The sequence below is a fragment of the Shewanella holmiensis genome (genome assembly GCF_025370255.1).
GTDB lineage: Bacteria > Pseudomonadota > Gammaproteobacteria > Enterobacterales > Shewanellaceae > Shewanella > Shewanella holmiensis.
This window is the reverse complement of the sequence record NZ_JAMTCD010000018.1, coordinates 1-57,671: the sequence shown is the minus strand read 5'-3', so window position 1 is coordinate 57,671 and position 57,671 is coordinate 1. Positions and strand designations below refer to the sequence as shown.

The following is a 57,671-nucleotide window of genomic DNA, read 5'->3' as shown; positions in this document are numbered from 1 at the left end:
GGTCACGACCACCAAATGCATCACCAATTTCAGGTAAGCTTTGGTTGGTTAGTTCTTTAGATAACGCCATCGCCACTTGTCTAGGTCTTGCCACACTGCGCGAGCGACGTTTAGACAGCATATCTGCCATTTTTATTTTGTAATATTCAGCAACGGTTTTCTGAATATTGTCTATAGTGACTAATTTTTCTTGAAGTGCCAAGAGATCACGTAAGGCTTCTCGAACAAAATCAATGGTAATTGGTCTACCAGTAAAGTTAGCATTGGCAATAACGCGGTTTAACGCGCCTTCTAATTCACGCACGTTCGAGCGCAAACGCTTAGCAATAAAGAATGCCACTTCATCAGGAAGGTTAATGCCGCTTTCTTGCGCTTTACGCATCAAAATAGCCACACGGGTTTCTAATTCTGGTGGCTCAATCGCCACTGTTAATCCCCAACCGAAACGTGATTTTAAGCGATCTTCCACGCCGTCGATCTCTTTTGGATAACGGTCTGAGGTTAAGATGATCTGATGATTACCTTCTAATAATGCATTAAAGGTATGGAAAAATTCTTCTTGAGAGCGATCTTTATTGGCAAAAAACTGAATATCATCGATAAACAATGCGTCAACACTACGGTAATAGCGTTTAAATTCTTCGATAGCATTGTTTTGCAGCGCTTTAACCATATCCTGAACAAAACGCTCAGAATGCATATAAACCACTTTTGCATTGGGATTATTTTTAATAATGCCATTACCCACTGCATGTAAAAGGTGGGTTTTACCTAAACCGGTCCCACCGTATAAAAACAACGGATTATAAGCGCCACCAGGGTTTTCAGAAACTTGCAACGCCGCAGCTTTACCTAACTGGTTTGATTTACCTTCTACAAAGTTATCAAACTGATACGTTGGGTTGATATTACTACGATGATTAGCATTTGCTATCGGTTCAGCCTGGGTATTAAAGCTAGTCCCCACACGAGCCTTAGTCTGTTGACCACTGGGTTTAGCATAAACAGGTGCAGACACAACAGGTGTTTGACGGGCAGAAGGACGACTACCAATATCAAAACGCAACTTAGGTGCATTACTGCCCATTTGCTCAGTAAAGAATTGATTAATGATATTGATGTATTTATCACGTACCCAATCCAATACAAATCGGTTTGGAGCGTAAAGGACTAACGTATCACCATCCATTTCAGCTTGTAACGGACGGATCCACATACTGAACTGCTGAGCCGATAATTCGTCTTGCAGTCTACCGATACATTGTTGCCAAAGTGAAACCGCCACTTATATCTTCCCCAAAATAGCTTAACAAAAGGAGATGTATTCTATAGCGAGATCACAAGGATCGCTATCGTTAATCTAATATTTATCCCCAACGCGATCATTGTATGTGGATATCTTCGATCATTAAAGATCAAACTCGATCTAATTTCTGTAAAAATGATGCAAATCCCGCTTTATTAACCGATCCGGATTGATCTATAATGCGCGACCTTTGATCTGTTTTCATTGTTTTAAAACCACTAGATATTGTGTTGGTACACAGAGTTATCCACACTCTATGGTGCTTTTTAGCTAAATTCAGCAAAGAAATATTGGCAGAAATTTATCATATAACCATTTTGGCTGTTGACGCTGAGGGTTAAAGTGATTACAATTCGGCCTCTTTTTTACCCTTACCTCTAATGTTGGAGCTAAGGCAAATTCACTAACAAAGACGGATTGCCATCATGAGTAAACGTACTTTTCAACCTAGCAACCTGAAGCGCAAGCGTTCTCACGGCTTCCGCGCTCGTATGGCCACTGCAGGCGGCCGTAAGGTGCTTGCACGTCGTCGTGCGAAAGGTCGCGCTCGTTTATCTGCTTAATAAGTAGATAACTAGGTGACTAGCTATACCTTTACGCGGGAGTTAAGACTCTTAACTCCCGCGCAATTTAAATCTGTATTCTCCAATCCAATCAAAGCATCCTCTGCTGAAATAACCCTGCTCGCCGTTCCGAATTCAGAGCAACATCCTCGTATTGGTTTAACTGTTGCAAAACGTTTTGTTAAACGTGCTAATCAACGCAACCGAATCAAACGTGTGATAAGGGACAGTTTTCGTTTACATCAACACGACATTCCCAACATAGATATCGTGGTATTAGTCAGAAATGGCGTGATGGAAATGGAAAATGCAGAACTACACAAATTAATAGAAAAGCTATGGCGCAAACTCAGTCGCCGCTACAATGGCTAGCAACCACGTTAATTCGTGGCTATCAACTCATTATTAGCCCTATGATTGGACCGCGTTGTCGATTCAATCCAACATGTTCACATTATGCTATTGATGCAATAAAAATACATGGAACGGCAAAAGGTAGTTGGTTTGCAATCAAACGCATATTAAAATGTCACCCTTTACATCCCGGCGGAAGTGATCCCGTCCCACCCAAAAATGACAGGTGTAATAAATAGGCTATGGAATCTCAACGCAATATATTGCTAATCGGTCTGCTGTTTGTCAGCTTTTTAATGTGGCAACAATGGCAAACAGATAAAGCACCACAACCGGTTGCTACTCAAACCTCATCAGTTGCCGCTTCAACGAATGCGCAACTATCTGATGTACCTGATGCTGATGCTGATGCTTCTCTTCCTGAAGCTGTAACCGCATCAAAAGAACTCATTACTGTTACCACAGACCAATTAGTATTAAAAATCGATCCTGTCGGTGGTGATATTGTTTACTCTGCATTGGTTGGACATAAAGTCAAAATCGATGAAGAAGAATCATTTGTGCTGCTTGAGCAAACAAATGATATTTATTATATCGCCCAAAGTGGTTTAATCGGTCGCAACGGTATCGATAGCAGTGCTAAAGGTCGTGCGCATTATTCAAGCCAATCACAGCAATATACTCTAGCAGATGGCCAAGACACTGTTGAAGTACCATTATCATTTGTTGCTGACAATGGTGTGACATATAACAAGGTGTTTATCCTTCATCGCGGTAAGTTCAATGTTGATGTTGATTATCGCATTAACAATACATCAGCAGAATCACTGCAAGTACAAATGTATGGCCAAATCAAGCATAGTATTAAAGAAAGCGAAAGCAGCATGATGATGCCAACATACCGTGGTGCAGCGTTTTCAACCGCTGATACTCGTTATGAAAAGTACAGCTTTGAAGATATGGCTGACAAAAACCTAGACAAGAAAACATTAGGTGGTTGGGCAGCAATGCTACAGCACTACTTTGTTTCAGCTTGGGTGCCGCCAGCGAATGATCAAAACACCATTTTCTCTAGTTTAAGTGCTGGTGGTTTAGCTAATATCGGTTTCCGTGGTGCTATTTATGATATAGCTCCGGGTGCTGAACAAACGCTTTCTGCTCAATTTTATGTAGGTCCTAAAGATCAAGAAGCCTTAACCGCTATCTCTGAGTCACTAAACTTAGTAGTTGATTACGGTTTTCTTTGGTGGTTAGCCATCCCTATTCACTGGTTATTGATGTTCTATCAATCCTTTGTGGGTAACTGGGGTGTGGCGATTATTCTAATTACCCTAACAGTACGTGGACTGCTGTACCCGCTAACTAAAGCGCAGTACACCTCTATGGCTAAAATGCGTAACTTGCAGCCTAAATTAGCTGACATGAAAGAGCGTTTTGGTGATGACCGTCAGAAAATGGGTCAAGCCATGATGGAACTGTACAAGAAAGAGAAAGTGAACCCTATGGGTGGCTGCTTACCTATCTTGTTACAAATGCCTATCTTCATCGCATTATACTGGGTATTACTAGAAAGCTATGAATTGCGTCATGCGCCATTCATGCTATGGATTAACGACTTATCAGTGCAAGATCCATACTACGTATTACCATTATTGATGGGTGTGTCTATGTGGTTAATGCAGAAAATGCAACCAATGGCACCAACCATGGACCCAATGCAAGTGAAAATGATGCAGTGGATGCCGGTTATCTTTACCGTGTTCTTCCTATGGTTCCCTGCAGGTCTAGTACTTTACTGGTTAGTCGGTAACTTAGTTGCTATTACCCAGCAGAAGATTATTTATGCCGGACTTGAGAAAAAAGGCTTAAAATAAGCCAAGCTCAATAAACAACTCATTGTGTAGTTACATTAAAAGGCGGCTTAATTGGCCGCCTTTTCAATTAATGATTTAGCAGGAAATAACCGTGACAACAGATACTATTGTGGCACAAGCTACCGCACCCGGTCGTGGAGGAGTAGGCATCATTCGTGTATCAGGTGATTTAGCCAGTAATGTGGCGATGGCCATTATTGGTCATGTACCGAAAACCCGATATGCCGAATATTGTGATTTTAATAGTAGCGACGGTCAGGTTATCGACCAGGGTATTGCACTATTTTTCAAAGGCCCAAATTCGTTTACCGGCGAAGATGTACTCGAACTACAAGGCCATGGTGGCCAAATAGTGCTTGATATGCTGATCAAACGTGTGATGGAAGTAGACGGTATTCGTATTGCTAAACCAGGCGAGTTCAGTGAGCAGGCCTTTTTAAATGACAAACTTGATCTGACTCAAGCAGAAGCTATTGCCGACTTAATTGATGCCACCAGTGAACAGGCTGCCAAAAGTGCATTGCAATCACTCCAAGGTGAGTTTTCAAAAGAAGTGCATGAATTAGTCGACCAAGTAACTAACCTGCGTTTGTATGTTGAAGCCGCAATTGATTTTCCGGATGAAGAAGTCGACTTTTTATCGGACGGTAAAATAGCCAATGCCCTGTATAACATCATAGATAAGTTAACCCATGTTCAGGCCAGCGCCAAACAAGGCTCAATTATTCGTGAAGGCATGAAAGTGGTTATCGCAGGCCGCCCTAACGCAGGTAAATCGAGTTTATTAAATGCCTTAGCAGGTAAAGAATCTGCCATCGTTACCGAAATAGCCGGGACAACCCGTGATGTATTACGAGAGCATATCCACCTAGATGGAATGCCGTTACATATTATTGATACAGCCGGATTGCGCGACACGACAGATACCGTAGAACAAATAGGCATTGAACGCGCTTGGGCTGAAATAGCCACCGCTGACAGAGTGTTATTTATGGTGGATGGCACCACAACCGACGCCGTAAACCCGCATGATATTTGGCCCGATTTTATCGACCGTTTACCACCAAAACTCGGTATTACGGTTATCCGCAATAAAGCAGACTTGACCGGCGAGCCGTTAACCATGTCAGAAGAAAAAGGTTATGATGTTTACCGTATATCAGCCAAAACAGGCCTAGGTGTTGAAGAGTTAAAACAGCATTTAAAGTCACTAATGGGCTACCAAAGTAACCTTGAAGGTGGCTTTATTGCCCGTCGCCGTCATTTAGAAGCCTTAGACCTAGCTGAAAGCCACTTAATGTTGGGTAAAGAGCAATTAGAAGTATATTTAGCCGGTGAGTTATTGGCTGAAGAGCTACGCATGTGCCAAATGGCGTTATCTGAAATTACCGGTAAATTCACCTCTGATGATCTACTGGGTAAAATTTTTAGCTCATTTTGTATCGGGAAATAGCGACTTTATGCAACTTGCTAATACCGCAATTGTTCTCGATTTTGAAACAACAGGCTTATCACCCGATATGGGAGACCGTGCAATAGAAATTGGTGCGGTAAAAATCGTTGATGGTGAAATTGTTGACAGCTTTCAAGCATTAATGAACCCAGGTCGTCGAGTAAATAGCTTTATTGAAAGCTATACAGGCATTAGTAATGCGATGTTGGCAGAGGCTGAATCTTGCGAAATTGTTATGCAACGCTTTGCTGATTTTTGCCAAGGTTTTAACTTGGTCGCCCATAACACCAGCTTCGATAAGAAGTTTTTAGATGCCGAGTTTAAGCGAATCAATCATTCGTATAGTGGTCATTTTGCCTGTTCATTATTACTGTCGCGTCGTATTAACCAAGATGCCCCCAATCATAAATTAGGCACCTTAGTTGAATATCATCAGCTGCCTAATGATGGCGTGTTTCACCGAGCATTAGCCGATGCGACGATGACAGCGCATTTATGGAATCATCAATTGGCACTGTTGCAACAACAATTGCCCAATAAGGCAATCACTTTTGAATTGATTAATCAAATATCAAAGCGCTCTAAAGCTCAAGTAAGCCGTTACTTACTATCTTTATAACGGCAAACTTATCACAGTTAAAATAACCCACTAAAAGGTTCGTTAAGGCAATTCAGCAGCGAGCTTATCTACCAGTAACCTCACTTTGGGCGATAGATGCCGATTGTGAGGATACAAAGCCCAAATCCCCTCTTGCTGCGGTTTATACGATTCTAAAATAACTGAAAGCTTGCCCTCTTTTATAGCATCAGCCACGTAGTAACCTGGCAGTTGTACAATCCCTAAACCTTTAATGGCGGCATTAAGTAAACTAATGCCACTACTGCACTGTAAATTGCCCTGCACTTTAATACTTCTAGCTTGACCCTGTTCATTAAAATGCCAGTGCGGCTGCGAGCCAACCAAACAATTGTGTTGAGCTAACTCTGATAATGAATAAGGCGCACCGAAACGATTTATGTATTCTGGGGCAGCGCAAACAAACTGCTCACGACTGGTTAAGCGCTTTGCCATCATGCTCGAATCTGTTAAGCGACCTAATCTAATCGCTAAATCAAAACCCCCTTCCACTAAATCTAACTGCCGATTAGTTAACTCACAAATCACTTCAACATCTGAGTACTGTTGCATATAGTCGGTCACTATGGGCATAACAAATGACTCACCATAGGTAACTGGTGCGGTTAGCTTAATTTGCCCTTGGGGTTTATTTTGTAAACTACTAATAGCCCTTTCAGCCTCTTCAAGGCCATCTATCACTTGTCTGCAATGGCGATAAAATATTTGCCCTTCTTCAGTTAGTGATACTTTACGGGTGGTGCGATAAAACAATTTTGTGCTTAATCTGTTTTCAATATGACTAATTTGGCGACTGACTTGTGCGGTCGAAATAGCTAAACGTTTACCTGCTGCAGTAAAGCTGTCAGTTTCAGCTACCGCGACAAATTCATAAACCCCTTCCCATGGCAACATTATTACTATCTCGTAAAAGTAAATTACATCTATAGGCTATTATCAACTGATATAAAATAAATACAATAGATCTATCATCTACAGAATCCCATCTAAACTGAGTTGCTCCTCTTTTAATGGTTCACGTAAAAGGACAAACACAATGTCAGCACAATTTATCAAATCTAAGGCAGCAATTGCTTGGGGACCAGGACAGCCATTATCGGTTGAAGAAGTCGACGTAATGTACCCAAAATCCGGTGAAGTCATGGTAAAAATTATCGCTTCGGGTGTTTGTCACACTGATGCATTTACCTTATCAGGCGATGATCCAGAAGGTGTTTTCCCTGCCATTTTAGGTCATGAAGGTGGCGGAATAGTCGAGATGGTCGGCGAAGGTGTCACCAGTGTTCAAGTCGGTGATCATGTTATTCCACTTTACACAGCTGAGTGTGGCAAATGTAAATTCTGTACTTCAGGTAAAACCAACTTGTGTAGTGCTGTTCGTGAAACCCAAGGCAAAGGCTTAATGCCCGATGGCACAACGCGTTTTTATAAAGATGGGCAGCCTATTTTCCATTATATGGGGTGTTCAACCTTCTCTGAATACACTGTATTACCGGAAATTTCATTAGCTAAAGTCAATAAAGAAGCACCACTTAAAGAAGTGTGTTTACTCGGTTGTGGGGTAACAACCGGTATGGGCGCGGTATTAAACACAGCTAAAGTCCAAAAAGGCGATACAGTGGCAATCTTCGGCCTAGGTGGTATTGGTTTATCAGCCATTATTGGTGCCACTATGGCGGGTGCATCACGTATTATTGGCATTGATTTAAACGAATCTAAATTTGAATTAGCCAAAAAACTGGGTGCGACAGATTGTATTAACCCAAAAAACTTTGATAAGCCTATTCAAGAAGTGATTGTTGAAATGACTGATGGCGGCGTAGACTTTTCATTCGAATGTATCGGTAATGTCAACGTCATGCGCAGTGCTTTAGAATGTTGTCATAAAGGTTGGGGCGAATCTATTATCATAGGCGTAGCAGGTGCAGGCCAAGAAATCTCCACCCGTCCATTCCAATTAGTGACAGGCCGAGTATGGAAAGGCAGTGCATTTGGTGGCGTAAAAGGCCGTAGCCAGTTACCAGGTATTGTTGAGCAATACTTAAATGGTGAATTTAAGCTTGATCATTTTATTACCCACACTATGGGTCTTGAAGGCATTAACGATGCTTTTGATCTGATGCACAGCGGCGAAAGTATCCGCAGTGTCATTCACTTTGATCAGTAAATCTTATTGCCGTATTCAATAAATATCATGCCCTTAACGTTAAGCTAAGGGCATTTTTATAAAAAGTGACCAATCAAATGACTTTAGAAAACACTAGTAGTAATAAAATGTTCGGCGGCTGGTTAAAACAATATAGCCATTATTCAGAAACGGTAAATTGCCCAATGCGTTTTGCTATTTACCTGCCACCACAAGCAGCATCACAAAAAGTACCTGTGCTATATTGGTTATCAGGCCTCACCTGCACCGACGAAAATGTGATGCAAAAATCAGGAATTCAACGAGTGGCGGCTGAGCTAGGAATAGCCATTGTCGCACCCGACACCAGTCCACGTGGGGATAATGTACCTGATGATGAAAACGGAGCTTATGACTTTGGTTTAGGTGCTGGGTTTTACCTTAATGCCACCCAAGCGCCCTTTAATACCCACTATCAAATGTACGATTATATAGTGAAAGAGCTGCCAATATTAATTGAACAACACTTTCCAGTATCTCAACAGCGCAGTGTTAGCGGTCACTCTATGGGCGGGCACGGCGCAATAACAATAGGCCTTAAAAACCCACAAGCATATCAATCTATTTCAGCATATAGCCCTATTTGTAACCCCATTAATTGCCCTTGGGGACAAAAAGCCTTTAACGGTTATTTAGGATCAGATCAAACAAGCTGGGCTCAGTACGATAGTAGTGAGCTAATGAAAAACGCGACAGTAAAAATACCTATGCTGGTGGATCAAGGCAGCGACGATAACTTTTTAGTTGAACAACTAAAACCAGAAAGCTTAATTGAAGCCGCTAAAGTACAGCAATACCCGCTGATATTGCGCATGCAGGAAGGATACGATCATAGTTACTTCTTTATCAGTAGTTTTATTGAAGATCATTTACGTTTTCACGCAAAACACTTAATAAAGTAATAAAAGCAGAATTGGGCAATAAGCGAAGTTGTATTATGACCGAACATAAAAATGGAGTACCTACTATATTCTCTGTAGGTACTCCATTTTTGTTATCTATTTTATTAAATTCAGTTTATTAGTTAATTTTAACTCGCTAATTTAGCGAAGTACTTCTTAGAAGCTTCTCGGACTTTAGGTGCTAATAAAATAGCTGACGTCATGGTTGGGATCGCCATTAAGGCATAGGCAGCATCTATGATATTAACGATTTCCTGTAAACTCGCGGTAGCAGCAAACAAAATGGCCGATAAATAAAAATATTGATAATATCGAATTTTACTGCGACCAAACAAAAATGCGAAACATTGCCCGCCATAAAAAGCCTGGGTAAAAATGGTGCTGATACTGAAAAATACCACGCACAGGATCAGTAAATAAGGGCCAACGCCCGGCATAGTGACACTGAATGCCTGAGCCGATAAATTAACCCCTTCCGCCTCAGTCCCCTGCCAAACACCTGATATCAAAATAATCATTGCCGTGGCGGTACACACCATTAAAGTGTCAATTGCAGGGCCAAGCATTGCCACTAAACCTTCTTTAACTGGTTCATTGGTTTTGGCACAACCATGGGCCATCACCTCAGTGCCTATACCCGCTTCATTTGAAAATGCAGCACGACGAATGCCAATTAACATGGTGCCTAAAATCCCACCACCAACCGAGTTTAGTGAAAATGCTTCAGTAAAAATAAGGGAAAAGTAACCAGGTATATCAGCTAAATTGGTCGCGATAACATAAAAAGCACAACTCATATAAATGAAGATCATCAATGGCACCACTTTTGATGCCACGGTAGCAATGCGTTTGATCCCACCTAAAATCACACTCGCGACAATCAGCATCACGATGATCCCTAACCCCAGATCCACAATAAACGTAGATTGATCTGCCGGAAAATAACCCGGCTTCACGATCAGCCATTCGCGAATAATCTGCACTAATTGATTTGAGTTAAATAAAGGAAAATTACCGACTAGGCCTACGACACAAAAGAATACTGCCAAAAAGTGCCATTTTTTAGATAATCCTTGGGTAATAATGTACATAGGCCCACCCTGTACATCACCATTTTCATCTTTTCCACGGTACATAATAGCTAAAGTACAGGTAAAAAACTTAGTAGCCATACCCACTATTGCACTAATCCACATCCAAAAAATAGCACCTGGACCACCCACCATTATCGCCACAGCCACACTGCCTATGTTGCCCATCCCCACGGTGCCAGCCATAGCACTCGATAATGCCCCAGCATGACTAATGTGACCTTCGGCACCATCATCAGGATATTTACCCCGCACAATATTAATCGCGTGACCAATATAACGAAAAGGCACAAAACGAGAGTAAATCAGGAAGAATATTCCGCCACCCACAAGTAGAATAAGCATATGTGGGCCCCAAGCCATATCGGCAAGTTGCTGAGTAAATTCAACTAAAGTCATAAATAATGTTACTAAATTGTAAGCGGATTAAACTAAAAGTACTGAGTCCTACCAAAAGGTGCAATGAAAAGTTAGTCCTGATAGGGCAAAATAATTCAATATCTTCAACATATTCGGAGTAAGAATGGCAAATATAGCGTTATTAGTAGGCACAACATTGGGGGGAACTGAGTATATCGCTGACGATCTTGCCGCCCAATTAGAGGCAAAAGGTCATCAAACAAGCGTAATGTTAGACCCTATTTTGACTGAACTAGCAGAATATCCGCTGTGGATCTTAGTCTGTTCGACCCATGGAGCAGGCGATTTACCCGATAATATTCAGCCTTTTTACAAACAATTGATGCTTGAAAATCCCGATCTCAGCCTGCATCAGTTCGCTTTATGTGCAATAGGTGATTCCAGTTATGATACATTCTGCCAAGGGCCTGAAAAATTAATATCCCTCTTTGAAGCTGCGGGAGCAAAGGCATTTGTGGATAAGATCCAAATTGATGTACAACGCGATCCCATTCCTGAAGAGCCCGCTTTATCATGGTTATCTGAATGGCAAGAGCAGATCATATAGATCAAGCCTAGAATAACTTTAGTGATAAAAGATCATTAACCCACACTTTAGATCCAGTTTATCCACAAAATGTCATTTTTATTTATAACGTTGTGGATAAGCTATTATTTTATGCGATCATAACTCTGTATTGTTCACCACCCGATCTAGATTAAGATCCCCCCTGTGGATAACCATGCGATCTACCCACATGTTATATCTGGTTTGATCGCGAACTGATCACAGGATTAGGATCGTATAACGCTATAATAATTAATGTAAATTAGCGTTACCCACAGATATTGACGATCCTAATAGTAAACATAATAAGAAGATCTATATAAAGATCTTAAGATCTTTTACTCAAGCCACTTTGGATCAAACAAGCAAAAATGATCTTTCATGATCAGCCCTGCAAATGCTAAAATGATCCGCTCAATTTGAACTCGGCTGATCCTCGACTCAAACTGAATAATCTTTTTACTCCATTTATTTTTTAATAAATAAAATTAGCTAACGTAGGTCCAAGATGCATTTTCATGAACGGTTTGATGTAATTGTTGTAGGTGGTGGTCATGCCGGAACTGAAGCGGCACTTGCTGCAGCAAGAATGGGATCTAAAACTTTATTGCTGACACACAATATCGATACTTTAGGACAAATGTCCTGTAATCCAGCCATTGGTGGGATCGGTAAAGGTCATTTAGTTAAAGAAATTGACGCCCTAGGCGGCTCAATGGCTATTGCAACTGACTACGCTGGCATTCAATTTAGAACATTAAATTCAAGCAAAGGCCCAGCGGTGCGAGCCACTCGCGCTCAAGCTGATCGCGCTTTATATCGACAAAAAATACAACAAATTCTTCAAAACCAAGTTAACTTACGTATATTTCAACAGGCAGTAGATGACTTAGTTGTTGAAAATAATAAAGTTATTGGTGTTGTTACCCAAATGGGATTAGCATTTGAGGCCCCAGCTGTAGTATTAACGACCGGAACATTTTTAAGCGGTAAAATTCACATTGGATTACAAAATTACAGCGGCGGTCGAGCTGGTGATCCACCGGCTATCGCATTAGCAAATCGCTTACGTGAATTACCAATACGTGTTGGCCGATTAAAAACAGGTACCCCGCCACGTATTGATGCTAATACCATCGATTTTGACCAAATGACAGAGCAAAAAGGCGATACACCATTGCCGGTAATGTCATTTTTGGGCGATGTCAGTCAACATCCAAAACAAATTTCCTGTTACATCACTCATACTAACGAAAAAACCCACGATATTATTCGTGGAGGTTTAGACAGAAGTCCGATGTATTCTGGTGTTATTGAAGGAATCGGTCCTAGATACTGTCCGTCAATTGAAGACAAAATCCATCGTTTTGCAGACAAATCCTCTCATCAAATATTTATTGAGCCAGAAGGATTAACAACCAACGAAATTTATCCAAACGGTATTTCGACCAGTTTACCGTTTGATGTTCAGTTGAATCTAGTTCGTTCGATCAAGGGTATGGAAAATGCCGAGATCGTTCGCCCAGGATATGCCATTGAATATGATTATTTTGATCCACGAGATCTTAAAAACTCATTAGAAACCAAAGCGATAAATGGGTTGTTTTTTGCAGGGCAAATCAATGGCACAACCGGTTATGAAGAAGCAGGTGCACAAGGATTACTTGCGGGAATGAACGCAAGCTTACAAGTGCAAGGTAAAGACAGCTGGTGTCCACGTCGTGATGAGGCTTATCTTGGTGTTTTAGTTGATGATTTATCAACTTTAGGTACCAAAGAACCGTACAGAATGTTCACTAGTCGTGCCGAATATCGTTTATTATTACGTGAAGACAATGCCGATTTACGTTTGACTGAAAAAGGTCGTGAACTGGGTTTGGTTGATGACGAACGTTGGGCTAAATTCTCTGAAAAACGTGAGTCGATCGAATTAGAACTACAACGATTACGCAGCCAATGGGTTCACCCAAATTCACCGTTGCTTGACGTATTAAATCCACATTTAAATACTCCAATATCACGGGAAGCTAAATTTGAAGATTTGCTGCGTCGTCCTGAAATGGATTATCCAAAATTAATGTCTTTAGCAGGTTTTGGCCCTGGATTAGAGGATCCACGTGCGGCTGAACAGGTGCAAATTCAAGTTAAATATTCTGGTTATATTCAACGTCAACAGGATGAAGTGGATAAAGCCATTCGTCATGAGAACTCATTACTACCTTTGGATCTCGATTACCAAGAAGTCCCAGGGTTATCAAATGAAGTGATCGCTAAGTTGAATAACCATAAACCTGATACCGTTGGCCAAGCGTCTCGCATTTCGGGTATTACACCTGCTGCGATCTCAATTTTGTTAGTCCATTTGAAAAAACGCGGTTTATTAAGAAAAACGGCATAAAATCAAACAAACTGATCAAACTCAATAATAAGGGGAGCCATAAGGCTTCCCTTAGTGCTTTTACGGCTTCATAATACCGAAGCTTATTGGTTTAAATTAAAGAGGCATTATCTGTGTTAGCTGCTCAACTTAGTGATTATTTAGCTGAAATGGAAATTTCAGCAACTGAATTACAGCAAAAACAACTTGTTGGCTTTGTTGAAATGCTTAACAAATGGAATAAAGCGTACAATTTAACCTCAGTTCGCTCACCTGAACAAATGTTAATCCGTCATGTGATGGACAGTTTGGTCGTATCACCTTATCTTGAAGGTCAGCGTTTTATTGATGTTGGCACGGGTCCTGGATTACCAGGTATTCCATTAGCTATTTTAAATCCTGATAAAGAATTTGTATTACTAGACAGTTTAGGTAAACGGATCCGTTTTCAAAAACAGGTGCAGTTTGAATTAAAAATTCATAACTTTACCTCGATAGAAAGTCGGGTTGAAGCTTATCAACCCGAACAAAAATTTGATGGTGTATTAAGTAGAGCATTCGCATCTATTGCTGACATGTTGAATTGGTGTCACCACTTACCTAAAGAAAATGGTTTATTTTATGCCTTAAAAGGTCAGTTAACTGCTGCTGAAATAGCCGCGATACCAGCAGAGTTTAAACTTGTTGATACCATCACCTTAGAAGTACCAAAGCTTGATGAACAGCGACATTTATTAAAATTGGTAAAAGTGTAATACTCACTAGCAGATATACGTATACCGGACATCAATAATTATAAACAGGATGACATTGTGGGTAAAATCATTGCCGTAGCCAACCAAAAAGGTGGCGTAGGAAAAACAACAACTTGCGTAAATTTAGCCGCATCACTTGCCGCCACTAAGCGTAAAGTGTTGTTGATTGATTTAGATCCACAAGGCAATGCCACTATGGGCAGTGGTGTAGATAAATACGAAGTCGAAAATACCGCCTATGAATTATTGGTTGAAGAAAAACCGTTCGAAGAGATAGTGATCAAAAATACTGCGGGTAAATATGATCTGATTGCTGGCAATGGTGATGTTACTGCCGCAGAGATCAAATTGATGGAATTCTATGCCCGTGAGATCCGTTTACGTAACGCATTGGCCCCAATCAGAGATCAATACGATTATATTTTCATTGATTGCCCACCTTCACTAAACATGCTGACGGTAAATGCCATGTCCGCAGCTGATTCTGTACTCGTGCCTATGCAATGTGAATATTATGCATTGGAAGGTCTTACAGCCTTGATTGATACAATAACCAAACTGGGCGCTATGGTTAATCCAACGCTAACAATCGAAGGGATCTTACGCACCATGTATGATCCGCGTAATCGATTATCAAATGATGTATCGGATCAATTAAAACAGCATTTTGGTGAGAAAGTATATCGCACCGTGATCCCAAGAAATATTCGTTTAGCTGAAGCGCCAAGTTTTGGTGCACCTGCCATGTATTATGATAAAAGCAGTGCCGGCGCAAAGGCATATTTGGCTTTAGCGGGTGAAATTATTCGCCGCGCAGAACAGCAAACACCCATTAAAGAAGCGTAGGATTTAAATAATGACGGTAAAAAAACGCGGTTTAGGTAAAGGACTGGATGCCTTACTGAGCCATAGCAATGCAGCAAGTCGAAAATCTGATATTCAGCAACCTGAAAATACAACTGACAATGAGTTAATTCATCTCGACTTAGACCTATTGCAACCTGGCAAATATCAACCGCGTAAGGATATGTCACCAGAGGCATTAGAAGAATTAGCTGAATCAATTCGCTCACAGGGGATTATTCAACCAATTGTTGTGCGAAAAGTATCAGAGTTTAAATATGAAATTATTGCTGGCGAACGTCGTTGGCGAGCAGCTCAACTTGCTAAACTAAATAAAGTACCTTGTTTGGTTAAACAAGTTGCCGATGATGCTGCAGTGGCAATCGCCTTGATTGAAAATATTCAACGTGAAGATCTTAATGCAATGGAAGAAGCGATTGCATTACAGCGGCTATTAACCGAGTTTGAGTTAACCCATCAACAAGTTGCCGATGCAGTCGGTAAATCACGTGCATCAGTCTCTAATTTATTACGTTTAAATAGCTTAAATGAGCCCGTAAAACGTTTATTAGAATATGGTGATATTGATATGGGACATGCGCGGGCATTGTTGGCTATTGAAGGTGATGAGCAAACTAATCTGGCTAGATTAGTTGCATCAAAAGAAATGACTGTTCGAGAAACGGAACGATTAGTCAGTAAAGCATTAAATCCGGCTAAAACCCCTGAAACTCCAACTAAAGATCACGATGTAAGCCGCTTGGAGCAACAGTTAATTGAGAAATTAGGGGCTAAAGTTGCCATTAATCATGGCGCTAAAGGCAAAGGGAAAATTGTAATTAATTACCAAAACCTCGCTGAATTAGACGGTATTCTGAATAAAATTCACTAAATTTTAACAAAATTTCATTTCATCAGTAAGTTTGTGACACAGCTATAATTTTTGTTTTCGCAGTTCTAGACGCAAATCACCTTTAAAATAGCTGTTTTACACTCATCAAAGTTGCAAACAAAGCGCGAAAAGGTATACTTTGCAGGCTTTTTGTAAGTTAAGGCTGGGTTAATAAAGTTAAACTAGACTTATGCGCGCAAAAAGCACGAATGCGGAGAGAGAAAATTGAGTAATGTTTTAGCGCGTCGTGGCCGATCATCAGCTTATAAACTAGTGGTAATTCAGGCGGCGATAGTTGGGGTAACTTCAATTTTACTTTTCGCTCTGTGGGGCTTTCAGTATGGACTTTCTGCTTTTGCAGGAGGTGTTATTGCTGTATTGCCTAATTTTGTATTCGCAACCCTAGCCTTTTCCCATGCAGGGGCAAGTGCATCAGGAAAAGTCGTTCAGTCGTTTTTTCTGGGGGAAGCGGTAAAGTTGCTGCTTACCATTGTATTGTTTGCTATTGCTTTTGGTTTATTAGATATGGTGTTCGCACCGTTATTTGCAACCTACGCATTAGGAATACTAGTACCTTGGGCAGTCCCTTTATACTTCAAGCAAAATTAAGTGAGATTAATCATGGCGACAACTGGTGAAGCACTAACTGCTTCCGGGTATATCCAGCATCACCTGACTAATGCGAAAATGTGTTCTGCCGATGGCGGAGTTGCTTTTAACTATGCATGTCAAGATGCCGGGTTTTGGACTTGGCACATTGACTCACTTTTGTTTTCAGTAGGCCTTGGGGTTTTGTTTTTGTGGTTATTCCGCAAAGCAGGAAAAAAAGCAACCACGGGTGTACCAGGCAAATTTCAATGTTTTGTTGAAATGTGTGTGGAAGGTGTTGATAAAATTGCAAAAGACTCATTCAATGGTCGTAATGCAGTTATCGCACCATTAGGTTTAACTATTTTCGTCTGGATTTTCCTGATGAACTTAATGGACCTAGTCCCTATTGACTTTATACCTGAAGCCGCAAACAGATTATTAGGTGTTCCTTACCTTAAAATTGTTCCGACAACTGATTTAAACGTCACTTTAGGTTTGTCCTTAAGTGTGTTTGTGTTAATTGTTTTTTACAGTATCAAGGTTAAGGGTATTGGCGGTTTCACTAAGGAACTGACATTACAACCTTTCAATCATTGGTTATTGATTCCAGTCAATTTAGTATTGGAAACAGTTACCTTGGTTGCGAAGCCTATTTCATTGGCGCTTCGTCTGTTTGGTAACCTGTATGCAGGTGAGTTGATTTTTATTCTGATTGCACTTATGCCTTGGTGGGCTCAGTTCGCACTTTCAGTGCCTTGGGCGATATTCCATATTTTGGTCATTGTGCTGCAGGCCTTTATTTTCATGATGCTGACGATTGTTTATTTAAGCATGGCTCATGAAGAACATTAATTTAGAAATTGATAATTAGATATTTATCGGAGATAAAATGGAAACTGTAATTGGTTTTACGGCAATCGCTGTTGCTATCATGATTGGCCTAGCTGCATTAGGTACTGCTATCGGCTTCGCAATCTTAGGTGGTAAGTTCTTAGAAGCTTCTGCACGTCAACCTGAGCTAGCGCCAGCGTTACAAACTAAGATGTTCATCGTAGCGGGTCTACTAGATGCGATCTCTATGATTGCAGTTGGTGTTGCATTATTCTTCGTATTCGCGAACCCATTCTTAGCTCAACTTGGCTAATCTAGCACCCTGTAAGGAGTTGACGTTATGAGTATTAACGCTACCCTGCTAGGCCAAGCAATATCTTTTGCGCTCTTTGTGTGGTTCTGCATGAAGTTTGTATGGCCGCCGTTGATGAATGCAATCGAAGAGCGCCAAAAGAAGATTGCTGATGGTCTGGCTGATGCCGGCCGTGCTGCAAAAGATCTAGAGTTAGCTCAAGCGAAAGCCACTGAGCAACTTAAAGACGCTAAAGCAACTGCTAACGAAATTATTGAGCAAGCTAACAAGCGCAAAGCTCAAATCGTTGAAGAAGCAAAAGCTGAAGCAGATGCTGAGCGGGCTAAAATTGTCGCTCAGGGTAAAGCAGAAATTGAGAACGAACGTAATCGCGTAAAAGATGACTTGCGTAAGCAAGTTGCTGCTCTAGCCATCATTGGCGCAGAGAAGATTCTTGAGCGTTCGATTGACCCAGCCGCCCACAGTGACATAGTTAATAAACTTGTTGCTGAAATTTGATAAGGGAGTTGAGTAATGGCTGAATTAAGCACCATCGCTCGCCCTTACGCAAAGGCAGCTTTTGATTTTGCAGTTGAACATAAAGCAGTAGAAAGTTGGACAGAAATGCTAACTTTCGCGTCATTGGTTACTGAAAATGAATCAATGAAACCATTGCTGAATGGCACTCTAGCGAGTGCAGAACTTGCTTCACTATTTATCAAAGTATGTGGTGAGCAAGTCAACGAGCAAGGTCAAAACCTGATAAAGGTAATGGCTGAAAACGGTCGTTTAGGGATACTGCCTACAGTGTCTCTACTTTTTGCTGAATACCGCAATGAGTGGGCCAAAGAAGTAGAAGCTGATGTGGTTTCTGCTACTGAGCTAAGCGCAGAGCAACAACAGCAAATTAGTGTTTCTTTAGAGAAACGTCTCGCACGCAAAGTTAAGCTGAATTGCAGCATTGATCCATCGCTAATTGGCGGTGTGATAATTAAATCAGGCGACCTAGTCATTGATGGCTCGGTAAGCGGTAAGTTATCGCGTTTGTCTGACAAGCTGCAGTCGTAATTGGGAGTTTGAGCATGCAACTGAATTCCACTGAAATCAGCGATCTGATTAAGCAGCGGATCGAGCAGTTCGACGTCGTTAGTGAAGCTCGCAACGAAGGTACTATCGTTGCAGTAAGTGACGGCATCATTCGCATTAACGGCCTAGCCGATGTAATGCAAGGTGAAATGATCGAACTGCCTGGTGGCCGTTTTGCAATCGCGTTGAACTTAGAACGTGATTCTGTCGGTGCCGTAGTAATGGGCCCTTATGCTAATTTAGCAGAAGGCGCAAAAGTAAGAACAACTGGTCGTATTCTTGAAGTACCAGTCGGTCGTGGTCTACTTGGCCGCGTTGTTAACACTCTAGGTGAGCCTATTGACGGAAAAGGACCTATCGAAAATGATGGTTTCTCTCCTGTTGAAGTAATTGCTCCTGGTGTTATTGAACGTAAGTCAGTATCACAACCAGTTCAAACCGGTTATAAAGCCGTTGACTCTATGATCCCTATTGGTCGTGGACAACGTGAATTGGTCATCGGTGACCGTCAAACTGGTAAAACAGCTTTGGCAATCGATGCCATTATTAACCAGAAAGATTCTGGCATTAAATGTGTATACGTAGCGGTAGGCCAAAAAGCTTCTACCATTGCTAACGTTGTACGCAAGCTAGAAGAACATGGTGCATTAGCTAACACTATCGTTGTAGTAGCATCAGCTTCTGAAGCTGCAGCATTACAATTCTTAGCGCCATATTCTGGTTGTTCTATGGGTGAATACTTCCGTGACCGCGGTGAAGATTCTTTAATCGTATATGATGATTTGTCTAAGCAAGCAGTTGCTTACCGTCAAATTTCATTGCTATTGAAGCGTCCACCAGGACGTGAAGCATACCCAGGTGACGTATTTTATCTACACTCTCGTTTATTAGAGCGTGCTTCACGCGTAAACGAGAACTACGTAGAAAAGTTCACTAAAGGTGCAGTAACAGGCAAAACCGGTTCTTTAACCGCTTTACCTATTATTGAAACCCAAGCTGGTGACGTATCAGCGTTCGTACCGACTAACGTAATTTCGATTACCGATGGTCAGATCTTCCTTGAAACTGACCTATTTAACTCGGGCTTACGTCCAGCGGTTAACCCAGGTATTTCTGTTTCTCGTGTTGGTGGTGCAGCGCAGACTAAGATCATCAAGAAACTGTCTGGTGGTATCCGTACCGCACTTGCACAGTATCGAGAGCTTGCAGCGTTCTCACAGTTCGCATCTGATTTAGATGATGCAACACGTGCTCAGCTTGAGCATGGTGAGCGTGTAACCGAATTAATGAAGCAAAAGCAATATGCTCCAATGAGCGTTGCTGACCAATCAGTATCTATTTTCTCTGCAGAAAAAGGCTACTTGAAAGGTGTTGCTTTAAATGAAGTCGGTCGCTTTGAAGCCGCTCTGCTTTCATACATGAACAGTCAACATGCTGACCTAATGAACACCATCAACGCTACTGGCGATTATAACGCTGATATCGAAGGTGAGTTGAAGGCAGGCATGGACAAGTTCATTGAAACCCAAACCTGGTAACAATGAACGGGGTGCCCATGGGCACCTCAGGTCCCAGATTGGAGAGTAGAGATGGCCGGCGCTAAAGAGATTAAAACCAAGATCGCGAGTGTTAAAAACACTCAGAAGATCACTTCAGCTATGGAAATGGTTGCAGCTAGCAAAATGCGTAAAGCGCAAGACCGCATGGCAGCAAGTCGTCCATATGCAGAAAATATGCGTAAGGTGATCGGTCACGTCGCGCAAGGTACGCTTGAATTCAAACATCCAATGTTAGAAGTTCGAGATGCCAAGCGGGTTGGTTACATTGTTGTGTCAACTGACCGTGGCCTTTGTGGTGGTTTGAACGTTAACCTTTTCAAAAAGGTAGTTACAGACCTGAAAGAATGGAAAAAGCAGGGTGCGCAAATTGAGTTTTGCCCAATTGGCTCTCGCTCAGTACAGTTTTTCAAAAGCTTTGGCGGTGAAATATCTGCCCATACATCAGGTTTAGGCGATGCGCCAAAACTTGCTGATTTGATTGGCACAGTACGTGTCATGTTAAAAGCTTACAACGAAGGCAAACTGGATCGTCTGTTTATTGTGTTCAACAAATTTGTTAACACAATGACTCAGACTCCTGTGATCGAGCAACTGCTACCTTTGCCTAAATCGGAAGAAGAAGTAGCTAAATATCCTTGGGATTATATCTACGAGCCGGATCCAAAAGAAATTTTGGAAACACTATTAACTCGTTATATTGAATCACAAGTATATCAAGGTGTTGTTGAAAATATCGCTTCAGAACAAGCTGCCCGTATGGTGGCAATGAAAGCGGCTACAGACAACGCAGGCGAACTTATTGACGATTTGCAGTTAGTTTATAACAAGGCCCGTCAGGCTGCGATTACGCAAGAACTGTCGGAAATTGTATCTGGCGCTGCAGCGGTTTAGGTTTTAGGTAACGAATTCAAGTTTAGAGGATTAATCATGAGCACAGGTACTGTTGTCCAAGTAATTGGCGCGGTTGTGGACGTAGAGTTTCCACAAGATTCTGTACCCAAGGTATATGACGCTCTGAAGATCACAGGTGAAGGTACCTGTAATGGTTTGGTGCTGGAAGTTCAGCAGCAGCTAGGTGGTGGTGTTGTTCGTACCATCGCTATGGGTTCTTCTGATGGTCTGCGTCGTGGTCTAGAGGTAGCAAACTCAGGTTCACCAATTTCTGTTCCGGTTGGGGTTGCAACCCTTGGCCGTATCATGAACGTATTAGGTGAGCCAATTGATGAAGCGGGTCCAATCGGTGAAGAAGAGCGTTATGAAATTCACCGTGCAGCTCCTTCATACGAAGATCAATCAAACACAACTGAGCTTTTAGAGACGGGTATTAAGGTTATCGACCTTGTATGTCCATTCGCTAAGGGTGGTAAAGTTGGTTTGTTCGGTGGTGCGGGTGTTGGTAAAACAGTTAACATGATGGAACTGATTAACAACATCGCTAAAGCTCACTCGGGTCTTTCTGTATTCGCTGGTGTAGGTGAGCGTACTCGTGAGGGTAACGACTTCTACTACGAGATGGAAGATTCAGGCGTACTTGATAAAGTAGCCATGGTTTACGGTCAGATGAACGAGCCTCCAGGTAACCGTTTGCGCGTAGCGTTAACCGGTCTGAGTATCGCTGAGAAGTTCCGTGACGAAGGTCGTGACGTACTGTTGTTCGTTGACAACATCTACCGTTATACCTTAGCGGGTACTGAAGTATCTGCACTATTAGGTCGTATGCCTTCTGCGGTAGGTTATCAGCCAACACTAGCTGAAGAGATGGGTGTTCTTCAAGAACGTATCACTTCAACTAAGTCTGGTTCGATTACTTCTGTACAAGCAGTATATGTACCAGCGGATGACTTAACCGATCCGTCACCAGCTACAACCTTCGCTCACTTAGATGCGACTGTTGTACTATCACGTAATATTGCATCGCTAGGTATTTACCCTGCGGTTGACCCATTGGATTCGACTTCTCGTCAGTTAGATCCACAAGTTGTTGGTCAAGAGCACTATGACGTTGCTAGCGGTGTACAAACTGTATTACAGCGTTACAAAGAGCTGAAAGACATTATTGCTATTTTGGGTATGGATGAATTATCAGATGATGATAAAACAGTCGTATTCCGCGCACGTAAGATTGAGCGTTTCTTATCTCAACCTTTCTTCGTAGCAGAAGTCTTTACTGGTTCTCCTGGTAAGTACGTTTCTCTTAAAGACACCATCCGTGGCTTTAAGGGTATCTTGGAAGGTGAGTTCGATCACATCCCTGAGCAAGCGTTCTACATGGTTGGTTCAGTAGACGAAGCCGTCGAAAAAGCTAACAAAAAGAAATAACTAGGCCGTAAAGCTTAGTTCTTTAAGGAGAGCTCAATGGCAGGCATGACAGTCAAACTTGATATTGTTAGTGCAGAGAAAAGCTTGTACCACGGCGAAGTTACTTTTTTTGAAGTATCTGGCGCTGAAGGTGAATTAGGTATTATGCCTAATCATGCTCCTTTGCTAACAAAAATCAAACCTGGCATGGCGCGCATGGTCAAGCAAGATGGCAGTGAAGAAGTATTGTATCTTTCAGGTGGAATCCTGGAAGTTCAACCTACTTCAATTTCTGTTCTTGCTGATGTTGGATTGCGTGCCGATGATATTGATGAACAAGCAGCTTTAGAAGCTAAACGCCATGCAGAAGAGAAAATTGCTAATGCAGGTGTAGACTTCGATTATGAAGCGGCAACCATTGAATTGGCTAAATCGATAGCGCAATTGAAAGTTGTTGAAACCATCAAGAAAAACATCACCAGATAAGTTGATTATTTGCTGAATAAAAGGCGACTCATTTATGAGTCGCCTTTTTTATTGCGCCGAATTAGTCCTGATTAATGATCCGTTTTCCCTTTATGGCGCGATTCAGCTAAAATAGCCCCAATTTTACTTTTAGGTATTTTGAAGGAATCAATCATGTCGTTAAATGTTGTGATCTTAGCTGCAGGCAAAGGAACGCGTATGCGCTCAGATCTTCCTAAAGTGTTACACCCAATCGCCCATAAAAGTATGGTGCAACATGTCATCGATACGGCAAATTCTTTAGGCTCACAGGCTATTCAATTGGTTTATGGCTACGGAGCCGATAAACTACAAGCCGCACTGGGTGAACAACCTTTAAACTGGGTATTACAAGCCGAACAGCTTGGTACAGGCCACGCTGTAGCACAAGCGAACCCCAATATTGGTGATGATGATACGGTGTTGATCCTTTATGGTGATGTGCCACTTATTCAGCAAAGTACCTTAGAAGAATTATTAAAAGCACGTCCTGATAATGGTTTAGCTATTCTTACTGTTAATTTACCAAACCCAACAGGTTATGGCCGCATTGTGCGTGAAGCAGGAAAAGTGGTTGGTATTGTTGAACAAAAAGATGCCAACCCAGAACAGCTTAATATTAAAGAAGTTAACACCGGCATAATGGCTGTGCCTGGCAAGCAACTAAAAGCTTGGCTTAACCGTTTATCAAACAATAATGCCCAGGGCGAATATTATCTTACCGACATTATTGCTATGGCCCATGCCGATGGTGTTGAAATTAATACCGCGCAACCTCAGTCAGCAATAGAGGTGGAAGGTGCTAATAACCGCGTGCAACTCGCTCAACTTGAGCGTGCTTATCAAGCCCGCGCAGCTGAAAAGCTTATGCTAGAAGGCGCCAACTTACGCGACCCAGCAAGAATAGATATTCGCGGTGACGTAAGCGTAGGTATGGATGTGATGATCGACGTTAACGTGATTATTCAGGGTAAAGTCACCCTAGGTAATAATGTCACTATTGGTGCTGGTGCTATTCTCATCGATTGTGAGATTGCTGATAACGCTGAAATTAAACCTTATTCTATTATCGAAGGCGCTAAATTAGGTAAATCTGCCAGTGCGGGGCCATTTGCCCGTTTACGTACAGGTGCTGAATTGAAAGAAGATGCGCATATCGGTAATTTTGTTGAAATGAAAAAAGCCGTATTGGGCGTTGGTTCAAAAGCTGGCCACTTAGCCTATTTAGGCGATGCGCAAATAGGTGCGGGCGTGAATATTGGTGCCGGTACCATCACTTGTAATTATGATGGCGCGAACAAGTTTTTAACTGTTATCGAAGATGGTGTATTTGTTGGAAGTGATACCCAGTTAATCGCTCCGGTTACCATAGGTAAAAATGCCACTTTAGGTGCAGGCTCAACCATTGCTAAAGATGTTGGCGAAGGTGAGTTAGTTATCACGCGTGTAAAACAGCGTCATATCGCTGGCTGGCAACGTCCAGTTAAACAGCCTAAGTAGCCAAAGGCTAGTTAACTTATCTCTGTTCAGCGGCTATTGTCAACGTTATCTGCGTTAGACTCACTGGTAGTAGGCCTGCGATACACTCGACACTAAGCGATAAATGTCATCATTTATCGCTTTTTTTAGGCAATTAAAACATCTCAAAATAGAGTAAATATACTGTAAATTTTATTTAATAATAATCATTCTCATTTAAGATGGCCACATTAAATCGGTATAACATCTTAATAGAGGTATGAATGTTAACTAAACTTTCGGCAGTAGCTATCGCTGTAACAACAGGATTATTATCGTATTCAGTGCAAGCTGAAACATCTACGTCATTACAAGTCACACCAGATCAAGCCGCCGCTACACATAAAAGTATTGAGCGAATAGAAGTCACCGGCAGACAGTTTAATCATTATAAAGTCGGTACAGCCTCTGGTGCGATGCGCGGTAACATTGATTTAATGGATACCCCCCAGTCAGTGGCAATTATTCCTGACTTTGTTACCGATGAACAACTTGCTAAAAATTTATCTGAAGTATTGGTCAATGATTCAAGTGTGACTGCCGGCAGTGAAAAATGGAACCGCCAGGTCTTTAGTTTACGTGGGTTTGAGCTTGACTCTGGGTCGAGTTATCTTATCAATGGCCACCAGCAGTGGTCTCACTATGTTCAGCCTATAGAAACATTACAACAGGTTGAAGTGTTAAAAGGCCCATCTAGTATGTTGTATGGTCAATCAGGCCCCGGTGGTTTGATTAATATGGTGACCAAAAAGCCAACATACGATACTCAATTTGAGCTAGGTTTTGATACCGATGATCAAGGCTCTACACGATTTCAAGCTGACGCGGGTGGCAGTATCAATGATGCACAAACTCTGCGTTACCGTGCTGTGTTGGTTAAACAGGATTCACAATACTGGCGAACCTATGCCAACACTATGGGCATTGATGAAAATAATCAAGAACGCGACCGCTGGTTAGGCTTTATTAACCTTGAATACGATATTACTGACGATTTATTGTTGTCACTCAAATACGACCATACCCAAGATAAAACAGGCATCGACCGTGGTGGTTGGTTAAATAGTGCGGGTGAACTGGTAGGAGGCCGAGATTTAATATGGGATATGCCATGGGCATTTACTGACAATACGATCACTAATAAAGGTGGCGATTTAACTTACCATATTAACGATAATATGCAGGTCAAAACTGGCTATAACCACCAGCAATTTAACCGTCAGCGTTTAGATACCTCACCTAACTTGTGTGGTAAAGACAGCAACAAACAAAATGTGTGCTATGAAGATCCATTAACCCAAGGTTACTTTATCAGTCCATTTGATCGCTATGATGACTGGCAACATGAAACGGCCTATATGGATTTTACCAGCCAATTTAATACTGCAGGTATTGATCATCAATTGCTATTAGGCGGCAATTTATTGAAGTACTACTATGGCCAGTTAAAAGATTCAGGCCCTAAAAATCAGCATGTTATGCCTGGTGTACCTGTCGTTAATCCGGGGTTAGATTATCACCGTGATACTACTAAGTATGAATCTGATTACAAGCATTACGGCTTTTATCTACAAGACTTAATTAGCTTTAATGATTCATGGCAGGCGTTAGTGGGTACTCGCTATGATGAACAGAAAAAAGATGGTGAGGGTAACAATAGCTATGCGGTTTCACCTAAGTTTGGCGTGATCTACTCGCCAACAAAAAACGGCAGTATTTACGCTAATTATTCACAAAGCTTTAGCCCACAAGGGATGGTTAATAATGAAGATGACGTCAATAACAAGATGGATCTTGAACCAGAATACGGCACCCAATATGAGTTAGGGACAAAATGGGAATTATACGATGGCAGTTTACTGTTAACGGGTGCTATTTTTGATATCACGGTATCTAATGTTACGGTACAACAAACATTAGTAACCCCCGTTAATGGCAAAACTTATATCACTACCCAAGAAGGCGAACAGCGCCATAAAGGGGCTGAAATTGGTGCTCAAGGTCAAGTTGCCGATAAGTGGTTTGTCACTGGGTCAATGATGTATTTAAATGCTGAATATTCACGCCCAGCCTCTGACAGCTTGAATGGTAAGACCCCGATAGATGCACCTGAGTTATCAGCAAACCTTTGGACACGTTATGAAATGACAGAAAGCTTTGCCCTTAACTTTGGCGCAACCTACGTGGGCGAGCGTTATGCCGACAGTCAAAACACCATCACTAAAGATGATTATATTACAGTTGATTTAGGTGCGGCTTACACTATGCCGGTAATGGGGAGCGATGTGAGTTTACGAATGAACATCAGAAACCTATTCGATAAAGAATACCTTGGCGGTGGTGGTACAACCGATGTTACCGTGGGTCAGGGGCGTAATGTGAATTTGGCGCTAGAAGCCAAGTTTTAACCCTTGCATTCGACAACCGACTCTAGAGGTTGGCCTATAGTCGATGTTATAGATAAAAAAAGCAGCGATTACCGCTGCTTTTTTGTTATTTATCTTTCAATAGTACTAGAAAATGTTTCATTTGCTGCTAAAATATCTTTCGTTTCGTAACTTAAGTGAAAGATAAGCGTCAATATGAACAAACGTAATACTCAACAACGTCGTCACAGCATTATTAACCTGCTAAACCAGCAAGGTGAAGTCAGTGTTGAAGAATTGTCGTTACGTTTTGAAACGTCTGAAGTGACTATTCGAAAGGATCTGGCCACCCTAGAAAAAACAGGCCTATTATTACGCCGTTACGGTGGCGCTATAGCCGTTCCTGATGAAGTTACTCAGCAATTTAGCGCCAAAATCGCCCCTAATAAATTAGCCATTGCCAAAACCGCAGCAGCGCTGATTAAAGATCATAACCGCATCATTATCGACAGTGGCAGTACAACCACAGGTATAGTGCAGCAACTTAATGGTCTACGAGGTTTAGTGGTGATGACTAACTCATTACAGCTAGCCAATGCGATTCATGAACTTGAGAACGAACCGACATTATTGATGACCGGTGGCACGTGGGACCCGCATTCAGAGTCTTTCCAGGGCCAGGTTGCCGAGCAAGTATTGCGTTCATATAACTTTGACCAGCTATTTATAGGTGCAGACGGATTAGATTTAGAGCGTGGCACCACCACATTCAATGAGCTAACTGGACTGAGTAAGGTCATGGCCGAAATGTCGCGCGAAGTTATTGTCCTCCTTGAGTCATCAAAAATCGGTCGCCGAATCCCAAATTTAGAACTGCCTTGGAGCGAGATCAATGTATTGGTCACCGATGACCATATCTCAGCCGAGGCATTACAAACCATTACCGACCAGGGCGTAAAAGTGTTACTTGCGCCTTACGTTGCATAAATTCAATTTAAAACCATTTAATAGGTAAAAAATCATGTGTGGAATCGTTGGCGCAGTAGCGCAAAGAGATGTAGCAGAAATTTTAGTTGAAGGTTTACGCCGCCTAGAATATCGCGGTTACGACAGCGCAGGTGTAGCCGTTATTCATAATGGTATGCTAAGTCGCACACGTCGCTTAGGTAAAGTGCAAGAGTTGTCATCTGCATTAGATGAAACACCATTAGCTGGTGGCACGGGTATTGCGCACACCCGTTGGGCAACTCACGGTGAACCAAGCGAGCGTAATGCTCACCCGCATGTGTCTGAAGGTGATATCGCCGTGGTACATAACGGTATAATTGAAAACCACAGCAAGCTACGTGAAAAACTAAAAGGCTTAGGCTATGTGTTCGCATCAGACACAGATACCGAGGTGATTTGCCACTTAGTGCACCATCAATTAAAAACCGCTGATAATTTATTAGCCGCAGTGCAAGCCACAGTTAAACAACTTGAAGGTGCTTACGGCACAGTGGTTATCGATCGTCGCGACAGCGAGCGTATGGTTGTTGCCCGTAGCGGAAGCCCATTGGTGATTGGTTTTGGTTTAGGCGAAAACTTTGTTGCATCTGATCAACTGGCGTTATTACCTGTTACTCGTTCATTCGCATTTTTAGAAGAAGGTGATGTCGCAGAAGTTACCCGCCGTGAAGTTAATATTTTTGATGTTAACGGCAACCCAGTTAAGCGTGAAGTGAAAGAATCAGAAGTCACCCACGATGCCGGTGATAAAGGTGAATACCGTCACTACATGCTTAAAGAAATCTACGAACAGCCAACTGCCATCGCCCATACTTTAGAAGGCCGTATTGCGGGTGGTAAAGTATTAGATTCTGCCTTTGGTGAAAACGCCGCAGAGTTTTTAAAAGATATTAAGCACGTTCAAATTATTGCCTGTGGTACCAGTTACCATGCGGGTATGGCGGCGCGCTACTGGTTAGAAGACTGGGCTGGCGTATCGTGTAATGTTGAAATAGCCTCTGAGTTCCGCTATCGCAAATCGCACTTATTCCCTAACAGCTTATTGGTGACGATTTCACAATCAGGTGAAACCGCAGACACCCTAGCGGCACTGCGTTTAGCCAAAGACATGGGCTACAAAGCCACCTTAACCATTTGTAACTCAGCGGGTTCATCATTAGTACGTGAATCTGACATGGCGTACATGATGAAAGCGGGCGCTGAAATTGGCGTCGCCTCAACCAAAGCCTTTACTGTGCAATTGGCTGGTTTATTAATGCTAACCACAGCAATTGGTCGTCACAACGGCATGAGCGACGAAATGGAAGCGGCGATTACTCAAAGCCTACAATCTATGCCAGCTAAAGTTGAACAAGCCCTTGGTTTAGATGATGCTATTGCTGAACTAGCCGAAGACTTTGCCGACAAGCACCATGCATTATTTTTAGGCCGTGGTGATCAATACCCAATCGCAATGGAAGGCGCGCTAAAGCTGAAAGAAATTTCATACATTCATGCAGAAGCCTATGCTTCAGGTGAATTAAAGCACGGCCCATTAGCACTTATTGATGCTGACATGCCGGTTATTGTTGTTGCACCAAACAACGAACTGCTTGAAAAGCTTAAATCAAACGTAGAAGAAGTGCGTGCCCGTGGTGGGTTAATGTATGTGTTTGCCGATAAAGATGCCGAGTTTGAGTCTGATGACACTATGAAGGTTATTCCAATACCACATTGTGATGAGTTTATGGCACCGCTTATTTACACCATTCCATTGCAGTTATTGTCTTATCACGTAGCCTTGATTAAAGGCACCGATGTTGATCAACCACGTAACTTGGCAAAATCAGTTACAGTTGAGTAAGTTGTTGATTTGTTTTGGTTTTGTTTGTGCAGGTGGTGATATAGAGTTTATCAAACAAACAAGCTTTTGATTGTGTAATATAAGACAACTAAATTAAAGCGGCTGACTCATTGAGTGGCCGCTTTTTTACATGATAATTTGTAACAGATACTACAATGTGGAAAAATTGGATGTTCAGCACTTTGTAGGTAGCTCCAATGTACAGCTTTGTCATGAAGGGGAGTGCTAATGACATCAACTCATATTATTGCTTCAGGTACTTGTTTACGGTGCTACGAATGCTAGCATCAACTGATGATATGTTGGATTTTATACGATGGAGTTTTGAAATTGATGAGGCTTCAAAGGTTTATTAAGTGCTTACTTAAAAGGGGGAACAGGCAGAAACTAAGAAGTCAAAAGTTTCGGCCTGCTTGATAGGCTATTACATTAACCGTTTATTAATGGATTGGACTATAACTTAATTAGAAATAGTAACCAAAGTTAATGTTAATGCGTTTGTCCCAATCATCACCGATTTCAGGTAAACCTACATGGTCATTATTAGCGGTAGAAAACGTCATGTTTTTACCCAAAATAAAATCAACCATGGTGTAAGTTGCACCAGCAGAAATCGCACAACCTGTGACGTTTTGCATGCTGTTGTCATAGCTATCATCAGCAACATCTGGGGTCATTAAGCCGAAGTCGTTATAACATTTTACGCTACCGAAATCAGTGGCAAAGGTTTTAGCGATGTTCGCGCTATAGGCTTGGCCTTTTGAAGCTATTTCATATTGCCAGCTGACCACCGCAATACCGATTTTATTGTCGTCAGCAGAATCTGCCGCATCATATTCGTATTGCATGGCTTGCAGTTGCAAATTCCAGCCTTTATAGGTCGAATCTAAATGCAGAGCAACAGCATAACGGTCACCCATGTTGCCTGTTTCACTGTTATAGATTTGACCGTATTGAACAGAGCCACCAAATGTAGTTGAACCGCCTTCATATTCAGAAGTATAGGTTTGTCTAAAGTTAACCCCATTGGTTTCTTCGTTATGATATTCAGTGCCATTGATTTCGCCACTAAATAATGAAGCAGAATAACGTTTGTTTTCAGTTGCACTGTAAACGGGTTTTTTGTAGAACGCGATATCAGTATTCCAGCCGTTATTGTCGTAAGAGGCTTTAATACCCACATCGTGATTATCTTCAAAACCTAAGTAGTAAGGTAAACCAAACCACCAACTGTTAGAGATAAACTCAGGGTTACCAAAAGGCACTTTATTGATACCAAATTGAAGTTGCCAATTTGGATCAATATCATAGTAACCATAACCTGATTTGATGTAATTACTGCCAGCAGTAAAGCGGTATTCAGCAGCTAACCCCCAGTCACCTTTTTTACCATTAAACTTAATGGCAGCCATATCAAAATCAAGATCACCTAATTTATCTTTGTGTGACTCATCATAGTGTCTGTAGGCATAGTTGACGCGTACAGCGCCACCGATGCTAATTCCATCTTTTTGCTCTTCAGCCATTACTGGCAATGAAGACATTGCAACAGCTGTAGCCACCATCGACAACATAAACTTGGCGGTTTTTTTCATTATCATTCCCTATAAAATCATTGTTTTTTATTGTGGTGTTACATTTCGTGGAACCAAGTACGGTGACAGTCAGCACAAATCGGAGCTTTCTTTTTATGCTCACTATGACAGGCTAAACAGCTTGCGCCTTGGTTATAATGCAAAGACTTATGTGGGTGTGCTTCTGGGACCGCTAAAATTGACTCATCAATTTCAATGGTTTCGACAGTACCATGACATTCCACACAGGCAGCATCTGTGGTATTTGCTTTTGGTGAACCTTGATGACAGGTGTTACAGCCATCTTGGTACAGCATTTCGTGATTGACTCTGCCTTGTGTTTTTCCTTTTGCGGTAAACAGCTCACCGGCATTAGCTGTAGCTAAAAACGCAAGAGATAAAAAAGCGGTTAATAATAAATTTTTCATGGAGGTTCAGCCTACAAATCGGATTTAATGGTTTCAGAAACGATAATGCCCATTGCTAAGCACTCAAGACATGAAGTCGAGCTTAAGCGGGCTTCACCATGAATGCCGCCAGTTGACTCACCGATGGCATACATTTTTTTGATTGGTTTCATTGAACGACCATCGATCACTCGACCACCTAAATCAGTTTTTAATCCGCCCATGCAGTAATGCACTTTTGGCCAAATACGTGAAACAACAAATGGTCCTGTTAATACTTCTGCAGTGTCCATTTTGCGGTTGAATAATGGATCTTTTCTTTCTATAACATGCTGGTTATATTGCTTTATTGTTTGTTTTAGCTCCGCAACAGGAATGTTGAATTGTTTAGCCACATCGTCAAGAGTGTCCAGTTTCCATGCCATTTTGTCGCGTAATGAACGAACAACACGGTCATCGTCTTTGTAGTTTTCGTAGTTGAACAACACGATTGGATAAGCTGGGCTGTTGTCTTCGTAACGATTTTTCATAATCGCTTCAGAGCAGGTCTTTCGATCTGCACGCTCATCCATAAAGCGTTTACCGTTTAACACACTGATCGCAGCACCTTGATGCCAGCCGATTGATAGCAGGGCATTAGACCAACCAAAACCGCCTTCATCAGGTGAGCCCCAATGACCAGTTTGGATTAAGTTCATGTGAACAGGTAGCGCGCCATTAGCCATTGCGGTTAAGGTGACTTCACCTGTTGCACCGTGGGCATTGGTGCAATCTAATGTAGGATCAAGTGATGGGTCGACAACTTGGCGTAATGCCATATTCTGTGCAAAACCACCGTGCGCAAGAATAACGGCTTTGTTAGCCTTGATGTAGATTGTTTTACCCGTTTTAAGATCGGGAAAACGATAGTTCTTTCTTACCTTCACCCCAATGATCTCTTGACCATTCATAATGAAGTCTTCGATGTAATGTTGTAAGCGGTATTCCACACCTACTTTTTTACCTGCTTCGAATAATTTTGTGGTGATATCAGCGCCAGTGCCATGCTGGGTTCTTATTGCACGAGCTTTATTGTGGCCACCAACTTGAATGTTAAAACCCTCGCGGAATTTCACGCCGGTTTCGATACATAAGTTATAAGAGTCTAACGAGCGGTTGGCGATAGTTCTCAGCATATTCGCATTTTGCATGCCTCTGCCTGAGATAATTTGATCTTTAACTAACTCTTCTGGAGAGTCATCGTTAATACCTTGCGCTAATTGAATTGGATTTTGAGGAATAGCTAGCCAACCGCCATTAATCGCAGAGTTGCCGCCAATTACTTGCATTTTCTCTAACACAAGTACAACTGCCAAGTTGTTGCTTTTTGACATTAATAGCAGCCGACAAGCCGGCAAACCCTGAACCAACAATAAGAGTATCAACTGATTCATCCCAGCTAATTTCTTCACATTGGCGCTGTTGTGCAATAGCTGGCATGGCTACTGTTAATCCGCCGATTGCGGCACCTGCGCTTAATTTTAAAAAGTTACGTCTATTGTGCATTTATCTTTCCTCACATTTTGATGCGATTAAGATAAACAAATTCAATAATGCCAAATTTGAATGGCATCACGCATTTTCTGAGAGGGCAACTTTATTCGTGAAGTCGATCAAGAACATTGTTCTTGACGTTCAGGTTTAATATGTGTGGGTTTAATATGTGTGCTAATTGTTGGTAAAGAAAATAGATGCGAGATGTTAATCACAAGCTGTAATAAAAAATCCTATTGCACGTGAGTTTAGTCAAGGATTAGTAAGAAGTTATACCTCTAAAGGTATGGTATAGATGATAATGTTAAATATTAGATTTAATATGTAGGTAACCTTAATGCAATGCCCTTCTGAAACATTAACACAAATTAGGTGTGATCAAATTTTAGATGTCGCAGAAGACCTAATTGAATCTCAAGGGATAGTGTCATTTAATTTTTCACAAATTGCTAAAGATGTTGGTTGTTCAACAGGCACTTTATATAAGTTTTTCGAACGTAAAGAAGATGTTTTAGTGTGTTTGTTTTTACGCAGCGCTACTTCTAATTATATGCCCTTATTTGTTAATGAAAATCCTGAGTTAACGCCACAAGAAAAATTATTACTTCCTATCTTATTCACTTTCGAAACTATCAAAAGAAGTAAAAGCTTTTTTACTTTAAGATCGGTTTCAGTAAATGCGATGATTTGGAAACTTGCTAGTGATAGTAAAGTTAAGATGTTTAAACAGCGAATTAATTCGTTTTGGCAATGGCTAACTGATGCTGTTAATTTAGCGATAAAAAATGGCGATTTACAAGCAACTCCATTGCAAGCTAAAGAGCTGGTGCAGGGGATTATTTTTTATTTAACAGGATCTATCACTCAGTTTGAAAGTGGGCTTATTTCTTCAGAATTTTTATCTGATCAAAGCTCCACTTACTACAGACATCTTTCTAGATTAATGGCGCAATATAATTGGAGAACACCGGTGACTCAGGAGTTATTTGCGAGTCTTGAATCTAGGACAATTTCATTTTTCCAAAAGAATTACAAAAAGCACCTTACTTGCCGTGCATGTAAGGACTTATCTGACTCATTAAATGCGACCAGCCGTGCCTATTCTGGTTGTTCTAACTGTTAATTTTCTTAACCGTTTTTCTTGAATTATAAGCCGATGAAACAATTTTATTGTTTAGAACGTTGCGGTTTTGCTTCTTCAATTAACTTGAGCTACTGCGGGTATTTAGCAAAGCTTTGAGGTAAATTCTTCTAAGGTGATAAAGCTTGTCATATCTGTATCTGAATCATCTGTGCCTTGGAACTGTTGATAAAAATAGTAAAATGCCCAGGCGCTTTAATTCAATGTGCAATGAACAAAAATTATTGCACTTTAATGATGCGAATAAACTAATCAATACCTAACTTGATAGGATTTTTGTCATTTTACTTCAATGTCTTGGCTAACTAAAATTGACCATCACTTAGTTTTTATCTAGCCCCTTTTGGCCGCTTTTGGTTACCAGTTTATAGCACATTGATCTTGTTGGTGATTGGCTGAGGCCTGCTTTGCTTGATCAATCATGTATTCTAATGCCGCTAACTCACCATAATCTATATTTAACGATAACCAGTCTCCGGTTCTTTTTCGGCTTCGAAGCACCATGTTCATAGCAATGTTTGCTTCTTCATTAAAAGTATCAAACGCTTTTTGTGCAGAGCTATTATTAGCTATCCCTTCAGAATCACCATATTTTTCCAACATGCTCTTTTGTATTGATAAACCCATTTGATGAGTAAATAGCCCACCTTTCGATTCAATTAATCTTTGACTGGTTTGTAAACATATATTCAATAATGCAGCATTGTCAGTATCTGTTTTGTCACATAGCTCAATAAGCAGTGAATAATTGGGTTTATATCTTGTGGCGGCAATACCAAGCATCGCAATTTTTAATGATAAATCATCATTCGCCCCAGCTTCTTTAAGGGCTAAATCGATTGTAGAAAAATAGTCTCCGGAATATTCGTTATAACGTTGAGAATGGACAAACTGGACCAGCGATTTTTTGGCTTTTTCTACATCAGCCGATTTCAGCTGATATATTGCCATTTGCAACCAAAGAGCACCGTTTTGGTTGTCAATATCTAATGCTCTTTGCATCATGGTCTCATCACAGACTTCTACTGTGGAATAGCCGCAATGTAGCATAAGGTTAAATGCTATTAACTTATTGCTTGGATATGTTTGTAATAGCTGATCAAAATTTACTATATCGGCTTCAATTGATTTATTTTTTTTGATGAAAGCTGAAGCAATACGTGATTGTTGAGTTTGCTGTTGCTTAATATTGTCGAAGTAAATGTCTTGGTTAGCCGAATATTTATTAAAGCTATCTTCGATAATGGGGTCGGTAAACATTTCAGCTATTCCATCACAACGCACCATTTCTTGAGGGGAGATATTTGGCAGAATGCTATCGGTTTGATTTATGGTTTGCGTTTGTCGAGCTATTTGTGAATGGGATAGTTGCTGCTCATCATTGGTTTTAGTTAGTAGCACAGGTTCAGTTGGTGTTTTGTGTTCATTAAAGATAAAAAGGAGTCCAACTACAAGTAATGCTATCCCAACAAGCGTAAGCTTTTGTTTCATCAAAAAGTCCATTTTTAATATTTGTAATCTATTTTGCTGATTAAACAACCATTTTACAATGAATGCTCACTGGTTTTTTGGTTTTTTGCCATTATCTATTTTTATAAATCAATTAAACGGGGTGTCTTGTGTGGGCATTTACTGTAAATTTAAACCAGATTTAGTCTAATTAAATGAATCGACTCAATGGATGAGAGGTTAACTTGAAGCTAAAAAATAATCTCGGGCGAAAAAAACTGGGTGCTGTCACGTTATGTTTAGGTGCTGCGCTTGGTATGGCACTTATGGTAGCGAATACAGCCCCTTTTATTGGATCAATGTTGGCTGTTATTGTTGTAGGGGTGTATATCAATATCGTAACGGGTAAATGGTGATTTATTGATTCGTGATGATGAGTTTTAATGCTCGATTATCTAACTGAGTTAGATTTGTGTATCAGATTAAAACAAAGCGGATTATTTAGGTTTCGCCTTTCATTGTATTTTCAATACATATGTTTATTTATTGCGTTTATGTTGCTGGGGGGATTGGGATTAGGTTTCAAGCGCTGGGTTCCCATTTGATTTTTTCTAAGAAAATGATTTATTAACGAATTACATAATTTTATCTATGATTAGCTTAACGTTATATCTCACTAAAAGTAAGGCGATCAGCATTGAAAACTTTTAAGTATTGTTTTTGCTTGTTTTGAGTATGGTCCTTCTTGTTTGATGGATTTTTATACACAGTGTCTTTAACTTCTTATCTAGCGTTTAAGCCGCTTGGTATATCTATATACTACCTTGATAGTTATGATTTTCAGAATTATTAGAATAGTTAGTGTGCTCTCTTTTATTGGGTTACATTAAGTAAAAAAGGGAACGCAGAGTTTCCCTTTTTGCTACCTAACACTTGGTCATTTCATCAATAGCCAAGCCTGAATTAGCTGGCTATTACCACACTCTGGCAACTAACCCTTTCAGATAATACCCCTCAGGGAATGCACTGCTGATTGGGTGGTCACTGGCTTGATGCATTCGTTCAAAAAACTGCACTTCGCGGTTGGCATCTAATGCGGCATCGGCAACTACTTTTTGGAATAGGTCTGACTGCATTAACCCTGAACATGAGAACGTCAGTAAAATTCCACCCGGCTTAAGCAACTGCATGGCAATCATGTTGATGTCTTTGTAACCACGACATGCGCCATCTAATTGTGCTTTATTATCGGCAAATTTAGGTGGATCTAATACGATAACATCAAAGGTTTTACCCTCGTCGCGATATTGTCTTAATAGCTTAAATACATCGGCTTCGTGGTAGTTTACGTGGTCGTCGTTTAAGCCGTTAATTGCCATATTGTCGCGGGCGGTTTGTAGCGCTAATGATGAAACATCGACGTTTTCAATGCTGGCTGCGCCAGCTTTAGCTGCATATAAACCAAAGGTGCCGGTGTAGCAAAAACAGTTGAGTACCGATTTACCCTTCACAAAGCGTGCTGCCATGGCGCGGTTATCACGTTGATCTAAGTAAAAACCGGTTTTATGGCCTTTAACTACATCAACCGCTATTTTTATGCCATTTTCTTCAATAATCACCGGCATTGGCGGTAACTCACCGTGCAGTAAACCGGTTACTGGCAATAAACCTTCTTTTTTACGAGAATCAACATCAGAACGTTCATATATGGCGCAATCTGGAAATTGCAGCGCTAATTGTTCAACAATGGTGTCGCGCCACTTTTCAGCACCAGTGCTTAGCAGTTGGCACACTAAAACATTGGCGTAACGGTCAATGGTGATACCCGGTAAACCATCAGATTCCGCAGCAATTAAACGATAACCTGTTAGCCCCTGTTCACGGATTAAGTCTTCTCGTCCCGCTTGGGCTCGTTGAATGCGGCGGGCAAAAAAATCTGCGTCGATAGCTTCTTCTTTATTAAAGGTCCATACACGAACTTGAATTTGTGACTCTGGCGACCATGCCCCACGTGCTAACCAACGGCCGTCGTGACCGACTACATCAACAGTGTCGCCAGCTTGTGGCTTACCGCCATTGACGTTATGAATACCGTTGGAAAACACCCAAGGGTGGCGGCGTTCTAATGAACGTTCGCGTCCAGGTTTAAGTTTTATTCTGATAGCCATGGTATTGCCTAATGTAATTGTAAAAGTGATAAATGGGATTCTGTGCATTACGCCGAATAAAGTCTGTGGCGTTGTTTAAAAAACGATGCGGTTTAGGATGCGGATCATAGCGTGTTTTGAACTTAAAAACCTGACAAATAGCAAATTGAGTTTATTGCATATGTTTGTGATAGGTGTAGGTTTGTAAAAGAGGTAATCGGCGATGCGGTTTGGGCGAGTGTCTTGTCCTTTGGTTAATATTCTTGTGATGTGACTAAATGATATTAATCGCGCATCATCAAGTTTATTAATTTGCTGATACGTTAAAGATCACAGGGACATAAACAGCCAACCTATTTTCAAACCAAATAAGGTGTCATTTAATGAAAACAATTGGCCTGATAGGCGGCATGAGTTGGGAATCGACCGTGAGTTATTATCAAGCAATAAACCAGGGCATAAAGCGGACATTAGGTGGATTACATTCGGCTAAGGTGTGCCTTTATAGTGTGGATTTTGACGAGATAGAAAAACTGCAGCGACAAAATCGTTGGGATGATAGCGCAATCCTGTTGGTAAAAGCGGCGCAGGCTGTTGAGGCTGGAGGTGCTGACTTTGTGCTTATTTGTACCAATACCATGCACAAAGTGGCTGACGAAGTACAAGCTGCAATTAGTATTCCGTTAGTGCACATTGCCGATGCTACCGCACAACAATTGGTGACCGATGGCATAACACGTGTAGGGCTATTAGGCACTAAATTCACCATGCAGGAGGATTTTTATAAAAATCGACTCACTGAACGTTTTGATATTGACGTATTGGTGCCCACCCACGCAGGGCAAGAGATGATCCACGATGTGATTTATAACGAGTTATGCCTGGGTACTATCAATAATCAATCTCGGCAGCACTTTATTTCGGTCATCAATGATCTTTATCAACAAGGCGCCGAGGCGGTTATTTTGGGGTGTACTGAAATTGCGTTATTGGTTGAACCACAACACACGGATGTCCCGTTGTACGACACTACCCAAATTCATGCAGCAAAAGCGGTCGCATTAGCATTAAAATCATAAAATACTTTACATGTAATATTTCATATATACACTATTTCATATGTTTTGGTGTGACTTAAATGAAATATGAATATGACAAAACCTCGAGTATTGTTTTTGTGTACAGGTAATTCAGCTAGATCACAAATGGCTGAAGTGTTGTTAACGCATCGTGCGGGTGATCGCTTTGAGGTTTTTAGTGCAGGTACGCATCCGGAAGTAGTAGATAGTCGCACGGTTGAGGCGTTAAATCGTTTTGGTATTGATACCAGTGAGTTAGTTTCGAATCATATTGATGATTATCAGGGCCAAACGTTTGATTACGTGATAACCCTTTGCGACAAAGCCAGCCTTGAATGCCGAAGTTACCCTGGTGCCGCGAAGCAATTTGCTTGGGATTTCCCAGATCCTAAGTCACGTTTAGGTTGCAACCCTTTTGCGGCGACCTTGAATGAAATCAATAACCGTTTATCGATGTTTTTACTGCTTGAAAATACCGCTGGTAAGGCATTGAGTGATGAACCCGCTTCTGCTTTTAATATCGACCCTACATTATTTTTTAAATGCTTAACCGATGATATCCGCTTAAAAACCTTAATGCTGACCCATTACCACGGCGAACTTTGCGTGTGCGAGTTGATGCAAGCATTGGCAGAAGACAGCCAACCTAAGGTTTCGCGTAATTTAGCTGTGTTAAAGAAGGCCAACATCATTAGCGACAGAAAACAGGGACAGTGGGTATTTTATCGAATTCATCCCGAATTGCCTTTGTGGGCAAAGTCGGTATTAGCTCAAACCACTGAGAACAATATTCCCCTGATTGATATCCCGTTAACTCGGCTAGCCGATATGCAAGGTCGACCGAATAAAGCGAGTTTTTGTCAGTAATCCCTTGCCGTATAAGTGGTAGGGATAATTAAAGATGGTTTAGAGTATGGGTATTTTTGAGCGGTATCTTTCGGTGTGGGTTAGCTTGTGCATCATGATAGGTGTGGGCTTGGGTTTATTACAACCTGAAGCGTTTCAAGCAATAGCCAATCTTGAAGTCGCCCACGTGAATATTCTGGTGGCGGTGTTTATATGGGTGATGATTTACCCCATGATGCTGCAAATCGATTTTTCAGCCGTTAAAGATATCGGTAAAAACTCTCAGGGGCTATTACTGACAATAGTGATCAATTGGTTAATTAAACCATTTACTATGGCCGCGCTGGGGTGGTTGTTTTTCAACGTTTTATTTGCCGAATGGGTTGACCCTTCATCGGCGCAAGAATACATCGCAGGGATGATTTTACTTGGTGTAGCGCCCTGTACAGCGATGGTATTTGTTTGGTCACAACTGACTAAAGGCGACCCTAATTACACCTTAGTGCAAGTGTCTGTGAATGATGTGATTATGATATTTGCTTTTGCGCCTATCTCAGCTTTTTTGTTGGGTGTGAGTGATATTCAAGTACCTTGGCAAACCTTGCTGGTTTCGGTGCTTTTGTATGTGTTGTTGCCCTTAATCGCCGGTGTACTAACAAGGCAGTGGCTCAATAAGCGCCGAGGTGAGCAGGGCATTAATCAGTTTTTAGCTAAGTTAAAGCCCTGGTCGGTGATCGGTTTATTAGCCACTGTGGTGTTACTGTTTGGTTTTCAAGCCAATACCATAGTGTCGGACCCGCAAATTATAGTGCTTATCGCCATTCCGTTATTACTGCAAACCTATGGCATTTTCTACCTGGCGTATATCGCAGCCAAACGGTTAAAACTACCGCACAATATTGCCGCCCCAGCCTGTTTAATTGGTACCTCTAACTTTTTTGAGCTAGCGGTTGCTGTGGCTATTTCATTATTTGGCTTACATTCTGGTGCGGCATTGGCAACGGTTGTTGGCGTGCTGGTGGAAGTGCCAGTTATGCTGTCTTTGGTGGCATTTTTAAACCGTAAAGCCAACAGCATGCCCACGCAATAACACCGTATTCATTTCACATTAATGGTAATACACGCTATGACGATGCAATCACATCCTTTTGACACCTTAACCTTAGATAATGGCGCAAGGCTGATTTTTACCCTTGCCCAGGTACAAAAAACGCTAACTTAACCGAGTCTGTCGCCACACTCAAACAGGCGGGAACGGATATGTTACTCACGCTGATGTTTGATGAAGAAATGGCCGATAATAATGCTAGCGATTTGGCAAAGGCGTGTGCCGAGCAAGATATCCAGTGGCTACAATTACCTATTCTTGATGATGCAGCGCCTAATGGAGAGTTTGAATCCCAATGGCAATTGCATAAGGTGACTATTTTAGCAGCGCTGGCACAGCAAGGCACTATTGCGGTGCATTGTCGTGGCGGCTCAGGCAGAACTGGCTTGGTGATAGGCTTGAGATTACTAGCCTATGGCTGGCCAGCTGAAAAGGTGATTCAGCAGGTACAACAAATCAGACCGAATGCGCTGAAACATCCAGTGCAATTAAATTATTTCAATACTCAACGATAAACGAGGATTACAAGGTGACGATTAAAATCGGTATTAATGGCTTTGGCCGTATGGGACGTTTATCAATGCGCGCCGCATTTGACTGGGATGACATTGAAATTGTGCATATCAATGATCCGGCAGGTGATGCAGCAACTCTGGCTCATTTAATGACATTTGACTCAGTGCATGGCCGTTGGCACCATGAAGCAAGCCATACTGAAGTCAATGGCGATCAAGCCATGGTTGTTAACGGCAAAACGATTCCCTGTACCCAGAATATCGCGACTGAAGATACTGATTGGTCAAAATGCGATGTGGTCATAGAAGCATCGGGTAAAATTAAAACCAAAGCACTGTTGCAAGCTTATTTAGAGCAAGGCGTAAAACGTGTGGTGGTTACAGCACCCGTTAAAGAAGATGGCGTGCTTAATATTGTGATGGGGGTAAATGAAGCTTTATACAATAAAGATATCCACCCTATCGTCACCGCAGCCTCTTGCACCACTAACTGTTTAGCGCCTGTGGTCAAAGTTATCCATGAAAAAATTGGCATTAAGCATGGCTCTATGACCACTATTCATGACATTACCAATACGCAAACCATTATCGATGCACCCCATCAAGATTTACGTCGCGCCCGTGCCTGTGGCACTAGCTTAATTCCTACCACCACAGGTTCAGCAACGGCAATTACCCATATTTTTCCTGAATTAAAAGGCAAGCTAAATGGTCACGCGATTCGTGTGCCCTTAACCAATGCCTCTTTAACCGATTGCGTATTTGAAGTTGAGCGTAAAACAGATGTGGCAGAGGTTAATCAGTTATTAAAATATGCGGCTGAAAATGAACTTAAAGACATATTGGGTTATGAAACTCGGCCATTAGTGTCGATTGATTATAAAACTGATCCGCGCTCAAGCATTATTGATGCCTTATCCACTATGGTGGTCAATGACACCCAAGTGAAGCTATATGTGTGGTATGACAATGAGTGGGGCTATGCTAATCGCACAGCAGAGTTAGCGCGTATGGTTGGTTTGGCGGATAAAAAATAGCTAAAGGCTGAACATTGATGGGACTTTTATCACTCAGCACGTTTTCACCACAGATTAAGCAATATCTAGTGATAACGGGTAATTATTGGGCATTTACCTTAACTGATGGTGCGCTGCGCATGTTGGTGGTGTTGTATTTCCATCATTTAGGTTATAGCCCAATAAATATTGCGATGTTGTTTTTGTTTTATGAAATCTTTGGGGTGGTAACCAACCTCATCGGTGGCTGGCTTGGGGCGCGTTTAGGGTTAAATAAAACCATGAACATTGGCCTTGGGTTGCAAATAGTCGCGCTGGGCATGTTAGCCGTACCTGCAGATATGTTAAGTGTGGCCTATGTTATGGCGGCGCAAGCATTGTCTGGTATTGCCAAAGATTTGAATAAGATGAGTGCTAAAAGTGCCATTAAGTTGCTAGTGCCAGCGGGTGCTGAAGGTAAGTTATACCAGTGGGTAGCGGTATTAACGGGCTCTAAAAATGCCCTAAAAGGTGTCGGTTTCTTTTTGGGCGGGGCACTACTCACGCTGCTTGAATTTAGAGGTGCCATTATCTTAATGGCATCACTATTAGCAGTAGTGTGGTTATTCAGTTTGATTGCATTGAAACAAGATCTTGGCAAGGCTAAAAATAAGCCTAAGTTTAAAGAGGTGTTTTCTAAAAGTCGGGCGATTAATATTTTGTCTGCCGCGCGATTGTTTTTGTTTGGGGCGCGTGATGTGTGGTTCGTGGTGGCTTTACCGGTTTTTTTAGCTGTAACCTTTAACTGGGACCATTGGTGGGTTGGCGGCTTTATGGCGAGCTGGGTGATTGGCTATGGCATAGTGCAATCACTTGCACCTTATATAACAGGTAAAAAACAGGGGCGAGTCCCGACAGGTCGCTCGGCTTTTATATGGGCTAGCTACTTAACCATTATCCCTGTCGCAATTGCATTCGCCTTACATTTTGATTTTTATCTACAAGCATCTGTAGTGATAGGTTTATTGATTTTTGGGGCTGTATTTGCGGTTAACTCTTCACTACACAGTTATTTAATTGTCAGTTATGCCGATGCAGATGGGGTGTCTCTTGATGTGGGTTTTTATTATATGGCTAACGCCATGGGGCGATTAATTGGCACTGTGTTATCGGGTATTGTGTTTCAACTGTATGGGCTGGAAGCTTGTTTATGGATATCTGCATTGTTTGTGGCTATTGCGGCTATGTTATCGATTAAGCTACCGATAACGTCATCCAATAACTGAAAAGATAAAAGTGATGAACTTAGCCTTATTTGACTTTGACGGCACTATTACGACTGAAGACAGCTACACCAAATTTATACTTTTTTGTACCCCTAAACCTCGTCGCTTTATTGGTGGACTGCTACTTTCTCCGGCCATTTTACTTTATCAGTTGGGCTGGTTACCGGCTTGTAAAATGCGCACGTTAATCAGTGCAGTGGCGTTTTATCGGCGTGATGTTCAGCAGGTACAAGCCTTTGCGCAGCGCTATGTTACAGAGGTTATTCCACATATTTTGCAGTCACAAATTATTTCGCGTATTAAATGGCATCAAACACAAGGGCATCATGTGTATGTGGTCTCTGCTTCTATTGATCCTTATTTATCCATTTGGTGCAGTGATCAGGGTATTAAATTGATTTGTAGCGAGTTAGAAACAAATGCCAAGCATTTTACGGGGCGTTACTTATATGGAGATTGTGGTGCAGACAAAGTTTCAGCAATCACTCGCAAGCTAATATTGACTTGATTTGACACTGTTTATGCTTATGGCGATACCAAAGAAGATTTGCCTATGCTCGCTTTGGCTGATGTTGCTTATTATCGGGGCGCGAAACAAGTATAAATTGCAGACTTATTTCATCGTCACTTTACCGCCAATCATTTTATAAGCAGGGGTGCCGCGTATTAAGGTTTCTCTAGCAAAGGTTGTTTCACACTGCGGACACACACAAGGCGTGGTGGTTAAGTCATCAACAATTCGTTCCTTAAAGCATTTTACTAACGCGCCTTTACCGCCCTTGCGATATTTGAACAACTGGGCTTTGCATTTCGCGCAAAAAATATCGACGGTGCGAGTTGGGCCTTTGGGATTGGGTTTTGCCAAAATGCGCTCATGTTATGTTGGGATACTTTATCAAATGGTAAAGCAAAAAGGCCTGCAGAGTAATCCTATTTAACCTGCGTGCGGGTTGTTCAATCCATATCAAAAAGCGCTTTGCTTTTGTTTCATGCAAGAATATTTCCGCAGACTGCTGCTGGTGGACAAGTAGGCCTTGTGAACCGTGCAAGGTTCGCGTTTGAGTGTAAGCGCTGCTTCTATCTAGGTTTTTGCGATTACCCCAATTGGTTCTTTTGTCCCAATGACAACTTAACTGCCGACAGCGTTAATTAACCTGAGTTTTGCTCAATTAGCTTGTTGCTTTTGTTCTATGGCAATAATTTCATCGTTAATTTTCTCTGCTTCAGCGGTGAGCATCGAATAGCTTCTAATATCCCCCTTGCGCTGGGCGTGCATGGCTTGTTCAAGTTTTGCTTCATATTGTTTATTTAATTTTTTGATTGGATCTTTATTAAAAAATGAAAACATACAAATCACTTTGATTGGTTATCAGATATTATTGATACGCTAATAAAAAGGTTTTAGTTGCTATTTTTTATAAACATTTTCATAAAGACCACAGTAAATCAGCATAAATGATATACCCTTAACTTGAGCTAAGTGGTGTTGTAGTAAATGGATATTCAGTTAGATACAGGGGAAAGTAATGAAATACAGAGTGTTAGGTGTAATGGTTATAATATTAGCTGTATTCGTATCAGCGTGCTCTCCGTCAACTCCCCATCAAGCAATTGGTACCTTAGAGCGTGATAGGGTCACCTTTACCGCCACCGCCAATGAAATTATCCGCGAACTTCCCGTTGTTGAAGGCAGCCTAGTTACTGCGGGGCAAGTGTTAGTGCGCCTCGACACCCAAAATCAACAAGCAATACTCGCCCGAGCGAAAGCTAATGAGGCCAAAGCCATGGCGTATTTACTTAAGCTGACCAATGGTGAGCGCCCAGAAGATATCGCTGCAGCGCAAGCCAATGTAGCTCAAGCTGAAGCGCTATTTGTTGAGACACAAAAAAGCTATCGCCGTCAGGTTGAACTCGTCGCCCGCAAGTTAGTCAGCCAATCCGATTTAGACTCTGCCTTAGCCAGTCGAGACAAAGCTCAAGCCGCTTTAAACTCAGCGAAAGAAGAGTTTAGTAAGCTCACGGCAGGCTCTAGAGTTGAAGATATTGAGCAAGCGAAAGCTGAGTTAGATGCCAATCGTGCTGAAGTGGCATTGCAAACCCAAAAGCTGGCAGAGCTGACTATTGTTGCCACGCGTGATGGTATTTTAGATAACTTGCCTTATAACCTAGGTGAACGAGTATCTACTAATAGCGTGGTTGCTGTCATGCTAGCAAACCGAGTGCCTTACGCACGAGTATACGTACCTGCACCTTATCGAACTCAATTTACCCCAGGCAAACAGGTAACCGTTCATGTTGATGGGGTTGAAAATAGCTTAACGGGTCGAGTGCGCTGGGTTTCCCATGAAGCTTCTTTTACACCTTACTACGCGTTAACCGAAAACGAGCGAGCTAGATTAATGTACCTTGCTGAAGTTGACTTAGAAGAGGCCGCTGCTCAGCTTCCATCAGGTGTGCCAGCGCAAGTTGATTTAAGTACATTTGCCGTTAGCGGAGATTAATCATGAGTGATTACGTGATTGATGCAACCAATGTGGTGAAAAAGTTTGCCGACTTTAGTGCCATTGATAACGTCACTCTGCGGGTGCCAAAAGGCTGTATTTATGGTTTTTTAGGCCCCAATGGTTGCGGTAAGTCCACCATGATAAGGGTGTTAACTGGTTTGCTTAGTCCGACGGCAGGTGAGGTTGAAGTGCTGGGGTTAGCTGTTCCGAAACAAGCAGAGCAACTGCGGTTAAAAATTGGTTATATGACGCAAAAATTCTCGCTCTATGATGATTTATCTGTTGAAGAAAACATGCAGTTTATTGGACAAATATTTGGCATGAATAGCGCTTTTCTGCGCCAGCGGATTGAACAGCAATTAATTACCTACGGCTTAGATGCTTTGCGTCAGCAGCGGGTTGCAGGTATGAGTGGTGGTCAAAAACAGCGTTTATCATTGGCATGTGCCACCATGCATAATCCTGAGTTATTGTTTTTAGATGAGCCAACATCGGCAGTGGATCCACAAAATAGGCGCGATTTTTGGGAGCAATTGTTCGACTTGTCAGAGCAAGGCACCACCATTTTGGTGACAACTCATTACATGGATGAAGCTGAACGCTGCCATCGATTAGCGATTATGGAAAGCGGTCAAATCCGTGCCGATGGAGAGCCAGAAACCTTAATGCGTGAAATGGGCGTCAATGTCATCGAGGTTTACGCGCCTAATCTAAGGGCGTTAAAGCTTAAATTGATGGACTGTCAGCAAGTGCGATCAGCAGCGCAGCAAGGGATTCGTTTGCGGGTATTGATTTATCAAGATGTTATCGATCCTATTCAGTGGTTAAAAACTACATTCACGGAATTGAGTAAGGCTGAAATAAACCTTACTCGACCAAGCCTTGAAGATGTGTTTGTGTGTGTGACAGGCAAGGGGCGCCAATGATTTCTTTTTTGCGCATGAAAGCGGTTATTGTCAAAGAGTTTAGGCAGTTATCTCGGGATAGGATCACCTTTGGCATGGTGGTGATGATCCCATTAATCCAGCTGTTATTATTTGGCTACGCTATCAATACCGATATCAGACAAATTCCTATCGCTGTCGTTGATCAAAGCCAGAGTACTGCTGGACGAGTGATTATCGAGTCGGTGAAGGTGACGCAGGTTGTTGACGTGGTGCAGCGTTATGCCACTGTGCAAGAGGCGGAATTAGCCATTAAACAAGGTGTCGTGCGGGCGGCACTGATTTTGCCTAATGATTTAACCCAGCGGATAATGCAGCAGCGGGTTTTAGGTCAATGGATTGTTGATGGTTCAGATACCATGATCAGCTCAGCCATTTTGGCTTTGCAATCAATGCCGTTAACTGACTTTGATTTTGATATCCGTCCGCAGACAGTAAAAACGTTTGAAGTGGTGTTGTATTACAACCCCACCCGACGATCTGCGGTCAACATTGTTCCGGGATTATTGGGGATTATTCTCACTATGACGATGATCTTATTTACCAGTACCGCCATTGTGAGAGAGCGAGAGCGGGGGAATTTAGAGCTATTAATTACGACACCGATCCATCCCATGGAGTTAATGATAGCCAAAATTGTGCCGTACATTTTTGTCGGTCTGGTGCAAGTGGGGATTATTCTGGGCCTCGGTCATGGCATCTTTGATGTCCCAATAAATGGCTCTTTAGCACAAATTTTATTGGGTACTTTGTTATTTATTGCCGCCAGTTTAACCCTTGGGTTAATGATATCAACCGTCGCCAAAACCCAGTTACAAGCCATGCAAATGACAGTGTTTGTGTTATTACCTTCTATTTTGTTATCGGGCTTTATGTTTCCCTATGAAGGCATGCCTGTGGTGGCACAGTGGATTTCAGAAGCCTTACCAGCCACCCACTTTATGCGCTTGATCCGCGGCGTGGTATTACGAGAGGCGGATCTCATCGATTTATGGCCTGATACGTTATGGTTAGCAGGTTTTACCTTGTTCGGATTAATGATTGCCGCTAGTCGCTTTAATAAGAATTTGGATTAAATTGCCGTTGTTAGTTTGATTATAGGCCGTGCAACTTTAGCGCCTTATGATGTAGCAATTATTAAGCAAAGTTAGGACAACAAACCTGAACTCGTTATTTCGAGTTCAGGTTTTTACTCATGTTAACCAAACTCACCGCTGACATAACCTCGAGTTCGGCTATCAACTGGGTGTTGGAATAAGGTAGCGGTATCCGCGTGTTCAACTAACTCACCCATCCAGAAGAAGGCGGTTTTATCTGAAATCCGTTTGGCCTGATTCATTGAGTGAGTCACAATTACAATAGTGAACTTTTTACGTAACTCATCCATCAACTCTTCAATTTTATGAGTGGCGATTGGATCAAGCGCACTGGTTGGTTCATCCATTAAAATCACTTCAGGTTGCATGGCTATGGCTCGCGCAATACATAAACGCTGTTGCTGACCACCAGATAAACCTAATGCTGGACTATGCAGGCGTTCTTTTACTTCATCCCACAATGCAGCACCACGTAATGACTCTTCAACCATATCAGCAATCACTTGTTGGTCTTTTTCACCTTGAGCTTTTAGGCCAAAGGCAACATTGTCATAAATACTCATCGGGAATGGGTTAGGCTTTTGAAATACCATGCCCACTCGCATCCGCAGTTGTTTTACATCAATGTCTGAATAAATGTTTTCGCCTTCAAACAGCACATCGCCATTAATGGTGACGCCAGCCACTAAGTCATTCATTCGGTTTAAAGTACGCAGTAGGGTGGATTTACCACAACCTGACGGGCCAATTAATGCCGTGACCTGTTTGGCGGGAATAGGCAATGAAATATTTTTCAGCGCATGGTTTTCGCCGTAGAAAAGGTTGAGATTGTTGACTTCAAGCTTGTTCATTTTAAATTGCCTTAATGTGTATGTTTATCAAATCGTGTTGCGATAAATTTAGTGATTAGGTTTAGTATCAGTACTAATACAATCAAAATGGTGGCAGTGGCATAAGCCTGATCCCACTCATGTTGAGTAAATAATTCTTGGGTGAGTTTATATAGGTGTACGGTTAGGGTGCGGCCTGAATCTAATACTGACTCTGGAATTTGCGTTACCATACCTGCGGTTAAAAATACTGGTGCTGATTCACCAATAACGCGTCCAGTACTCAAAATAATAGAGGTCACAATACCCGGTAATGCGTTAGGTAAAATTAGTCGCCAAATGGTATATATTTTTGAACTACCCAGTGCATAACCACCTTCACGGTAGCTCATAGGGACAGCCATTAACGCTTCTTCTGTGGTGCGAATAATTACCGGTAAAATAAGCATCGATAATGTCAATGAACCCGCAAGGATTGAGAAACCAAGGCCGAGCACAGTCACAAAGAAGGTCATGCCGAATAGACCGTAAACAATCGATGGGATACCCGCTAACGATTCAACACAAAAACGGATCAACTCAACCAATTTGCTGCCAGGTTTTGCATATTCGGTTAGGTAAATCGCCGTCATAATACCTAATGGCGCCGCGATACTCAGTGATAGGCCAACCATATATACGGTTGATACTATCATCGCCCAAATTCCTGATGCTTCACCAATACGGGTGTAGCTACTGGTGATAAACTCCCAACTGACATGGCTTAAGCCGTTAGATAAAATGTGCCATACAACCCAGAGTAAAAAGACGATGGTTAACGCAGCAGATGCCCAAACCCCAGCCAGTGCAGCTTTATCTTTAAAATCGCGGTTTTGCTTATTCGATAGCTGAGTCATTATGCATGTCCTCTTTTACGGTTCAGATAAAGTAGTCCAGCATTCAAACAAACAATAAAGGCTAATAAGACAATGCCGGTGGCATATAAAGCGCTTGAATGGATACCTGTGGCATAAGACATTTCCATGGCGATGTTAGCCGTTAATGAACGTGCAGGTTCAAGTAGTGAACCAGGCATAGCAGGAGCGTTTCCCATCACCATGATAATGGCCATGGTTTCACCTATGGCGCGAGCGACACCTAAAGCTACACCGGTATAAATTCCGCTCTTGGCTGCTGGAATTAATACGTTAAAAATACTGTAAATGTGCGAGGCACCTAGGGCCAATGCCCCTTCTTTATAAGTCGGGGTGAGTGCACGTATCGACGTTTCAGAAATAGTAATAACCGTTGGCAAAATCATGATCGCCAACACGATAACTCCAGCTAATAAGGTGTTACCAGCAGGAATATTAAACAGTGTTTCAATGGCTGGCACGATAACAATCAAACCGAAAAAACCATAAACCACCGAAGGGATACCCGCTAATAGCTCAACAGCAGGTCTGACAATATTAGCTAGCCACTTGGGGGCAATTTCCGCTAAGAATACCGCTGTCATAATCGCCACTGGAACACCAATTAGTACTGCGCCCATGGTTGAGGCAAGAGAAGCAACAATCATTGAGGCTATACCGTAAAGAGCTGGTGGTAGCCACTCTTTACCGAAAATGATGTTTAATACTCCCGCTTCTTTAAATGCAGGTAATCCTTCATAGAAAACAAACCAGCCAATAGTGATGACAGATACCACGCCAACCATGGCGCTGAGAAAAAATAACCCGTGAAAGAGCATTTCTACCCAATCAATTTTCTTGGCAGGAGACAGTGATACATTTGTCGTCATCTCCATTTTACTAGCCGTTTCCATGTTACAACCTCTATATAATCAAAAAGCAGCATAAGAACGCATAAGCATTCTTATGCAAAACGTTCAATAACTATTACTGAACGCGGATGTAGCCTTCTTCTGCAACGATACGTTGACCGTCTTCAGACATGATGTATTCAATAAATGATTTTGCTGTTGCTGGTGCATCGTCATTCATTAAAGCAATGAATGGACGCGCAATTTGATAGTCGCCTGCGGCAATATTGTTATCTGTTGCTGCAACACCATTTACAGATAAAGCATTCAGTGAGTCATCAACACTACCGAGCGAGATATAACCGATAGCGTAAGGATTGTTAGCAACCATGGTTTTGATCATACCGTTACCGTTACCCACTTGAGCTGAAGTCGTAATGGCTGTCACTGTGTGGCCATTTACAGAACGCTGTAAGTCCATGATTTCTTCGAAAGCGCCACGAGTACCAGAACCGTTTTCTCGGGTGACCACAACGATTGGACGCGCTTCGCCGCCTACTTCGCTCCAGTTTTTGATTTCACCACGATAGATTTTAGAAATTTGCTCTTGAGTCAGGTCTTTAACAGGGTTTGCTTTATTCACTGCGGCTGCAATACCATCACGAGCAATAACAATTTCTTTTGTTTTTGGCGTTAATTCATTTGGTTTAATATTACGAGATGACATACCAATCATGCTGGTGCCGTCTTTAGCTGCACGAATACCGGCAGATGAGCCCGTGCCCTGTACTTCAACACTTTTGTTCGTCGTGTTTTGATAATTTTCAGCTAGCACTTCCATAACGTGTGCAACAGATGTTGAACCAGATACTGTTACTGTACTAGCTTGAACAAGAGGTGCTGTCATTAAGCCAACAGCAGTTAATAAACCAATCACTTTTTTCATCACAAATTCCACTTATTGTTTGTTTCAATATCCGTCTTGGATAACTGAAGTTAGGGGGCTTCTTTCAACGCTGTAATTTGAAGCGAGTGCATTAAGACAGATCAATATGACAGTAAAGTTACAGTGAGATGGGGCGTTATATTTTTTAAATGGCGCATCTAAGCTTATGTTTTAATTGTGTTATGTTGATGTTAGCACTTGTGCTTTATTAACTTTAATTTAGCAAAAAGATATGAGGTTTTCTTAAGTGGGCTAAAAGTGTGAAATGTCACGGCCAAGCTGCATGTCTGTCCGTTTTGCGTCGAAGTTTCGCTAGCATGATGGCTTGGTGTTAATTGTGGTTTAAGGCTATTTTAAGTTTGAGGGTGAGAAAAGTGTTATATTGTGCGTAAACTAATAATGGTAAATTATTTTATTAAAGTTTTATTACAGTCGGACTTAACAGTCCGTTTAGTTATAAAACTCTCTACCCTTATAACTTTGGCTTTTATTTCCAGAAGCCGATACATCAAAATGTACTTATTCAACTCCTAAGGTGGCTTTATGACAACCGAGATGATCATGATTGGAATGTCTATTCTGATTGTTATTGGCATTCTTTTACATCACCCATCTCGTACACTTGGTATTCCGTCGCTATTTATCTTCATGGGCGTTGGGTTATCACTGGGAAATGGTGAGTTCAATTTTGTTTATGACAATTTGGAAAGAACGGCTTGGATAGGTGGGCTTGCCCTGAATGTGATTGTATTTGTTGGTGGGTTGAATACTTCAACAGATAAAATCAAAGTCGCTTACAAAGAAGGCGGAGTACTGGCCTCTTTTGGGGTTATATTTACGACTATCATTTTCGCTTCAATCTTATTTTTATTGCTCGACTTTAATTTTATTACCTGTTTGCTATTTGCTGCGATAGTGTCATCAACAGATGCGGCTGCCGTATTTTCAATTCTGGAATCTAAAAAGCTCAAATTAAAAGAAGAAACCGATACGGTATTGGAGTTTGAATCAGCAACCAATGATCCCGTAGCCATGCTAATGGTGATTGTGCTGACAGAAATGGCGTTATCATCAACGCAATCAGTGTCAGTGTCGTCGTTAAGTCTTAGTTTATTCACTCAAATTGCAGTCGCAATTGTTGTGGGGTTTGCCATTGGTAAGTTGGCGGTGACTTTGCTGAATCGTATTAGTTTATCTGAATATGGTTTAATTCCGGTATTTGTTTTAGCCAGCTTTATCATTGCCACTTACGGAGCTGATATAGTGGGCGGGAATATTCTATTAGCGTCATATATTGCGGGTGTGGTGATCGGTAATGGGATTAAACGGGGACAGCAGGTTAACTTACACTTCTTTAATAGTCTGTCGTGGTTAGCGCAGGCGTTGATGTTTATTGTATTAGGGTTGCAAATTTTCCCACAAACACTGATGACAGTATTCTGGGTGTCTATCATTCCGGCACTATTATTGATATTTGTCGCTAGACCATTGGCCGTGCAGCTATGTTATTTACCCTTTGTTAAAGCTAGCTGGAAAAAACGGCTATTTATTTCCATGATTGGTTTAAAAGGTGCAACGCCAATTGTGTTTGCACTTATCCCAGCAGCGGCAGGCGTACCCGGTGCGATTGATATTGTGCATATGGTGTTCTTTTTTGTGTTGTTCTCTATTTTTATTCAAGGTGGCGCAATCGCACCTTTAGCCAATAAATTGGGTTTAGAGAAGCAAACACCGCCGAAATAGCGACGCTAGAATGCTTTCAATCACAACAAAGGTTATGAAACAGCCATACTGGCTAAGTTGTTATTGGCTGTTTCATTGGCCTCAATGCGATTCCAAACTTTGTCATGAAAGTAAAACACCACTGTATTAACCGCTGGCTCAATTAGGGCTACGGCGCCACCAATAACAATACTGCCGGTTAATAAATAGGTAATCGTAAAAGCGACGCTGAAATGCAAGATTGCAAAAGAGATGGTTTTTTTCATGATTAAAGCCTTTTCTGAATTAGTTTTTAGTTGATTTAAATGATAACAGTTCTTATTATCATTTAAAGTGTTTTTTACCAATTAACACAAAAGATTTATTCGATTAAGGTTTTTCTTGCACCAACTTAAAATTTAAAGCATTTACAATCAATGTCTTAGTGATTTTCTGTTAATGCTTGTGCTGAAATAACTTATTGGAGGATTAAGATAACCCTCCCAATGACTGCAGAGGGTTAATCTTTGAAGTTAGGTTAGTGAGCGAGTGGCGTTAATAATGCCAAGGGAATTTAGAAAAATCCTGATCGCGTTTTTCAAGAAATGCATCGCGACCTTCTTGCGCTTCTTCAGTACCATAAGCAAGACGAGTTGCTTCACCTGCAAAGAGTTGCTGACCCACTAAGCCGTCATCTGGCAAGTTAAAGCCATATTTAAGCATGCGCATTGCTGTAGGCGACTTACTATTGATTTCTTTTGCCCAAGATAATGCTTCAGTTTCTAGTTCGGCATGTGGGATAGAACGGTTTACCATGCCCATATCAAATGCTTCATCAGCAGTATAATTAAAGCCTAAGAAGAAAATCTCACGAGCACGTTTCTGACCAATCATTTTTGCTAAATAAGCACTGCCATAGCCTGAGTCAAAACTGCCCACATCGGGATCGGTTTGCTTAAATACAGCATGTTCTTTAGAGGCTAAAGTAAGGTCACATACCACATGTAAACTGTGGCCACCGCCAACAGCCCAACCAGGTACCACAGCAATAACCACTTTAGGCATAAAACGGATCAGACGTTGTACTTCTAATATGTGTAGACGTCCCATTCTTGCTATATCAGGCTTACCTTCTTCAGCACCTTCATACTTATAACCATCTTTACCACGAATGCGTTGATCGCCGCCGGCACAAAAAGAATATTGGCCCTTAGCAGATGGACCATTACCTGTAATCAATACACAGCCGACATCTGACCATTGTCTAGCATGGTCTAATGCCATATAGAGTTCGTCTACTGTTTTAGGGCGAAATGAATTTAAGCAATCAGGGCGATTAATCGCAATTCTTACCGTTCCCTGATCTTTTGCGCGGTGATAAGTGATGTCTTCAAAATTGAAACCACTAACTGTGTCCCAAAGTGATGGGTCGAATATATCAGAAACTTGTTCAGTCATTATTTTACTAGCCTTTTTCAATCAATTATCCAAAGGCTAGGCTGTATTAATATTTAGGTCAATCTAGCGAGGATAAATCTGTTAACTAAATCTTATCGCAAATAAATTGCAAATTTTCTCGACTAAACACCGGATGACTGGCTTTAGAGTTTAAGCAATATTCTTCTTTAAAGTCAGCGATAGATTCATTGTCGGTGAAAACACCGTCGAGTTCACGGATTTCAATGGTCGATAAGCGCTCGTAGATTGTTTCTTTTAGCGCAGGTATTTTAGTATCAATCCGCTGAATTTTTGTCCCCGTCATCGAGGTTAATTTTTTATCCGCAGAAATAAAAATACTTTTTACATATTCAATGGGCTCATCGAGCTTATTTGTTTCTGTTGCAAAGTAATAAATTATGCCGACTATGATGGCTAAACCTATCCAACCTCTCATTTTTATGTCCGAGTTAATGTTAGAAAGGTATATACTATTCCAGTTTCTTTGTAATGTTAATGTAGTAAGGCTGTAAAATGACAATAGAATCGAAGCCAAAAGATTATTCGAAACAAAATCGAATAAAGATTCATCAACCCGATGCCAGCAAAGCGGACCGTTTCGATCCCAGTAATAGTATCTATGTGCGAGCTGTAGACGGGCTTTGGACTCGCGTTCGTCGTCGTATGGGATGGATTTCCATGCTGTTCTTTTTAATACTGCCTTGGATCCCATGGGGAGACCGTCAAGCAGTATGGTTCAATCTTGCAGAACAAAAGTTCCACGTATTCGGTTTAACCATCTGGCCACAAGACCTCACCTTATTAGCAGCGCTGTTCATGATAGCAGCCTTCGGCTTGTTTTTTGTGACAACATATTTAGGACGAGTATGGTGTGGCTATACTTGTCCGCAAACGGTATGGACATTCATATTCATTTGGTTTGAAGAAAAAATTGAAGGTGCGCGCAATAAGCGGATCAAGCTAGACCAAATGCCCTGGAGCTTTGACAAACTATGGCGTAAAACGGCCAAGCACACCGCTTGGGTCTTGGTAGCTTTACTTACCGCGATGACGTTTGTGTCGTATTTTGTTCCCACGCGCGAAGTGTATATCGACGTATTTACCCTTAATGCTGACGGCAGTATCTATTTCTGGGTGATTTTCTTTACCCTAGCGACTTATGGTAATGCTGGTTGGATGCGTGAAATTATGTGTATTCACATGTGTCCCTATGCACGATTCCAAGCAGCCATGTTCGATAAGAATACCTATATAGTTGGTTATGATACCAAACGTGGCGAAACCCGTGGTCCTCGTTCACGCAAAGCAGATCCCAAAGAAATGGGGTTGGGCGACTGTATTGATTGCGACTTATGCGTACAAGTGTGCCCAACGGGAATTGATATCCGAAATGGTCTGCAATACGAATGTATTAACTGTGGAGCTTGTATTGATGCATGCGATAACACAATGGAGCGCATGGGCTATGACAAGGGCTTAATCAGTTACACCACTGAAAACAAATTAGATAATGTTCAAGAAAAGGTCTTAAGACCCAAACTTGTGGGTTACGGTGTCGTGCTTACCGTCATGATTCTCTTGTTCGTTTATGCAAGCGCCACCATAGCACCTGTGAGAATGGATGTTATTCGAGATCGTAATGCGTTATACCGTGAGAATAGTCGCGGCGAGATAGAAAACACCTTTACCATTAAAATACTCAACAAGACCGAATATCAACATGACTATAAATTAAGTGTTGATGGACTTGATGATGCTAAATGGATAGGACCAGACAATGTCAGCATTGCTGCCGGTGAAGTATTAACCTTACCTATTAGTGTCGCCGTCGACCCCGTCGTCTTAAAACGCAGTGTCACTAATATTAATATCGTAGTTGAAACCGAAATTAATGGTGAAAAGGTAATTACCACCCAAGAAACACGTTTCTTTGGTGAGTAATAAACAACGATAAAATAGTTAAAATCAGCATAAAAAGGGACGAATAGTCCCTTTTTTGCGCGTTATGCCCAATAATTGCGCCATCAAATCCTATTTTGCAAAAAACTTCAAAAAAGGGGTTGCGCAAAAATCTTAGCTCCCTATAATGCGCATCCACTGACACGGCACAGCGCGAAAGCAAAGCGCCATCCGAAGTTAATCACTTAGGAAGTCAGGTTGATTTGAAACATAAAGACTTCGGTTTTAACCTCAAATCAGCAGCGAAAAGAAAGTTTGAAAAAACACTTGACGCAGACACGGGAAAGCGTAGAATACGCAGCCCAAGCCAACG

At 41.6% G+C, this 57,671-nt stretch carries 56 protein-coding genes and 1 pseudogene (1 of these 57 running past the window's edge); 40 read left to right on the top strand and 17 right to left on the bottom strand.

Annotated features, from left to right (window positions below):
• Positions 1–1,285, bottom strand: partial view of a chromosomal replication initiator protein DnaA gene (gene dnaA / locus NE535_RS13600; protein WP_188843244.1) — the 5' portion only. Its footprint begins 104 nt before the window's first position; only the first 1,285 of its 1,389 coding nucleotides appear in the window; it begins with the start codon at positions 1,283–1,285; the stop codon falls past the left edge of the window.
• Positions 1,286–1,731: 446 nt separating this feature from the next.
• Here dnaA and rpmH point away from each other — a divergent pair, with 446 nt between their 5' ends.
• From rpmH to NE535_RS13570, 6 genes are all read left to right on the top strand, one after another.
• On the top strand, positions 1,732–1,869 hold the full coding sequence (rpmH, locus tag NE535_RS13595) for a 50S ribosomal protein L34 (protein ID WP_011070423.1): 138 nt from the start codon (positions 1,732–1,734) through the stop codon (positions 1,867–1,869).
• A gap of 15 nt (positions 1,870–1,884) precedes the next feature.
• Positions 1,885–2,241, top strand: a complete 357-nt coding sequence (rnpA, locus tag NE535_RS13590) for a ribonuclease P protein component (protein WP_188843242.1) — start codon at positions 1,885–1,887, stop codon at positions 2,239–2,241.
• Positions 2,208–2,462 (top strand): membrane protein insertion efficiency factor YidD, encoded by a 255-nt coding sequence (yidD, locus tag NE535_RS13585; RefSeq protein ID WP_261299164.1) that lies wholly within the window; start codon positions 2,208–2,210, stop codon positions 2,460–2,462. Before rnpA ends, yidD begins: the two co-directional genes overlap by 34 nt.
• A gap of 3 nt (positions 2,463–2,465) precedes the next feature.
• The gene (gene yidC, locus NE535_RS13580; RefSeq protein WP_261299163.1) at positions 2,466–4,097 is read left to right on the top strand and encodes a membrane protein insertase YidC; all 1,632 of its coding nucleotides are present in this window, start codon (positions 2,466–2,468) and stop codon (positions 4,095–4,097) included.
• Positions 4,098–4,188: 91 nt separating this feature from the next.
• Positions 4,189–5,550 carry a tRNA uridine-5-carboxymethylaminomethyl(34) synthesis GTPase MnmE gene (gene mnmE, locus NE535_RS13575; RefSeq protein WP_261299162.1) on the top strand — a complete coding sequence of 454 codons (1,362 nt, stop codon included), beginning with the start codon at positions 4,189–4,191 and terminating at the stop codon, positions 5,548–5,550.
• 7 nt (positions 5,551–5,557) lie between these two features.
• Positions 5,558–6,169 (top strand): 3'-5' exonuclease, encoded by a 612-nt coding sequence (locus tag NE535_RS13570; protein WP_261299161.1) that lies wholly within the window; start codon positions 5,558–5,560, stop codon positions 6,167–6,169.
• Between the two features lie 42 nt (positions 6,170–6,211).
• Here NE535_RS13570 and NE535_RS13565 read toward each other — a convergent pair whose 3' ends face one another.
• On the bottom strand, positions 6,212–7,081 hold the full coding sequence (locus NE535_RS13565) for a LysR substrate-binding domain-containing protein (RefSeq protein ID WP_261299160.1): 870 nt from the start codon (positions 7,079–7,081) through the stop codon (positions 6,212–6,214).
• Between the two features lie 142 nt (positions 7,082–7,223).
• On the opposite strand from NE535_RS13565, the gene NE535_RS13560 reads away from it, so the two are divergent.
• Together NE535_RS13560 and fghA are read left to right on the top strand one after the other, a co-directional pair.
• Positions 7,224–8,354 (top strand): S-(hydroxymethyl)glutathione dehydrogenase/class III alcohol dehydrogenase, encoded by a 1,131-nt coding sequence (locus tag NE535_RS13560; protein WP_261299159.1) that lies wholly within the window; start codon positions 7,224–7,226, stop codon positions 8,352–8,354.
• Positions 8,355–8,431: 77 nt separating this feature from the next.
• Positions 8,432–9,274 carry an S-formylglutathione hydrolase gene (gene fghA / locus NE535_RS13555; RefSeq protein WP_261299158.1) on the top strand — a complete coding sequence of 281 codons (843 nt, stop codon included), beginning with the start codon at positions 8,432–8,434 and terminating at the stop codon, positions 9,272–9,274.
• A 128-nt stretch (positions 9,275–9,402) separates the two neighbouring features.
• Here fghA and NE535_RS13550 read toward each other — a convergent pair whose 3' ends face one another.
• Entirely contained in the window at positions 9,403–10,764 is a 1,362-nt protein-coding gene (locus NE535_RS13550) for an alanine/glycine:cation symporter family protein (RefSeq protein WP_261299157.1), read from the bottom strand.
• Between the two features lie 124 nt (positions 10,765–10,888).
• On the opposite strand from NE535_RS13550, the gene mioC reads away from it, so the two are divergent.
• From mioC to glmS, 18 genes are all read left to right on the top strand, one after another.
• On the top strand, positions 10,889–11,332 hold the full coding sequence (gene mioC / locus NE535_RS13545) for an FMN-binding protein MioC (RefSeq protein ID WP_261299156.1): 444 nt from the start codon (positions 10,889–10,891) through the stop codon (positions 11,330–11,332).
• A gap of 508 nt (positions 11,333–11,840) precedes the next feature.
• Entirely contained in the window at positions 11,841–13,730 is a 1,890-nt protein-coding gene (mnmG, locus tag NE535_RS13540) for a tRNA uridine-5-carboxymethylaminomethyl(34) synthesis enzyme MnmG (protein ID WP_261299155.1), read from the top strand.
• 113 nt (positions 13,731–13,843) lie between these two features.
• Positions 13,844–14,464 carry a 16S rRNA (guanine(527)-N(7))-methyltransferase RsmG gene (gene rsmG / locus NE535_RS13535; protein WP_261299154.1) on the top strand — a complete coding sequence of 207 codons (621 nt, stop codon included), beginning with the start codon at positions 13,844–13,846 and terminating at the stop codon, positions 14,462–14,464.
• Positions 14,465–14,521: 57 nt separating this feature from the next.
• Entirely contained in the window at positions 14,522–15,310 is a 789-nt protein-coding gene (locus tag NE535_RS13530) for a ParA family protein (protein ID WP_261299153.1), read from the top strand.
• Between the two features lie 10 nt (positions 15,311–15,320).
• Entirely contained in the window at positions 15,321–16,199 is an 879-nt protein-coding gene (locus NE535_RS13525) for a ParB/RepB/Spo0J family partition protein (protein ID WP_261299152.1), read from the top strand.
• Between the two features lie 225 nt (positions 16,200–16,424).
• The gene (locus NE535_RS13520; protein ID WP_261299151.1) at positions 16,425–16,808 is read left to right on the top strand and encodes an ATP synthase subunit I; all 384 of its coding nucleotides are present in this window, start codon (positions 16,425–16,427) and stop codon (positions 16,806–16,808) included.
• Positions 16,809–16,820: 12 nt separating this feature from the next.
• A complete protein-coding gene (gene atpB / locus NE535_RS13515; protein ID WP_261299150.1) occupies positions 16,821–17,642 on the top strand; it encodes a F0F1 ATP synthase subunit A in 822 nt (273 codons plus the stop codon).
• A gap of 37 nt (positions 17,643–17,679) precedes the next feature.
• Positions 17,680–17,934 carry a F0F1 ATP synthase subunit C gene (gene atpE, locus NE535_RS13510; RefSeq protein WP_188843213.1) on the top strand — a complete coding sequence of 85 codons (255 nt, stop codon included), beginning with the start codon at positions 17,680–17,682 and terminating at the stop codon, positions 17,932–17,934.
• A gap of 27 nt (positions 17,935–17,961) precedes the next feature.
• Complete coding sequence (gene atpF / locus NE535_RS13505) at positions 17,962–18,432, top strand: F0F1 ATP synthase subunit B (RefSeq protein WP_188843211.1); 471 nt, start codon at positions 17,962–17,964, stop codon at positions 18,430–18,432.
• Between the two features lie 15 nt (positions 18,433–18,447).
• The gene (gene atpH / locus NE535_RS13500) at positions 18,448–18,981 is read left to right on the top strand and encodes a F0F1 ATP synthase subunit delta (protein WP_188843209.1); all 534 of its coding nucleotides are present in this window, start codon (positions 18,448–18,450) and stop codon (positions 18,979–18,981) included.
• 14 nt (positions 18,982–18,995) lie between these two features.
• Positions 18,996–20,537 (top strand): F0F1 ATP synthase subunit alpha, encoded by a 1,542-nt coding sequence (gene atpA, locus NE535_RS13495; RefSeq protein WP_261299149.1) that lies wholly within the window; start codon positions 18,996–18,998, stop codon positions 20,535–20,537.
• 51 nt (positions 20,538–20,588) lie between these two features.
• Positions 20,589–21,449 (top strand): F0F1 ATP synthase subunit gamma, encoded by an 861-nt coding sequence (atpG, locus tag NE535_RS13490; RefSeq protein WP_261299148.1) that lies wholly within the window; start codon positions 20,589–20,591, stop codon positions 21,447–21,449.
• A gap of 36 nt (positions 21,450–21,485) precedes the next feature.
• Complete coding sequence (atpD, locus tag NE535_RS13485) at positions 21,486–22,877, top strand: F0F1 ATP synthase subunit beta (protein ID WP_261299147.1); 1,392 nt, start codon at positions 21,486–21,488, stop codon at positions 22,875–22,877.
• Between the two features lie 36 nt (positions 22,878–22,913).
• Positions 22,914–23,342: a F0F1 ATP synthase subunit epsilon gene (locus tag NE535_RS13480; protein ID WP_261299146.1), complete on the top strand. Its 429-nt coding sequence runs from the start codon at positions 22,914–22,916 to the stop codon at positions 23,340–23,342.
• 153 nt (positions 23,343–23,495) lie between these two features.
• The gene (gene glmU, locus NE535_RS13475) at positions 23,496–24,860 is read left to right on the top strand and encodes a bifunctional UDP-N-acetylglucosamine diphosphorylase/glucosamine-1-phosphate N-acetyltransferase GlmU (protein WP_261299145.1); all 1,365 of its coding nucleotides are present in this window, start codon (positions 23,496–23,498) and stop codon (positions 24,858–24,860) included.
• Positions 24,861–25,102: 242 nt separating this feature from the next.
• A complete protein-coding gene (locus tag NE535_RS13470) occupies positions 25,103–27,286 on the top strand; it encodes a TonB-dependent receptor (RefSeq protein ID WP_261299144.1) in 2,184 nt (727 codons plus the stop codon).
• 174 nt (positions 27,287–27,460) lie between these two features.
• A complete protein-coding gene (locus NE535_RS13465) occupies positions 27,461–28,231 on the top strand; it encodes a DeoR/GlpR family DNA-binding transcription regulator (protein WP_261299143.1) in 771 nt (256 codons plus the stop codon).
• 34 nt (positions 28,232–28,265) lie between these two features.
• Complete coding sequence (gene glmS / locus NE535_RS13460; protein WP_261299142.1) at positions 28,266–30,095, top strand: glutamine--fructose-6-phosphate transaminase (isomerizing); 1,830 nt, start codon at positions 28,266–28,268, stop codon at positions 30,093–30,095.
• A 464-nt stretch (positions 30,096–30,559) separates the two neighbouring features.
• On the opposite strand, the gene NE535_RS13455 is transcribed toward glmS, so the two are convergent.
• The 3 genes and pseudogenes from NE535_RS13455 to NE535_RS13445 form a co-directional block, all read right to left on the bottom strand.
• Positions 30,560–31,693 carry a hypothetical protein gene (locus NE535_RS13455; protein ID WP_261299201.1) on the bottom strand — a complete coding sequence of 378 codons (1,134 nt, stop codon included), beginning with the start codon at positions 31,691–31,693 and terminating at the stop codon, positions 30,560–30,562.
• A gap of 35 nt (positions 31,694–31,728) precedes the next feature.
• Positions 31,729–32,097 (bottom strand): cytochrome c3 family protein, encoded by a 369-nt coding sequence (locus NE535_RS13450; protein ID WP_261299141.1) that lies wholly within the window; start codon positions 32,095–32,097, stop codon positions 31,729–31,731.
• Between the two features lie 11 nt (positions 32,098–32,108).
• Positions 32,109–33,621: pseudogene (locus tag NE535_RS13445) on the bottom strand (flavocytochrome c).
• 325 nt (positions 33,622–33,946) lie between these two features.
• Here NE535_RS13445 and NE535_RS13440 point away from each other — a divergent pair.
• On the top strand, positions 33,947–34,732 hold the full coding sequence (locus tag NE535_RS13440) for a TetR/AcrR family transcriptional regulator (protein WP_261299140.1): 786 nt from the start codon (positions 33,947–33,949) through the stop codon (positions 34,730–34,732).
• Between the two features lie 375 nt (positions 34,733–35,107).
• On the opposite strand, the gene NE535_RS13435 is transcribed toward NE535_RS13440, so the two are convergent.
• A complete protein-coding gene (locus NE535_RS13435; RefSeq protein ID WP_261299139.1) occupies positions 35,108–36,289 on the bottom strand; it encodes a hypothetical protein in 1,182 nt (393 codons plus the stop codon).
• A 155-nt stretch (positions 36,290–36,444) separates the two neighbouring features.
• Between NE535_RS13435 and NE535_RS13430 the strand changes: the two genes are divergently transcribed.
• Positions 36,445–36,615, top strand: a complete 171-nt coding sequence (locus NE535_RS13430; RefSeq protein ID WP_261299138.1) for a hypothetical protein — start codon at positions 36,445–36,447, stop codon at positions 36,613–36,615.
• 558 nt (positions 36,616–37,173) lie between these two features.
• On the opposite strand, the gene NE535_RS13425 is transcribed toward NE535_RS13430, so the two are convergent.
• Positions 37,174–38,367: a class I SAM-dependent rRNA methyltransferase gene (locus NE535_RS13425; RefSeq protein WP_261299137.1), complete on the bottom strand. Its 1,194-nt coding sequence runs from the start codon at positions 38,365–38,367 to the stop codon at positions 37,174–37,176.
• Between the two features lie 362 nt (positions 38,368–38,729).
• Between NE535_RS13425 and NE535_RS13420 the strand changes: the two genes are divergently transcribed.
• The 7 genes from NE535_RS13420 (at position 38,730) to NE535_RS13390 (ending at position 44,683) form a co-directional block, all read left to right on the top strand.
• Positions 38,730–39,425, top strand: a complete 696-nt coding sequence (locus tag NE535_RS13420) for an aspartate/glutamate racemase family protein (protein ID WP_261299136.1) — start codon at positions 38,730–38,732, stop codon at positions 39,423–39,425.
• Between the two features lie 72 nt (positions 39,426–39,497).
• A complete protein-coding gene (locus NE535_RS13415; protein WP_261299135.1) occupies positions 39,498–40,292 on the top strand; it encodes a metalloregulator ArsR/SmtB family transcription factor in 795 nt (264 codons plus the stop codon).
• A gap of 46 nt (positions 40,293–40,338) precedes the next feature.
• Positions 40,339–41,361, top strand: a complete 1,023-nt coding sequence (gene arsB / locus NE535_RS13410) for an ACR3 family arsenite efflux transporter (RefSeq protein WP_261299134.1) — start codon at positions 40,339–40,341, stop codon at positions 41,359–41,361.
• Positions 41,362–41,531: 170 nt separating this feature from the next.
• Positions 41,532–41,894, top strand: coding sequence for a phosphatase domain-containing protein (locus NE535_RS13405; protein WP_342454523.1), 363 nt, complete (start codon positions 41,532–41,534; stop codon positions 41,892–41,894).
• A gap of 14 nt (positions 41,895–41,908) precedes the next feature.
• On the top strand, positions 41,909–42,931 hold the full coding sequence (locus tag NE535_RS13400) for an ArsJ-associated glyceraldehyde-3-phosphate dehydrogenase (protein ID WP_261299133.1): 1,023 nt from the start codon (positions 41,909–41,911) through the stop codon (positions 42,929–42,931).
• A 17-nt stretch (positions 42,932–42,948) separates the two neighbouring features.
• The gene (arsJ, locus tag NE535_RS13395; RefSeq protein ID WP_261299132.1) at positions 42,949–44,175 is read left to right on the top strand and encodes an organoarsenical effux MFS transporter ArsJ; all 1,227 of its coding nucleotides are present in this window, start codon (positions 42,949–42,951) and stop codon (positions 44,173–44,175) included.
• Between the two features lie 13 nt (positions 44,176–44,188).
• On the top strand, positions 44,189–44,683 hold the full coding sequence (locus tag NE535_RS13390; RefSeq protein WP_261299131.1) for a haloacid dehalogenase-like hydrolase: 495 nt from the start codon (positions 44,189–44,191) through the stop codon (positions 44,681–44,683).
• 105 nt (positions 44,684–44,788) lie between these two features.
• Here NE535_RS13390 and NE535_RS13385 read toward each other — a convergent pair whose 3' ends face one another.
• Complete coding sequence (locus NE535_RS13385) at positions 44,789–45,040, bottom strand: hypothetical protein (protein WP_261299130.1); 252 nt, start codon at positions 45,038–45,040, stop codon at positions 44,789–44,791.
• A 300-nt stretch (positions 45,041–45,340) separates the two neighbouring features.
• Positions 45,341–45,523 carry a DUF6435 family protein gene (locus NE535_RS13380; protein ID WP_261299129.1) on the bottom strand — a complete coding sequence of 61 codons (183 nt, stop codon included), beginning with the start codon at positions 45,521–45,523 and terminating at the stop codon, positions 45,341–45,343.
• Between the two features lie 178 nt (positions 45,524–45,701).
• Between NE535_RS13380 and NE535_RS13375 the strand changes: the two genes are divergently transcribed.
• The 3 genes from NE535_RS13375 to NE535_RS13365 are packed head-to-tail and all read left to right on the top strand — an operon-like array spanning position 45,702 to position 48,699.
• Positions 45,702–46,676, top strand: a complete 975-nt coding sequence (locus NE535_RS13375; RefSeq protein WP_261299128.1) for an HlyD family secretion protein — start codon at positions 45,702–45,704, stop codon at positions 46,674–46,676.
• A 2-nt stretch (positions 46,677–46,678) separates the two neighbouring features.
• Positions 46,679–47,605 carry an ABC transporter ATP-binding protein gene (locus NE535_RS13370; RefSeq protein WP_261299127.1) on the top strand — a complete coding sequence of 309 codons (927 nt, stop codon included), beginning with the start codon at positions 46,679–46,681 and terminating at the stop codon, positions 47,603–47,605.
• Entirely contained in the window at positions 47,602–48,699 is a 1,098-nt protein-coding gene (locus tag NE535_RS13365) for an ABC transporter permease (RefSeq protein WP_261299126.1), read from the top strand. The genes NE535_RS13370 and NE535_RS13365 overlap by 4 nt, the downstream gene beginning before the upstream one ends.
• A 122-nt stretch (positions 48,700–48,821) precedes the next feature.
• Here NE535_RS13365 and pstB read toward each other — a convergent pair whose 3' ends face one another.
• From pstB to NE535_RS13345, 4 genes are all read right to left on the bottom strand, one after another.
• Positions 48,822–49,571: a phosphate ABC transporter ATP-binding protein PstB gene (pstB, locus tag NE535_RS13360; RefSeq protein ID WP_261299125.1), complete on the bottom strand. Its 750-nt coding sequence runs from the start codon at positions 49,569–49,571 to the stop codon at positions 48,822–48,824.
• Positions 49,572–49,582: 11 nt separating this feature from the next.
• Positions 49,583–50,446 carry a phosphate ABC transporter permease PstA gene (pstA, locus tag NE535_RS13355; RefSeq protein ID WP_261299124.1) on the bottom strand — a complete coding sequence of 288 codons (864 nt, stop codon included), beginning with the start codon at positions 50,444–50,446 and terminating at the stop codon, positions 49,583–49,585.
• Positions 50,446–51,357 carry a phosphate ABC transporter permease subunit PstC gene (gene pstC, locus NE535_RS13350; protein ID WP_261299123.1) on the bottom strand — a complete coding sequence of 304 codons (912 nt, stop codon included), beginning with the start codon at positions 51,355–51,357 and terminating at the stop codon, positions 50,446–50,448. Before pstC ends, pstA begins: the two co-directional genes overlap by 1 nt.
• Before the next feature lie 73 nt (positions 51,358–51,430).
• Positions 51,431–52,240, bottom strand: a complete 810-nt coding sequence (locus NE535_RS13345; protein WP_261299122.1) for a phosphate ABC transporter substrate-binding protein — start codon at positions 52,238–52,240, stop codon at positions 51,431–51,433.
• A gap of 543 nt (positions 52,241–52,783) precedes the next feature.
• Here NE535_RS13345 and NE535_RS13340 point away from each other — a divergent pair.
• Complete coding sequence (locus NE535_RS13340) at positions 52,784–53,983, top strand: potassium/proton antiporter (protein ID WP_261299121.1); 1,200 nt, start codon at positions 52,784–52,786, stop codon at positions 53,981–53,983.
• A 32-nt stretch (positions 53,984–54,015) separates the two neighbouring features.
• Here NE535_RS13340 and NE535_RS13335 read toward each other — a convergent pair whose 3' ends face one another.
• From NE535_RS13335 to NE535_RS13325, 3 genes are all read right to left on the bottom strand, one after another.
• Complete coding sequence (locus NE535_RS13335) at positions 54,016–54,228, bottom strand: DUF2061 domain-containing protein (protein WP_261299120.1); 213 nt, start codon at positions 54,226–54,228, stop codon at positions 54,016–54,018.
• Positions 54,229–54,496: 268 nt separating this feature from the next.
• Positions 54,497–55,399 (bottom strand): 1,4-dihydroxy-2-naphthoyl-CoA synthase, encoded by a 903-nt coding sequence (locus NE535_RS13330; RefSeq protein WP_261299119.1) that lies wholly within the window; start codon positions 55,397–55,399, stop codon positions 54,497–54,499.
• An 85-nt stretch (positions 55,400–55,484) separates the two neighbouring features.
• A complete protein-coding gene (locus NE535_RS13325; protein WP_261299118.1) occupies positions 55,485–55,835 on the bottom strand; it encodes a hypothetical protein in 351 nt (116 codons plus the stop codon).
• A 77-nt stretch (positions 55,836–55,912) separates the two neighbouring features.
• On the opposite strand from NE535_RS13325, the gene ccoG reads away from it, so the two are divergent.
• Positions 55,913–57,340 (top strand): cytochrome c oxidase accessory protein CcoG, encoded by a 1,428-nt coding sequence (gene ccoG, locus NE535_RS13320; protein ID WP_261299117.1) that lies wholly within the window; start codon positions 55,913–55,915, stop codon positions 57,338–57,340.
• The last annotated feature ends 331 nt before the right edge of the window (positions 57,341–57,671 follow it).

Excerpts from the sequence above, each read along its gene's own strand:
- rpmH (WP_011070423.1), top strand. The coding sequence starts at position 1,732 with ATGAGTAAACGTACTTTTCAACCTAGCAACCTGAAGCGCAAGCGTTCT.
- yidD (WP_261299164.1), top strand. The coding sequence starts at position 2,208 with ATGGCGCAAACTCAGTCGCCGCTACAATGGCTAGCAACCACGTTAATT.
- yidC (WP_261299163.1), top strand. The coding sequence starts at position 2,466 with ATGGAATCTCAACGCAATATATTGCTAATCGGTCTGCTGTTTGTCAGC.
- NE535_RS13570 (WP_261299161.1), top strand. The coding sequence starts at position 5,558 with ATGCAACTTGCTAATACCGCAATTGTTCTCGATTTTGAAACAACAGGC.
- NE535_RS13565 (WP_261299160.1), bottom strand. The coding sequence starts at position 7,081 with ATGTTGCCATGGGAAGGGGTTTATGAATTTGTCGCGGTAGCTGAAACT.
- NE535_RS13560 (WP_261299159.1), top strand. The coding sequence starts at position 7,224 with ATGTCAGCACAATTTATCAAATCTAAGGCAGCAATTGCTTGGGGACCA.
- fghA (WP_261299158.1), top strand. The coding sequence starts at position 8,432 with ATGACTTTAGAAAACACTAGTAGTAATAAAATGTTCGGCGGCTGGTTA.
- NE535_RS13550 (WP_261299157.1), bottom strand. The coding sequence starts at position 10,764 with ATGACTTTAGTTGAATTTACTCAGCAACTTGCCGATATGGCTTGGGGC.
- mioC (WP_261299156.1), top strand. The coding sequence starts at position 10,889 with ATGGCAAATATAGCGTTATTAGTAGGCACAACATTGGGGGGAACTGAG.
- mnmG (WP_261299155.1), top strand. The coding sequence starts at position 11,841 with ATGCATTTTCATGAACGGTTTGATGTAATTGTTGTAGGTGGTGGTCAT.
- NE535_RS13525 (WP_261299152.1), top strand. The coding sequence starts at position 15,321 with ATGACGGTAAAAAAACGCGGTTTAGGTAAAGGACTGGATGCCTTACTG.
- atpB (WP_261299150.1), top strand. The coding sequence starts at position 16,821 with ATGGCGACAACTGGTGAAGCACTAACTGCTTCCGGGTATATCCAGCAT.
- atpE (WP_188843213.1), top strand. The coding sequence starts at position 17,680 with ATGGAAACTGTAATTGGTTTTACGGCAATCGCTGTTGCTATCATGATT.
- atpF (WP_188843211.1), top strand. The coding sequence starts at position 17,962 with ATGAGTATTAACGCTACCCTGCTAGGCCAAGCAATATCTTTTGCGCTC.
- atpH (WP_188843209.1), top strand. The coding sequence starts at position 18,448 with ATGGCTGAATTAAGCACCATCGCTCGCCCTTACGCAAAGGCAGCTTTT.
- atpA (WP_261299149.1), top strand. The coding sequence starts at position 18,996 with ATGCAACTGAATTCCACTGAAATCAGCGATCTGATTAAGCAGCGGATC.
- atpG (WP_261299148.1), top strand. The coding sequence starts at position 20,589 with ATGGCCGGCGCTAAAGAGATTAAAACCAAGATCGCGAGTGTTAAAAAC.
- atpD (WP_261299147.1), top strand. The coding sequence starts at position 21,486 with ATGAGCACAGGTACTGTTGTCCAAGTAATTGGCGCGGTTGTGGACGTA.
- NE535_RS13480 (WP_261299146.1), top strand. The coding sequence starts at position 22,914 with ATGGCAGGCATGACAGTCAAACTTGATATTGTTAGTGCAGAGAAAAGC.
- glmU (WP_261299145.1), top strand. The coding sequence starts at position 23,496 with ATGTCGTTAAATGTTGTGATCTTAGCTGCAGGCAAAGGAACGCGTATG.
- NE535_RS13470 (WP_261299144.1), top strand. The coding sequence starts at position 25,103 with ATGTTAACTAAACTTTCGGCAGTAGCTATCGCTGTAACAACAGGATTA.
- NE535_RS13465 (WP_261299143.1), top strand. The coding sequence starts at position 27,461 with ATGAACAAACGTAATACTCAACAACGTCGTCACAGCATTATTAACCTG.
- glmS (WP_261299142.1), top strand. The coding sequence starts at position 28,266 with ATGTGTGGAATCGTTGGCGCAGTAGCGCAAAGAGATGTAGCAGAAATT.
- NE535_RS13450 (WP_261299141.1), bottom strand. The coding sequence starts at position 32,097 with ATGAAAAATTTATTATTAACCGCTTTTTTATCTCTTGCGTTTTTAGCT.
- NE535_RS13440 (WP_261299140.1), top strand. The coding sequence starts at position 33,947 with ATGCAATGCCCTTCTGAAACATTAACACAAATTAGGTGTGATCAAATT.
- NE535_RS13425 (WP_261299137.1), bottom strand. The coding sequence starts at position 38,367 with ATGGCTATCAGAATAAAACTTAAACCTGGACGCGAACGTTCATTAGAA.
- NE535_RS13420 (WP_261299136.1), top strand. The coding sequence starts at position 38,730 with ATGAAAACAATTGGCCTGATAGGCGGCATGAGTTGGGAATCGACCGTG.
- NE535_RS13415 (WP_261299135.1), top strand. The coding sequence starts at position 39,498 with ATGACAAAACCTCGAGTATTGTTTTTGTGTACAGGTAATTCAGCTAGA.
- arsB (WP_261299134.1), top strand. The coding sequence starts at position 40,339 with ATGGGTATTTTTGAGCGGTATCTTTCGGTGTGGGTTAGCTTGTGCATC.
- NE535_RS13405 (WP_342454523.1), top strand. The coding sequence starts at position 41,532 with ATGTTACTCACGCTGATGTTTGATGAAGAAATGGCCGATAATAATGCT.
- arsJ (WP_261299132.1), top strand. The coding sequence starts at position 42,949 with ATGGGACTTTTATCACTCAGCACGTTTTCACCACAGATTAAGCAATAT.
- NE535_RS13390 (WP_261299131.1), top strand. The coding sequence starts at position 44,189 with ATGAACTTAGCCTTATTTGACTTTGACGGCACTATTACGACTGAAGAC.
- NE535_RS13380 (WP_261299129.1), bottom strand. The coding sequence starts at position 45,523 with ATGTTTTCATTTTTTAATAAAGATCCAATCAAAAAATTAAATAAACAA.
- NE535_RS13375 (WP_261299128.1), top strand. The coding sequence starts at position 45,702 with ATGAAATACAGAGTGTTAGGTGTAATGGTTATAATATTAGCTGTATTC.
- NE535_RS13370 (WP_261299127.1), top strand. The coding sequence starts at position 46,679 with ATGAGTGATTACGTGATTGATGCAACCAATGTGGTGAAAAAGTTTGCC.
- NE535_RS13365 (WP_261299126.1), top strand. The coding sequence starts at position 47,602 with ATGATTTCTTTTTTGCGCATGAAAGCGGTTATTGTCAAAGAGTTTAGG.
- pstB (WP_261299125.1), bottom strand. The coding sequence starts at position 49,571 with ATGAACAAGCTTGAAGTCAACAATCTCAACCTTTTCTACGGCGAAAAC.
- pstA (WP_261299124.1), bottom strand. The coding sequence starts at position 50,446 with ATGACTCAGCTATCGAATAAGCAAAACCGCGATTTTAAAGATAAAGCT.
- pstC (WP_261299123.1), bottom strand. The coding sequence starts at position 51,357 with ATGGAAACGGCTAGTAAAATGGAGATGACGACAAATGTATCACTGTCT.
- NE535_RS13345 (WP_261299122.1), bottom strand. The coding sequence starts at position 52,240 with ATGAAAAAAGTGATTGGTTTATTAACTGCTGTTGGCTTAATGACAGCA.
- NE535_RS13340 (WP_261299121.1), top strand. The coding sequence starts at position 52,784 with ATGACAACCGAGATGATCATGATTGGAATGTCTATTCTGATTGTTATT.
- NE535_RS13335 (WP_261299120.1), bottom strand. The coding sequence starts at position 54,228 with ATGAAAAAAACCATCTCTTTTGCAATCTTGCATTTCAGCGTCGCTTTT.
- NE535_RS13330 (WP_261299119.1), bottom strand. The coding sequence starts at position 55,399 with ATGACTGAACAAGTTTCTGATATATTCGACCCATCACTTTGGGACACA.
- NE535_RS13325 (WP_261299118.1), bottom strand. The coding sequence starts at position 55,835 with ATGAGAGGTTGGATAGGTTTAGCCATCATAGTCGGCATAATTTATTAC.
- ccoG (WP_261299117.1), top strand. The coding sequence starts at position 55,913 with ATGACAATAGAATCGAAGCCAAAAGATTATTCGAAACAAAATCGAATA.